The organism is Streptomyces sp. NPDC050732 (assembly GCF_040654255.1).
GTDB lineage: Bacteria > Actinomycetota > Actinomycetes > Streptomycetales > Streptomycetaceae > Streptomyces.
The window spans coordinates 1-56768 of sequence record NZ_JBFAHP010000009.1 but is presented as its reverse complement, the minus strand read 5'-3'; the positions used below and the strand labels follow the sequence as shown (position 1 = coordinate 56768).

Sequence of the window (56768 nt, the reverse complement as noted above, 5' to 3'; positions counted from 1 at the left end):
CGCGGCCGCTGGAGTGGTGGTTCAAACCGGTTCGGTCTCGGGCGGGATCCACGTCCACGGCAGCCCAAGGCCAGCGGTGGTCCCCCGGCAACTGCCAGCAGCCCCGGCCCGCTTCACTGGCCGGGGCTGCGAGCTCGATCGACTCACTGCCGTGCTGGAAGAGGGCTCAGACGCAGGGCCCACTGTGGTGGTCTCGGCGATCGGGGGAACTGGCGGGGTCGGGAAAACCAGCCTGGCGCTGCGCTGGGCGCATGAGCATCTTGAACGCTTCCCTGATGGTCAACTCCATATCAATCTGCACGGCTTCGACCCCGTCAGCAAGCCAGTGCCGGCAGAGACGGCGGTGCGCGCATTCCTCGACGCGCTCGGCGTAGCTCCTGGTCTGATTCCCCTTGATCCCGGTGCTCAAGCCGCGCTGTATCGCAGTCTGCTCGTAGGCAAACGCATACTGATCGTGCTGGACAACGCCCGTGACACACCCCAGGTCACACCGCTGCTCCCAGGCACCTCCACCTGCACAGTGCTGGTGACCAGCCGCAATCACCTGACCGGATTGATCGCGCGCGGAGCACACCTGATTGACCTGGATATTCTTGCCGATGGTGAAGACAGGATGCTGCTGTCCCGCCATCTCGGCGAGGACCGGATAGCCGCCGAGCCACGCGCCGTCACCGAACTCTTGGCCCACTGCGCCGGTCTGCCGCTGGCACTGAGCATCGTCGCTGCACGCGCAGGGTGCCAGCCGGCTCTTCCCCTGGCCGTTCTGGCCGAGGAACTCCACGAGGCCACTGAGCGGCTCGACGCCCTCAACGGTGGAGACTTGGACACAGATCTACGGGTTGTGATGATCTGTTCCCTTCAGGCTCTCGGTCGCGCCGCGGCTGACGCGTTCCGCCTCCTCGCCCTCGCGCCCGGTCCAGATATCAGCCTGCCCGCCGCCGCATCCATCACCGCAACATCGCCTGCAAAGACTCGGCAGTTACTCCGGGAACTAGAAATAGCGCACCTGGTCCACCAGTACATACCTGGTCGATACCGGATGCACGACTTGGTGCGACTATTCGCCGCCGAACGGGCCAGGCAGGATCTCGCACAGCAGGATTGCACTATGGCATTGCGTCGACTGATCGACTTCTACCTTCACAGTGCCCATGCAGGCTCGCAGATCATCTATCCACACAAGGAACCACGAATCATATTGGAACCGCCACTGCAGGGGGTTTCCCAGTATCCTTTGACGGATGTGGAATCAGCTCTGCACTGGTTCGACGCGGAACATCCATGCCTACTGGCAACGCATAACTTCGCTATACGCGAGAGATTACACCTTCAAGTGTACCAATTGGCCTGGTCGCTCGATACGTTCCATGAGCGTCGACACCACGCCCAAGAGCAGTTCTCCGCATGGCAGGCAGGCCTTATGGCAGCCCGTTGTCTGGGCAGTTCCAGCTTTCAAATCGAAGCTGATCGGCGTCTTGGCAACGCGTGCTCGCGGCTGGGCAAGCACACTGAAGCATTCAACTACTTGGAGCAGGCCCTCACCCTCGCCAATGCCACCGCTGACCTTCCCAGCCAGGCTCTCACTCACATCAGTCTCGGAGCGGTCTGGGGCGAGCAGGGCGACGAGCGCAGGGCGCTGGGGCATTCTCTCAGCGCTCTGGTGCTCTACGAGTCCCTGCACCAGTGGCCGAAAGTGGCGCACGCGCTCAACAATGCGGGTTACTCATACGCCAAGCTCGGTGACTATGAGCAGGCACAATCCTGTTGCAGCCAGGCCCTCACCTTGGCCCGCCACCACGGAAACCACCCCGTAGAGGCGAATACGCTCCATAGTCTCGGATACATCGCCCACCGGACCGGCTTGCATGCCCGTGCCTTGCGCTACTTCGAGGAGGCACTCGCGATGTACCGCGTCAACGGCGATAGCTACGCAGAGGCGGAAGCGCTCGAAGACATCGGGAGCGTCTGGGCTGTTCTTGCCCACCTCGACCAAGCCCGCCTCATGTGGCGTGAGTCGCTGATGCTGTATACGGCTCAGCGGCGAAACACAGAAGCTGCCCGCGTCCAGCATCAGCTTTCCGTGCCCCCGCCAGTGCCAGATGCCGTCACCGCGCTGATTCACACATACGGGGTGCCTCCCGAGATCGCCGCTAGGGTCGTACGGACGTGGAGGCTTCCAACGCAGCCGGTTGAAGCCCGCACGCCTCTCTCTGATCTGACTGCATGATCACGTCGATCGAGCGGCCCGCGCCACATACCCTTCCGACTTCGTCAGCCGCTGATGCCTCGGATGCACACGCTTCAGCCACTCACCCAGGAGCCCCACCACGCCCGGCCATCATGTTTGATCGCTTGGGCACCCTGATTGACAGACCTGATTTCACAGAATGCGGACATGGCACACCATGTGGGTCGACCCGCTCGACCAAATGATCGCGGTCGATGAGGGCTGGAAGTGCCCGTGGCCGCTGGACTGGCAGCGGCACGGCACTACCGCGTCCTCGCGGACCTGGTCGACGCTGACGGCGACCTGCCGGGCGAGGACGTCGCGGTCGACGTACGGGGCGACGGCGGCGAGGACCAGGCGCTGGAGTTCGGCCGGCTTCAGCGCCTCCGCCTCCCACTGCACCGGACAGGCCGGTCCGAAGCCGTAGCGGCGGGCGAAGGCCGACCAGCGCGGATCTCCGTGCTTGCCCTCGGTCGCGGGCAGTTCGTAGGCGCGGACCTGCTCGTAGGAGAGCAGCACACGATCCGTTCGGCTCCAGCAGCCCGTGCGCGCCACTCAGTCGCGCTCGATGTCCTCGCCCGGGCGGTCGAAGTCGCCGACGACCAGGAGCACGGCGTCGCGCGGTCGGCGGTGACCCGGTCGTGGACAACGTCGGCGTACGACTGAGAACCGAAGCCGCGGGCCACCCGCACCGGGATGCCCGCCCCAGCGAGCCAGCCGGTCAGCTGCCGGCGCAGGGTGTCCTTCGGCGAACGTGCCTGCGTCCGGCCAGGCGGGCGGGACGTGGATCTCCCGGACGGTGTCGATCAGGTCGGGGAACCGACCCTCCCGGCGGGCCTGGGCCAGCTGCGGTACGCCTGCCATATGCCAAACCAGGCCGGTGAAATGAACGACGCGAACGATTCAGACTCGGAGAACCGCCGGACCGACAACTTCTCCCTCTGCATGGAGACGCTCAAGGCCCGCATGCCCTCCGAGCAGCACGACGTCCTGGCCAAGGCCGTGCACGAGACAGCGCATCTGGTAGCCGAGGGCCATCAAAGATCTGGCGAGTAATCGGTAGGCGGATCCGTCAACGGTCGAGGGACAATCTGTGGTTCGCTCATCACGTCGTCGGAGGAGAGTTGGCTGAAGACCCGCACGGTTCGCCGCAGCAGCCCGAGGGCAGCACCGGACCGGATACGAACGGAGCAATGCAGCAGCCCGACTCGGGTGCAGTACCGGAAACCACGCCGGAAAACCGGACGCTGAGGTACCAGTGGGCAGGGCTGTGGGACCGGAACAACTGGGCCACGCTCGTCGTGCTGCCGTTGGCGGGGGCTCTCGCGCTCTGGACATTCCAGAGTGTGAGCGGGTGGGTCGCGGCTCAGGCCAATCCGCCTGGGCTGACGGCCTACGCCCTCTCCCCCGAATCCTGCGTGCCTGCTGTCCTTCCCATCACCTTGGAAACCAAGACGGACAAGACGGTCTTGGCGACGGGCATCGACGTCACCATCGTCTCCAGCAAGGCGCCGTCACACAGTAAGAAGGAGCTTCCGGCCGGCTGTGGCGATACCGTGCATGAGCCGGCATTCGACGTGAACCTTGCCCAGCATCCGGTCCCCGTAGTCCCCCGGGGCAAGAAGCCCGTGCCTGACCGCACGGACTTCCCCTTCACGATCTCCCCTGACCAGCCAAAGCAGCTCACCCTCAGAGTCGACGCTGCGAAGCAGGACGTTCGATTCAAGGTAAAGGTCGAATGGGTCGCAGGCGGCGAGTACGGAAGCGTGACCCTGGATAATGACGACCGTAGCTATGGATCGGGCCTGAGTGATGGGCCTGGCTTCCGTGTAGTCGGGTAAGCGGGGCCCGTGTGTTTCTGTATGGCACAAGTCTGCCTCGACCAGCTCGCAGTCGTGAATCAGCTGCCCTTCAATCGCGGAGGTTGTGTGCTCACAACCCGACGTCAGGCCTGTGGGTTGGACTGAGTCGGAAGAGCCCGCACTCGCGCGTGTCTGAGGTGGTGCGCTCGGCCGCGACTGCGAGTTCTCCACTCGCGAACACCCCCATCGTTGGGCCACCGAGCGGTCCCTCGGCAACGGGCTGAACGTCGACTGGATGACGTACTACACCGGCAGGGGCGGCCTGAAGCGCTTCCGTAACCACTTCGACCAGCGCTGGTGGACCGCCACGAACGCGAGAGCCTGCTGCTGGGACATTCTCGCCGGCCCTGCCGGCGGACTACATCCTGACCGGTGGCGAGGAGAAGCTCGCCGAGGTTCGCCGTGAACGCCGTGACCCTCCTGCTGGGAACTGGGATCACCTACCTCATCGGCGCCCTCGCCGGCGGGCTGGACACGGGAGAGGAATGCCAGAACGCAGGCCAAGCCTACGACTCGGCGTACCGCCATGCGCACTTCCACGAATTCGAGCGGTGGTACCCGCTGCACGAAAAGTGCCACGCGGGCTACGACCTGGTCCCGGCCTGGGTGAACCCCACCCTGATCGTGCTCCCCATCCTGGCCGCGCTCTGCCTCGCGTACTCCTTACGACTGGCCGTCATCCATCGCCGTACCAAGAAGAAGGGCACCTCATGAACGATGTGAGCAGGGTTGGGCTGGCAGTTGTGTGGGACCATCCGGTCGTGACGACAGGCCGGGCCCCCGCAGCCCGGCGTAGCACCCGCAAGGTAGGGGCGAGGTCGTGGGGTGCGGCGGCGCCCAGGTGCGGCTGGGTGTGGCCGTCGGCGTACGCGGGCCTGCCGAAGAGGTCACCGATTCTTCTGCGGTCAGGGGTGGCTGTTACCGGATTCCAGCAGCGCTGCGCCCAGCGGGGTCAGGGTGTGCCGGGCGGCCTTGCCGTCGCGGCCGGTGGTGATCAGGCCGGCCTTGCGGAGCACGGTCGCGTGCTGGCTGGCGGAGCTGGCGGACGCCCGTGTCCGACGGGCCAGGTCTGTGGTGCTGCAACCGTCTGCCACCGCTTCGAGCACCGCTGCCCGGGTGCGTCCCAGCAACTCCTCCAGCGGCCGGCCGGCGGTGTCACCGACGCTCCACAGGCCCGCCCCCGGCAGCTCGGCCCCAAAGGCCGGCAGGGCAAGGACCGGTGCCTGCGCCGAGTCGCCGGGACAGGTCAGCACTTCCGCCTGTTGTAAGGAGAACACGGCCGAGGAGATGACCAGTCCGCGCCCGCCCAAGTGGACATCCGCCTCGCGGCGATGGCGGACTTCGAGCACCGGCGGCCGCCAGCGCACCAGGGACGGGTCGAGTGACTCCAGCATCCGCTCGGTCCCGCCTTCGCCCATCGCGCGCACGTACCTTTCTCGCACAGAGGTGAGGTATGAGCGCATCCGCGGCCAGTACGGCGCCATGGTCACCGCGTGGCACGTCCGCAGCGCCGCGGCCACCTGGAGCCGGGCCTCGCGGTCGCCGTCCGCCAGATTCCGGGCCCAGTTGCGGTGCGTGGCCTGGATGCGAAGGTTCTCCAGCTCCGCCCGTAGCAGGGCCCGCGGAGCCGCCAGGAGATTCTCCACTGCCTCGTCGAGGTCCGTCGTGCTCCCCATCAGGCTCATCGCGTCGACCACCGGTCCGCGTCCGGGCATCAGCGCGGCCAAGGGCCCTGCCTGTTTGCCCAGCCGCCCGCCGATCGCGGCCCGCCATCGTAAAAACGGTGCCAGGGCCGGAGCGTCCGTGCTTTCCCGGAGCAGCCTCACGCTGTCGAACGTCTCTGCCGCTACCCCGAGGGACACGGCTATCCGGGTCCGTGCAAGATCTTCCGCAGTGAAATGAATGCGTTTCACGGCCCCCGCTCTCCGCATCGCCGCCTTTATGGACCTCTGCAGTCTCCCCGGTGCCCTTGATCCCGATGCGGCGGTCGGGCCTTCTTCGCACGACGCCATACCTCGTCCCCGCCGGGCGGGGCCATCGTTTCAGCGGTACCTGAAACGCTGGCAACAGCCGTCCAGGCCGTGCCACGGTGACAGCCGCCTGCCCTCACAGAGGAGAGTCAGGACGAGACCGGAAAGGAAACAAGCGATGCTCCGGAAACTCCCGATCACCGCAGCGGCGCTGGGACTGGCTCTGTCGGGCCTCCTGCTGATGCCGGCATCGGCACAGGCGTTGGAGCGGCCCGCGGCAGCCGCCGAACCGCACTGTGGCTACAACGACAACTTCAACGGTCAGGCGGTGTGGAGGAACTGCGGAAACTTCAATCACCTGATCGAGACCTGGGCGCTGGGCGCCAGCAAGAGCCACCAGTGTGTAGCGGCCCACTCCACCTACAGTCTGGGGCCGACCTGGTTCATCAGCAGTTCCACCTACGCCGGCGGGGAGGGCTGCAGGCCGTAACACCCTGAGACCGGCGCGGCCACGCCCGCACGCCCCCCCCATGCTCTTCTGGACATCGCCCATCGGAGGAAACGCAATGCGCCTGAAACTTGCGACACTTGGCTCCGCGACCGCCCTCGTCCTCGCGCTTGGCACGGCCTCGGCGCAGCCCGCGTCGGCCACCTCGGCAGCCGGGTGGGACCGCTGCCCCAACGGTTCCTTCTGCATCTTCGACGGGGTCAACGGAACCGGGACGATCGCCTGGTTCCGCTCCGGATCCCCGGACCTGCGAGGCCAGTCCATGGACAACCGGACCTCCTCGTACTGGAACCGTAACGGGGACCAGTGGGCCCTGTATGACGGATACAACTACGGCTCGGGCTGCTTCACCGTCCATGCTGGCGCGCAGACCGACTTGCCCTCAAGGTTCCCCTCATTGAATAACGTGTTCAGCTCTCTGCAAAAGGGTGGCTGCGGCTGATTGCCCCCGGCCGAACCACGGTCCTGAGGAGGCCGACCCGGGGAGTTGTGGCCAGTTCGGTGTCGGTGAGGTCCAGGCGGCGGGTCAGCTCGTTGCCGAGGCAGCATGTGCGACACGGGCGGCGCCATCCGCGCGGCCGGCCTCCTGATCGGGTCCATGGGCGCCTCGGCCACGGGGGCCCAGTGGAGCCGTACCTGGCCGGTACGTCGGCGGCCGACGCCGAGCGCATCGGCCGCTTTCTGGGGTGGCGCCGCCGAGGAGCGCGGAGCCGTCGCTCAGGAGGACGGGCAGAAGATGCTCTCCACGGCCTTGCTCACGTCGAGCTCCACGGCGTTGGGCTTGGCGCTCAGGGTGAACGACAGCGCGAGCTGGCGACGGCTGTCTGCCGAGTAGAAGGTCATGGCCACGGAGCCGGGGGCCAACCCGCCCGTGATGGAGAAATCGTCGCCGCAACTGCTGCTGTCGCCTCGGGGCTGTGCGGAGGCGGGCGGCCGGTCGGTCAGGATGCGCTGGAGTTCCGGTGGCAGCAGCTTGCCCTGAGTGAACGCCCGGTTGAAGGCGCTCACGTCGTGCGCGGTGGAGACCACCCCTCCGGCCCCCGCGCCGGCGAGACCGGCGTTGTATCGGTCCACGTCGCGCAGCCTGCCGTCGGCATCGGGGTAGTAGCCGTGGTTGTGCGGCCCCTTGACGCCGTCCGGCGGCTTGACCATCAGGTAGGTCCTGGTCATCCCGAGCGGGTCGAAGAGACGCGTGCGCAGTTCGGTGGCCAGGTCATGACCGGTCACCCTCTCGACGATCATGCCGAGGAGGGTGTAGTTGGTGTTGGAGTAGGCCCACTTCTCGCCCGGCTCCCCGGTCCGGGGCCGGTCGCGGCTCCACCGCACCAGATCCAGCGGCCGGTAGGGGGTCGTGAAGTCGAACACGTCGAATGAGGGGTCTCCCTCGCTCCCGTCCGGGTTCGGCTTCTCGGCGTACCAGTCGGGAATGCCGGAGGTGTGCCGGAGCAGCTGGCGTACCGTGATCTCGTCGGCCCGCGCCACCAGGTCCTTGTGCACCACCTCCGGCAGCAGGTCGCCGAGCTTGTCATCTACGCCCAACTCGCCCTTCTCGACGAGTTTCAGTACCACGGTGGCCACCATCTGCTTGGTCTGTGACCAGATCCGGAAGCGGGCGTTCGCCGGTATCCTCCCGCCCTCGCCGTCCAGCAGCCGGGAGCCCGCGCTGCCGAGACCGAGGGGCTTCCCGTCGACGTAGGCCCCGCCGACGACCCCCACGACCCCGGGAATCCTGGCCAGCTCCTCCATCGCCTCCTGCACGTTCCCGCCCCGCGCCGGGGCGGCGGCGGCGGGCCCGGCGTGGGCCGCCATCAGCATGACGACACCGGCGGCCAGCACGGCCTTCCTCAGCCCCGGACGAACGTTCCCATATAACACGGCACATGCCCTCTCGTGAGCACCTTCCGAAGCCGGAGCACCACACCCTCGGCACGGACCTCTGCGGTCCGTGCCTCCAGGGAAACAGGAGACAGTTACGGTGACGTATGCGTTTGTCGATACGCCGGTACCGAGGGGGCGCGAGGGCGGGCGTGGCGCTCGTGAACACGGGTGCGGGCGCGGTGGAGCAGGTGGCCCAGCTCCTGGGCGAACACCGCGTACCGTCGCCCCACGCAGGACGCCCGGGCCCGCCTGGCCTGGGCGTCCAGCAGTCAGGGGGACCTGGGCGTTCAGCGGTGAGGTCAGGGCGTGTTGACGGAGAAGACGACCCGCCTGCCCGCCGTGGAGTTGATGCGTTCGTTGATGCCCCACAGCCGGTCCGTCGACCAGGAGTAGCCGAGGTTCTGGGTGTATACGGGGGCGGGGGTCATGACGTGCGGCGCGGTGTTGGCCTGTGCCTTGTGGATGCAGGAGTACGGATCCTCCGCCGTACCGCCGCCCGCGCCCGTCGGGCAGGTCCCGGACATGTACCAGTTCGTGCCGTCGGTGGCAGCGCCCTGCATGGCCCAGACCGGGGAGGAATACGCGGCGGAGGCATGGCCCTTGGGGAGCTTGGTCGTGGCATCGAGCGGCCAGCGCACGACGCGGCCGCCCGCCGCGTCCTTCTTGTACTCGGCCGAGACGAGGGCGTCCTGGCCGCCGGTGCGGTCCAGGCTCAGGGAGTTGAGGCAGGGAGTGGTGCCCGCGGTGACCGTGCAGGCGGCGCTGCCGGTCGTGGTCCGGTACATCGCGACCATGGGGACGGCGTAGTTGTGCCACAGGCCCGAAGAGGTGGTGCCGGTGATGCCCACCTCCTTGTCCTGCTTGTTCAGCTTCCATATGTGCCGCAGGTCGTAGACCTGGAGGTAGCGGCCGTTGGCGACGAAGGCGCGGTCGCCGTACCAGACGACACCGTCGACGTGATTGCCCGGGACCACACGGAAGTCGCCGGTGCCGTCCGCGTTCACGGCAGGCTGGACGAGGAGCAGATTGTGGTAGTTGGGCGTCCCGCTCTTGGTGCTCACCAGCGAGAGCCGGGCGTACTCGTCACCGCGCCGCTTGGCCGGGTCGGGGTTGCCCATGTCCGTGCCGTGGTGCCAGGTCGCGGCATAGGCGGGGACGCCCTTCCACTGCCCGTCGGCGGCGGGTCCGCTGTCGCTGTACGGCAGGGAAAGGCCTTGGGGCGTCCAGCCGCCGTCCGTCGCGTTCCAGTTGCTGGACCGGTCGTCCTCCGGCTTCCAGCAGTAGCCGCTCGGCTTGAGGCTCGCGGACAGGCCGGTGTCGTGACAGAGGCCTGCGATGCCCGTGTTCCCGCCCGTGTTGAGGACCGTACTGACGTCGACGTTCTTGACGGCGCCGGTCTTCTCCACGGCTTCGACCGCGGCGTCGGTGCCCTCCGGGCCGCCAGGGGCGACGACTTGGTTGAGCTTGAACTGCGAGACGGTGGCGGGGTCCACCGACCCGAACGGCATTGCCGCGGCTGCCGGTTGCGCGCTCGTGAGCGTCGCGGCCACAGCGGCTGCCACGGCCCCGGCCGCGGTCAGTCTTCTTCTCCATGTATGAGTCACGCAATGACGATACGGCGCACGATCCAGCGGGAGTTCGGCGGCGACCAGACCGTGAGGGTCGTGCAGCACGGTGCAGGTGCCGGTCTGGCACTGCAGTAGGTTCTGGAGGGCGTCCAGGACGCGGTAGAGGCTCAGGACCGCGTTTGGGCTTTGGGGTCGTGGCGTCGCAGAGTGTTTGCTAGGAGAGCAATGAACACGGCATCGCAGTGGTTCAAGTCCAATTACAGCACCGAACAGGGCGGCGCCTTCCTGGAGATAGCCGCAGCGCCATCGGCTCTTCACATCAGGGACTCCGAGAACCCGCGCGGAGCGCACCTCACCGTCGCTCCCGCCACCTGGGCCGCCTTCCTGGCGCTCCCCCAGAAGCCCGGCGTCTGACCGGCACATGAGGTACTACGTCTACCTCTCCACCGCCAAGGTGGACATGCTGTACGGGCAGATCCCGCCCAAGCTGCTGAAGCGCCTCGCCGTCGAGGCGAAGGTCGACCTCAAGGTCCTCAGCCTGGCCGTACAGTCGCCGCGTACCGAAGCGAGCGCGTACGACCGGCTGGACATCGTCGAGTCGTACCTGGAGCGGGAGTTCGACGTCGGCTGGCTGACGGAGCCCACCGCCTGGTTCCGGGGCGACCTTGCGCTGCGCATCGCCGGATACGGCGAGGTGAACAAGCCGACGCTGATGACGGGCCGCGACGGCGACACCGTGGTCGCGCTCATCGGCTCCGCCCACCACCTGGTGGGCTACGAGGCGCCGCCGGAGATGGGCCGGATCGGCTTCTCGGGGCTGCCGTCGCTCTTCCGGCTGCTCCAGGACACCCCTCCGGAGTGGGAGAGCCACTTCAACGTGCGGTCGCGCGGCGGCCGGATGCCGAGCCGGGAAGGGGTGGCCCACGACGTGCTGCACGCGGCCGAGGGGCTGACGGTGCCGCCGGTGTACTGCGACTTCCTGGCACGGCAGTTGATGCGTTCCACCGTGACGCGGGAGGACGGCGAGGAGCTGACGATCGTCGTCGGGACACCGCTGTACGTGGCGATGTCGGACCAGGTGCACGAAGGCGAGGGGGCCTGAGTGGAGCGGGCGGCGTCCATCTCCGACGTGATGCGCATGCGCATGGAGGGCGACGTGGCGGGGCTGTGCCGGGCCACGTGGTCCGAGAACCATGACGCCGCCGTCTGCGCCACCGCGATGCTGGGCAGCGCGGTACGTACACCGGAAGTCGTCCGGACATTGCACCTCTGTCTCACGCGTGGGGACGAGCCGCTCCCCGGACTTCACTGGCACGCCCTCGCGTCCTTGGGAAAGCTGCGCGTGGAGTGGGCCGTGCCCCTGCTGCTGCGTACCCTGGCCGAGTCGGACCACAATCGCCGGCAACTGGACGAGGTGGCGTGCGAAGCCCTGCTGGCCATCGGTGGACCGGAGGTCGTCCGCGGTCTCGTGGACCTGTGCGAGCGGTTGCCGTCCGGCCGGGGGTACTGGACGGTGCGGGTGCTCGACGCCCTTGCCGCGCTGCGTGCCTCGGAGGCCGTGACGCCTCTCCTGGCCACGCTGTGGGGGTATCTGCCCGATCTCGCGGTACGCGTCGTGCGCACGCTCGGCGCGATCGGGGACCCACGGGCCGCCTCCGCCCTGCTCGTCCTCGCGCACTCCCCCGCCTCGGACACGCACCTGCGCCGCGCCGCGGTCGAGGCGCTGCACGCGCTGCCCGCCGCCGAGTGGCCGCCCCCGCACCGCCACCCGGCCGTCGAGCGACTCCTGCACACCCCCCAGCGCGACCCGGACCCCGACACGGCGCGCCTCGCGACGGCCCTGCTCGCCAGGACCGAGGACGGCCGGGCCCACCTGTGGGACGTGCTCCGCGGCGCGGCGGAGCAGGGCGGCCCCCACTGCCCGCCCCACGCCGTGGCGGCGGTCTGCGCGCACATCGCGGCGGAGCCCGGCCTCTTCGCCGTACCGGAGCCCGGCGAGCACCACGCCCTGCTCGCGCACCTTCTGCGTGCGGCGGCGGCACCGGCCGTGCGCCGGGCCGCCGCCGGGGCGCTCGCCGCGTCCGCGGGGGCCGGGGCGGCCGGTGCGCTGGTGGCGGCGCTGGGCGACGCGCGCATCGGCGACACGGTGGCGGGCCTCGTGGCCGCGCTGCCGGAGCCGGTGCTGTCCGAACTGGTGCTGCCCGAACTGGCCGACCTGTTCACACGTCCCGGCGAGTCCGTCACCCGACGGCGGGGCGCGGCGCGCGTGCTGGGCCTCGCCGGACGCACGGACGCGGCCCCGGTGCTCCTGTCGGCCTTGGCGGACGACACGGCTCCGGTCGGGGTACGCGCGTCCGCCGCCGACGCGCTCGGCGCCCTGCGGCACGCGGCCGCCGCCCCGCTCCTCGCGGACCTGGCCACGGACGAGGAGCAGCCCGGCACCCTGCGGGCGCACGCCGTGCGGGCCCTCGGTTCGATCGGTGTGCCGGACACGCTGCCGGTGGTGCTCGCCTGCGCGCGGTCGCCGCACGAGGCGGTGCGGGGACGGGCGGTCGTGGCCCTGGGCGCGTTCCCGGTGCCGGAAGCCGCCCGCGCGCTCGGGGAGTTCGTGACGCCTGGCGCCGAGCCGGACCTCGCGCGTGCCGCCATGCGGGCGCTGGGGGAGATCGGCGGCCCGGCCCTGCCGGTCCTCGTCCGGCTCGCCGCCGACGCGGACGGCCTGCCCGAGGACGTGGGTCCCCGGCTCGTCGGGGCGCTCGCCGCCCACCCCGGGGCGGAGACGACCGGGGTGCTGCTCGGGCTCGCCACGGCGCCGCCGGGCCGGAGGGGCGGGGCGACGTACGCGGCCTCCGGTGAGCGCCGGTTGTCCAGATCGACCCCGGCCCGGGAGGTGGCGTCCCTCGCGCTCGTCAAACGCGGCTCGGCGCGGGACCTCACTCCCCTGAGGGCCCTCCTGGGCCCCGACACCTGGTTCGGCGCCCACGAGCCCGCCGTACAGGCCCTGTTGCGGATCGGCACCGAAGAGGCGTACGAGCACGTGCTGGCGTTCTGTTACAGGACGAAGCACTTTGACACCTGGCACGTCGACGCCCTGGACGCCGTCGCCGCGGCACGCGGGATCCGGCTTGGCCCCTCGGCCTAGAACCAGGTCGTGGCCACCGTTGGCCGGGGCGAAGCCGCAGTCGGGGGGAAGCCTTGGTCGGCGCGAAGCTACGGTCGGGGCGAAGCCGCAGTCGGCGCGGGCCGGCAGCGCCGGGGAACCACCCGCACTGCGGTCCGTCGCCGTGTCGGCGCGCGTTCAAGGCGCGCCTGGCGGCGTAGATGACGTTGTGGGCGTCGGCCCGTACACGGCGGATTCCCGGAGCGTTTTCCAGGTGCGCAAGTAGAGGGCGCAAGTAGAGGGCGAGGGTGTCGGCGTCGTCGAGCCACAGTTCCGCGTGCCAGGTCTCGGTGACGACCTGGCGGTCGTCGTAGATCCAGAAGCCCAGGCCGGGCGGGGCTTTCAGGCACGCGGTGAGCGGCACGATGCCGAGTTCCACGGTGTCCATGCCGATGATGCCGGTCAGGCGGTCGAGTTGGGCGGCGAGCACGGGGGGCGGGCAGAGAAGGGGCCGTAGGACTGGGGCCGCTTCCAGACCGGTTGCCGTCCCAAGGGCTCAGCATGCTCAGGCCCCGCGTCATGCCGGAGCACAGCTGGTCCATGGCCCGATGCCCTCATTCCAAGGTCGCTGTCGAGGTAGGTCCATCGGCCGATGTCCGCCCCGAGCACCTGGGTGATCATGAGGTCGTCCGCTCGAACCGAGGAGGAGCCATGCGGGTGGAGCAGGTGGACTGGGTGGAGGTTCCGGCCGGGTTGCTGCGTCGGGGTACGCCGGTCGACGAGGTGGCGGCTGTGGCCCGCCGCTATGCGGACACCGGGGTGCCGGTGGAGTGGTACATGAAAGAAGCTCCGCGCGCGGAGATCCACATCCCGGCGTTCCGGATCGCCCGCACCCCGGTCACAGTCGGCCAGTGGGCACTCTTCGCAGCGGCCACCGGCCGACCGGTCCCGCAGATGCCTGTGGACCACCCCGTCATCGGGGTCGCCTGGGAGGCGGCGAGGGCCTACTGCCTGTGGCTCGGGGAGCGGCTCGGCCTCGGTGTGCGGCTGCCCACGGAAGACGAGTGGGAGCGAGCCGCGCGGGGCGACGACGGCCGGGAGTTCCCGTGGGGCGAGGAGTACCGCACCGGCCTGGCCAATCTGGTGGACCTCGGCACCGGCACCACGGTGCCGGTCGGTTCGTTCCCCGAGGGCGCCAGCCCTTTCGGGGTGCTGGACATGGCGGGCAACGCCGACGAGTGGACCTCCACCCTCTACGCTCCCTACCCCGGCGCGCCCGCCGAGGTGCCGGGCAGCGAGGACTGGGCCTTCGACCGGCATGTCACCCGGGGCGGCTCGTTCCGCCACGACCGGGACCTGGCCCGGTGCGCCCGCCGCCACGGCGCCTATGAGCCGGACCTCGAAGCGATCGGTGTGGGCTTCCGTCTGGCGGCGCCGGCCTGAGTAGAACCGGGCACCGTGCCAGACGGACAGGGGCACGACATCGCTGTTGCAGGCCAGGCCTTGGCGAGCGCGTGTGCGTGGGTGACGGCGGACAGCGACTCGACGTGCGCGTCCACCCGGCCCTTGACGGTCTCCCACGCGGCCTTCGCAGAACCAGACAGCGCTCGGGGCGGGCGCCCGGCCGCCGTGTAGCTTCATGCTCTGCTGCGACATCGTGCGCATCGCGAAGCCGTCCTGACCCGCACCGCCGGGCACCGCACCGTCAGACCCCGGCGAACTCGCCGGAAGATTCGCGGATACGCGAGGGGCCCCGCCGGGGGCACTTGGGTCCGGTGCGGATAGGGCCTGTCCTGTCGATCTGGCTGACTGGGTAAAACCACGTGCGGCCGGTCGCCGCGATGGTGTGGGATGCGGGACATGACGATCGTTCTGAACGAGCCCGGCGTCGATGGGCTGACCGGGGTCGTGGATGCCCTCCGCCTATGGCAGGACGACCGCATGCCGCTGCAACTCCATCCGGGAGACCTTGGCTGGGCCTGGGCGCTGGGCGCGGAGAGGCTGGCCGCGGCCGTCCGCACCTGGAGCGTGGGCGGACGGATCGTTGCCGTCGGATACCTGGACGGCCCTGATGTGCTGCGCCTGACGACCGCGCCGGACCTGCGACAGGACGGTGAGCTGGCGCGCCAACTCCTTGCGGACCTCGATGATCCGGAGCGCGGGGTCCTGCCGCCCGGGAAGGTCGGCCTCGAAATCCCCGACGGCGCTCTGCTCCGCGAGGTCCTCTTGGAGGCGGGCTGGAATCTGGACGAGGCGTGGACGCCGCTGCGCCACGACCTCGCCGCGCCGGTGAGGGCCTGCGGCCTGCGGATCGAGGTAGCCGGTCCGGAGACGGCGGGGGTGCGGACCGCCGTGCATCGCTCGGCGTTCGGCAGCCCGGCGTTCACCGAGGAGATCTGGCACGTCCTCGCGGCCGGGCCGGTCTATGCCGACGCCCGCTGTCTGATCGGCTACGACGACGAGGACAACGCGGTGGCCGCGGCGACGGTCTGGTCGGCCGGGCCCGGCAGGCCCGGCCTGCTGGAGCCGGTGGGCGTGCACGCCGAGCATCGCGGTCGCGGCTACGGGACGGCGATCAGCGTCGCCGCTGCGGCGGCGCTGCGTGAACTGGGTGCATCAAGTGCGCTGGTCAGCACCCCGACCTCGAACGCTGCCGCCGTCGCCGCCTACAGGGCAGCTGGATACGAGCCGTCGTCCCAACGGCTGGACGTCAGCCGGACCGCCTGAAAATGATCAGGCGGCGGTATCGGACAGGCCGCGTCGCTGACCCTGACTGGGCCCGAACGCCCTCCCTGGCCGGAGGGGGTGTGTCGCCTTTCGGTTCCCGTGCGGGCCCCCTGGCGCTTCGCCTCACCCCAGTGCTCGCAGGAGTTGGCGTTCGCGTTCGGCGCTCAGGCCGGCCCGGCGGGGCCGGTCCAGGCCCGCTTCCCGCTCCCAGCGCAGGGTCTGCTCCAGCAGCTCTGCCGGCGGGCGGTGCCGCAGGCCGGCCGCCGTCGCCGCGGAACCGTCGCGGGCACTGAAGCCGGCCCAGTCCGGGTCGGCCACCCACAGCGCGAGCGACTCCGGGCCCATGGCCTGCACCACCTCCTGCCCGAGCAGCCAGTCGTCGTCCGCCTCCACCACCGGCCCGGTGTGCCCGCCGATCTCCCGCGACAGGGCGATCCACTCCCCCAAGGGCACGACCGGGCCGACCGCGTTGTACGTCCCGGTCGTCCCCTTCTCCGCACAGTCGAGCAGCCAGGCCGCGAGGTCTCGCGCGTCGATCACCTGCGTCGGCCTGTCCGGGCAGGCGGGCACCAGCAGCGGGGCCAGCGGCTCGCGGGCCGCGCGGGCGACCCAGTAGCCGGATCGGCCGCTGTGGTCGCCGGGACCGCCGATCAGTCCCGCCCGCGCGATGAGGAGCCGGTCTCCCACTGCGGCTGTCGCGGCTTCCTCGCAGGCCACCTTGGCCTGCCCGAACTCGTCGTGGCCTGCTGTGTCCCGCTCGGTCGCCGGGAGCAGTTGCGCCGACTCGTCCGCGTTCAACCGCGCATGCGAGGCATAGGCGCTGACCGATGACACGTACACCCAGTGGCGCGCCCGCTCGCCGAGCGCCGCCAGCGCCGCGCGGACGAAGCCCGGCTGCCAGGACACCTCGACCACGGCGTCCCAGTCCCGGCCCGCCAGGCTCGCGTACGCCGAGGGCTCGTTCCTGTCGGCGACGACCAACACCGCGCCCTGGGCGGCCTCGCCGCTCTCCCCGCGGGCCAGACAGGTCACCTGATGCCCACGCGCCAGTGCCTGCCGCGAGAACTCCCGGCCCACCCACGCCGTTCCACCCAACACCAAGATCTTCATCTACTCACTCAATAGGAGCTGTGAGCCCGCGCGTCCCTGCTTCGCCGAGGGCGTAGCGGTCCTCGTCGGCCGCCGTGCCGCGCCGGCCTGGTCGGTGTACGGCGGTTCCAGCAAGGCTATTCGCCGCATCGGCGCCCCCGTTGAGATTGCGTCGAAATTCGAAACACGCACGGACCGTTCGCACCGTCGATCGGCGTCGCGGAAGACATCGCCAACGCCAACAGCACCGCCTGCCTCGCTGCGCACCCGGCCGGACAGGGCATCATCGACATCGCAGTCGACATGGGCGACTCCCCCGGCAGTCCCTCCACGAGCACCGCCACCGCACAGCACGATGCGTCGGGGCTGCTGGTCCACCGGCCCCACCGTGGTCGGCGCCTCCAACAGGGCGTGCGCGGAGGGGAGGACGGCCCGCGGGCAGTGCCCTTCGGCAGTTGCTGACCCGCCGGTCGAGTCCTGCCACTGTCCCGCCCGACATGTCGAACGCGCCGGATGGCCGGCATCGCGGCCCGGCCCGTCTACGCGTTCCCGGCCAGGAACGGCAGGATCACGTCGGCCATCTCGTCGGGTACTTCCTCGGCGAGGTCGTGTCCGGCGTCAAAGACGTGCCCAGTGACGTCGTGGGCCATGAGCCGCATCTGTGAGGTGTTGCGGTCGCCGATGAAGGCCGAACCGCCGAGCGCCAGCACCGGGATGTCCAGCTTCTCCTGTGCGGCCTGCCGGTTCTGTTCGGCGTCGACGAGCATCGCCCGGTATATCGAGAGCATCGCGCGGATGCCGCCGGGCATGGAGTAGCAGCGCACGTATTCCTCGACCGCGTCGGGGGTGGCGGTGTCGGGGTGGCTGCGCTCCGACTTGATCATGTAGGTGATCAGCTCGCGCTCGTGCCCGGCGATCAGCATCTCGGGTACGTCCGGCTGGAACTTGCAGATCGGCGGCCACCCGGTCTCGCCCCAGAACGACCCCGTCCACTACGCCCGTGACCCCGCAGATGCCGGTCCCCGCGCGCAGGACGGTACGGCTCACGCAGAGGGCGCCGACGACTGGGCTCTCCTGACCAGCTGGAGGTGCGGCGAGGACGTCACAGAACTGGACTCCGGCGTGGCCCACTGGGTGATCCGCCGCCGGGACGTGGCGGCCCGGCGCTTCGACAGGGTCCACCGCTACGTCGAAATGGCCTGACCGCGCGGGGCAGGGGCGGCCGGCTCCGACGGTCCGAGCACGGACCGGCCCTGGCACTCGATGACGTCATCGACTCCAAGGTGCGCGCCCTCGCCGACCGCGGCGCGGTCCGCGACCTCATCGACGTCCACGCCGCCTCCCAGCACCGAACCAGTGCGCGCCGCCGCCACGTCCGCTTCGAGTTCAGCCTCCACGATGTGCGCGAACGCCTCACCGCGCCGAGTCCTCACCGCCTATGGCTTGAACCGCGGCCAGGTGACCGCCCTGCGTACCTGGGCCCTGGCCAGGCCAACACCGCTCAGCTACTGGAAGGCGACAGACGGCATTTACCCGTCCGCAACCAGGCGTAGGCACCCTCACCCAGGCACGGCCGATCAACACGGGCGTGCCTTGCTGTATGAGGAGGGAACAGATGCGAAGACCTCGCATGCGCACGAAAACCATTGCGGTAGCGGTGGGCGGCTTGCTCGCGTTGCTCGTCTCGCCCATCGCCCGAGCGGCTCCGGCATCGCTCACCGATCCCCGTAGCGCGGCGTCGCTGGTCGCGGGGTTGGGAGATGACCGGACCGCCGGGGTGTTCCACCAGGGCGGGCGCCTCGTCATCGCGGTCACCGACCGCGGGGCCGCGGAAGAGGTACGCCGCGCTGGCGGCACGGCGCAGATCGTGCGCCGCAGCACAAGCGAACTCAATGACATCCATGCCGAGTTGGATCGCCTGGCCGGCATCCCGAACACCGCATGGGGCATCGACCCCAGCGACAACCGGGTGTCGGTGAAGATCTACGACGGTGTGTCCGCCGGTGACCGGGACCGCATCGAGCGCGTGGCCCAGGCTCACGGCTCCGCGGTACGCATCGAGAGGCGCTCCGGCAAGCTGCAGCTCACGGGTTACGACATGCGTGGTGGCGTCGGCATTCGCTCGGACAGCAGGCTGTGCAGTTCGGGGTTCAACGTGCAGAACGAGGCGGGCGAGAAGCTCATGCTCACGGCCGGGCACTGCTTGGTCGGCGGCTACTACAGCTGGCGTCGGTACAGTGGCGACATCAAGCTGGGCACCCAGGTCGACTGGGAGCTTGAGCCGGGCGACTGGGCCGTCATCGACTACACCAATCCCGATGTCACCCCGCTCGGGACGATCCAGTACAGGGACGGGTCCGCAGGGCAGATCACGGGTTCCCGCTGGGTCACGGACGGGGAAAAGGTCAAGCGCGTGGGCACCACCAGCCAGGACCTCGACGGGATCGTGCTCGAACCAAAGGCGACCGTCACCTTCGAGGGCGGTGTCACGCTCTACAACATGATCCGGACCAGCCTTTGCGTCATGCTCGGTGACAGCGGAGGGCCCATGTTCGCGGGGACGACAGCCTTGGGCATCAATTCTGGCGGCAACTACGCCGATAGGCCCTGCGCAAACACTGATCCGCAACCCGACCGGGACTCCTACTACCACCCGGTGCAGGACGTGCTCAACAAGAAGCACCTCAGCGTCTACTGACCTGACCTGCTGGCTTCTCCGTGACAGCGGCCCTTACGCAGTAACAGACCTGATCGGAGCGCATCATGCAGCGAACGCCGACCAGGGGCGAGGCGTCACAGGGGTGCTGGAGTGCCGGCCTCACCGACCGGCTCTACTTGTCGTCAGCCTTGGGAGACCCATGCGTACCCATACGATTCATCCCGCGCGTCTGCTCCTGACCCTCACCCTAGCTGCCGTAGGAGTCGCCGCTTTCTCCGGGTGCGGCAGCGACGAAGACGATGGTCACGTCGGGAAGAGTCACCGGGCCGGGCAGACAGCGCAGTTGAAGGACCGCGCACGCCAAGTCGCCGAAGCCTGGGACCACTCCGTGGCCGCCGCGGAGTGGCGCAGGGGCTACCACCCCATGGCGGCAGTGGTGCAGCTGCCTGAGAACGGGCTTCACAATGCAGCCGACAAACGTGCCTACGAGGCCGGGACTTTCGACCTTCGCGCGAAGCTTCCGTCCGCTCCGCGCAAGGGCGAGCGGGTGACATGGCGAAACGGCGGCTCGCTCACGCTGCCGCTCGTGACGGCACGAGCGACGTACCAGGCTCTCGACCGCGACAGCAGCCCCGGCCCCCGCCTGACGGTAACGGGAGCGAAGCTGGGCACGATGACCGTCCACACCAGCCGCGGCCGGGCCACGGTGCCGGCCTGGCTGTTCACCCTCAGGGGCTATGACTCCCCCTTGAAGCGGGCGGCCGTCAGCCCGTCGCCCCTTCCCAAGTCGCCCGTCAAGTCCGTCGGCCAGGTGCCGACCGGCGTCCTGACGCCCCTGGGTGGCCTGGTCGAGGTGGCCGGAGGCGGCAGGACCGTGGCCGTCGTGGCTACGTATGGTTCCTGCAACCGCCCCGCGGTGGACGCTTACGAAACGAAGGAGAGTGTGGTGCTGTCCGCATCCACGGTGCAGGGCAAGGACGGTGACTGCACCACCGAGATGCGTGCCAAGGGCATGAATGTGCGGCTGGACCGGCCGCTCGGCAGCCGCATCCTCTTGGACGCGTACACGGGCCGCCCAGTGACGAACAGCAAGTGGCCCGAGCTCGCTCCAATGCACCGGAGTTGAGCACAGCTCCTCAGGCCAGAGACATCGACTCGTTCAGGATGGGGATGGTCTCGTCCCCGGTCTCCCCCGGTCTCCGCGCCCAGTCTCCTGTTGATGCCATCTGTTGATGTCATCCAGGGCGTGCGCGGACCTCCGGGGCAGTGATCTTCTCCACTGCATTCACGGCTTCGATCACCCGCTGGCCTCCTCGGTCGCACCCGGCCGAACTGGACTTCACCAAGGGTGGGCCGGTCGAGCAGGCCCCGGTCCCGCGTGGTCCGGGCCGCACCGCCCCGATCACCAGGACGGGCGTACGAGGTCCGGGGTCAGGGCGGTCAGGTCGGGGGCGCCGAGGAGGGCGAGGGCCAGTTCGGTCTCCCGGTGCAGGGCGTTCAGGGCGGCGGTGACCCCTTCGGCGCCGCCCGCGGCCAGGCTCCAGAGGCAGGGGCGCCCGATCGCCACGGCGTCCGCGCCGAGCGCCAGTGCCTTCACCACGTCGGTGCCGCGGCGGATGCCTCCGTCGATGAGGACCGGGACCCGGCCTGCCACGGCCTCGGCGACGGCGGGCAGGGTGACGAGCGGGGCGATCGCGGTGTCCAGGTTGCGGCCCCCGTGGTTGGACATCCAGACGCCGATTCCGGTCTCTGCGGCCCGGCGGGCGTCGTCGGGGCGCACGATGCCCTTGGCCAGGACCGGCAGCCCGGAGACCGAGCGCAGCCATGCGAGGTCGGACCAGCCGACGGCGGGGTCGATCCGCGGGTCGTGGATGGCGTGGTGGGCGGGGGCGGCCGCGTTTTGGGGCGGGTTCGCGGTGTGGCCGGTCAGGTTGGCGGGCGTGCCGTGGGAGGGGAGGGCGAATCCGTTGCGCAGGTCCCTCTCCCGAAGGCCGGTCACCGGGGTGTCGACGGTGACGACGCAGGCGGTGGCGCCGGCCGCGCGGGCCCGGAGCACCAGGTCCTCGGTGAGGGCCCGGTCCCTTTGCACGTAGAGCTGGAACCACCACGGTCCCGTAGCGGCGGCGCCGATCTCCTCCAGCGTCAGCGTGGAGAAGGTGCTCACCGTGGTGAGGGTTCCCGCGGCGGCGGCGCCCCGCACGGTCGCCGCTTCCGCGTCGGGGTGGAACAGGCCGTGCGATGCGGTCGGCGCGAGGAGGACGGGCGTGGGGAGTTCCGTGCCGTAGAGGGTGCAGTGGGTATCCACGCCCGCGGTGCCGGTGAGGACCCGGGGCAGCAGCGCCAGCCGCTCGTACGCCTCGGCGTTCCAGCGCACGGTCCGTTCGTCCGCCGCGCCGCCCTGCAGGTAGTCGTAGGCGGGGGCGGGCAGTACGTCGCGGGCCGCGTCGTGGAAGTCGGCCAGGGTGATGCGCCGCGGCTGCGGCGGGGTGGCGGGGCGCGGCGGCGAGGTCGTCACAGTGCTCCCTGGTCGGCGGCGTGCACGCGCAGGTGGAAGGTGAGGCGGTTGATCGCCTGTCGGGCGGCGGCCAGCGCCTCGTCGGCGCTCGGTGCGATCGCGCGGGCGTGGGCGACCCGGGAGGTGGAGGACTGCAGGGTGTCGACGGTGGCGTCCGGCGGGACCAGCAACTGCACGTCGGTCACCCCGGGTATCGCGCGGGCCTCGTCCAGTCCTGTGGTCTCGGCGAGCACTCCGGGGGCGGGCAGCGCGGCGAACCAGATCGCCGAACTGCGGGGAGTGCGCGGTGCGGCGAGGGTTGCGCGGATGCCGGGCAGGACCTTCTCGCCGAGGGTGTGGCGGATGAGGCAGTCGGCGATGTCGACGCCGGTCACGTCGTGGGCGAGGGCCGGGATCTCGTCGCCGCCCATGCGGACGTGCGTCTCGATCACCTGCGGTCCGTGTTCGGTGAGGACGACTTCGGTGTGGGTGGCGCCGGACCTGATGCCGAGGGCGTCGAGGATCCGTTCCACGTAGTGGTGGATCTGCTTCTCCTGGGCGGGGGTGAGGGGTGCGGGGCTGACGTGGCCCAGTTCGACGAAGTTCAGCGGGTCGGAGTATTTGCGGGTGATCGCGACGATCTGGTGGTCGCCGTCCTCGGAGAACGCCTCGACGCTGAACTGCGGGCCCTCGTGGAACTGTTCCACCAGGACCGGCGTGCCGTCGGCGTCCCCGGGTCCGCCGCCGGCCCGTGCGAAGGCGTCGGCGGCCTCCTCGGCGTCACGGGCCAGGGTGATGCCCTTGCTGAAGGAGCCGCTGCCCGGTTTCACGATGCAGGGGGTGTCGTGCGCGGCGAGGAACGCCCGCAGTTCCTCCGCGTCGGAGACCTGGGCGCAGGCCGTGGTGTCGATGCCGGCTTCGCGCAGCCGGGCCCGCATGGCGTGTTTGTCGTAGACCAGGGCGGTGGTCCGCGGGGAGTGCGCGGCCAGGCCCAGCGCCTGGCCGACGAGTGCGCACTTGTCCTGGTCCCGCTCGCCGAAGGCCACGATCCGGGTGAACGGGTGCCGGGCGTGCACGGCCTGGGCGAACGCGAGCCATTCGTCGTCCGGCGCGTCGGGGCTCACCCCGATGATCCGGGTGTGTTCCGTCGTCTCACGGAGTTTGGAGAGGTAGTCCAGCCGGCAGATGACGGTGGTGCGGGTGCCGGTGCGGGCGCGGCGCAGCCGGGTGGGCAGGTCTCGGCCGCTGCCGATGACCAGGACGTGCTCGGACATGAACGGTCGACCTCGCTGGGAGTGGCTGGCTGGGAGTGGGCGTACGGCGGTGGTCAGAGATGGGTGAGCCAGCCGTGGGGGTCGGCCGTCCGGCCGTGGACCGCGTCCTGGAACGCCTGGCGCAGTCGCCGCGTGAGCGGTCCGCTGCCCGCTGCGGTGACGGGGCGGTCGTCGACCGAGGCGATGGGGACGATCTCGGCGGCGGTACCGGTGAGGAACGCCTCGTCGGCGACGTAGAGTTCGCTGCGGGTCAGGCTCTGCTCCCGCACCTCGTGGCCGAGGTCGCGGGCGAGGGTGATGGCGGTGTCCCTGGTGATGCCGGGCAGGATGTTGTCGCTGACCGGCGGGGTGGTGATCACTCCGTCGCGTACCGCGAAGACGTTGGCGGCGGACGCCTCGGCCACGTGGCCGCCGGGGGTGAGCATGAGGGCGTCGTCGTAGCCCGCACGGATCGCGGCGACCTTGGCGAGCGCGGAGTTGACGTACGCGCCGGTGGCCTTGGCCAGGGGCGGTACCGCGTGCACGCCGTTGCGCTGCCAGCTGCTGACCATCAGCCGGCAGCCCTCCTGCTCGGCCTTCTCCCCCAGGTACGAGCCCCAGGGCCAGGCCGCGATGGCGACCCTGGCGCTGTCCAGGCGCGGGGCGACGCCCATGGTGCCGTATTCGAGGTAGACGAGGGGGCGCAGGTAGCCGCTCTCCAGGCCGGTGCGGCGCAGCAGTTCCAGGCACGCCTCGGTGAGTTCGTCGACGCTGTGGCCGGGGTCCATCAGGTAGACGCGCGCCGAGTCGTGCAGCCGCTGGAGGTGTTCGCGCAGCCGGAAGACGGCCGGGCCCCGCTTGGTCGGGTAGGCGCGGATGCCTTCGTAGACGCCCCAGCCGTAGTGCAGGCTGGGGGTCAGGACGTGTACCTGTGCCTGGTCCCAGGGGACGAACTTGCCGTCCATCCAGATGTCGCTGGTGGGTGTGAGCTTCATCGTGCGGCTCCGTGGAGGGTGGATGCGGGCGGGAGGGCGCGGGAGGGGACCGGGGTGGCCGGGCTGCCGACGTGCTCCAGCCGGCGTTCGATGCTGCGGGACTGCAGGTCCAGCACCTCGTGGAAGACTTCGGCGTCCGGGCCGTGGAAGGCGAACCAGCCCCAGCGGGGCCGCAGTTCGCAGCCGCGCTGGAATTTGGCCTCGTAGGTGGCGAGTCCGTAGTGGATGCGGCGGATGCCGTTCTCCAGCGCCCAGCGGGTGGTCTCGTGGTAGGTGAGGGCGAGGTAGCAGCCGGCGGCCTCGGGGGCGAAGCCCACGGTGCGCAGGAAGAGGGCGTCGCCCGCCCTGAGGTACAGCGCGAAACCGAGCACGCGGTCCTCGTGGACGGCGCCCAAGACGACGCAGGACTCGCCGATCTCCTCGCGCAGGGCGTCGAAGTCGCGGCGGACGCGCTCGTGTCCACCGGGCAGTCCGTACTTCGCCCGGTGGGCCACCTGGAGGGCGGTCACCGTGTCGTCGAGGGCTTCGGGGCCGGTGGTGGCCACGGTGCGGAAGCCGCTGTTCTCGTAGGCGGTGACCTCTTTGCGCAGTCCTCTGCGGCGGCGGCTGCTGAGCCCGGCCACGTACTGCTCCCAGTCGCCGGCACTCAACTCGTGCACGGCGTCGGCGCCGAGGAGCGTCGCGTGGTAGCCGGCACGGGTGGCTGCGGCGTCCACCCCCTCCGCCTCGGGCTCACCCACGTAGAGCAACGCCGTGCTGCGGCAGCCGAGTTGGTCCGCAATCTGCTGCAGGAGGGCGGGGAGCGCCGCCATGACCGACCGGCGCTGCTCCGGGGAGCGCCCGGGGGTGTGGGCCACGCCGTGATGGTTGCCGAAGGTGGCGCAGGCCAGGGAGGGGTAGTGGCCGGCGCGGTCCTGGGGCAGGGAGGCCGTGAGGCGCTTCCACTGTGCGCGCTCGACCTCGTCGAGGAGTTCGGGCTCGGCCATGGGTGAGGCGGTGCCTGCCAGCCTCGGGGCGTCGTAGAAGAGCAGCCCGCCGCTCTTGTGGGTGACGAGCAGCGTGGCCAGGGCCACCGGCCGGTCCTCTTCGAGCACGTGAAGGCAGTGCGTCTCGTGGAGGTCGGTCCGCGCGGTGAAGGCCAGCCAGCGGGGGTCGTCCCAGATCAGGCCGGTGCCGCCCTGCCCGGTGGCCGGGTGGTGGCCGGGCGGGAGCAGCCGGGCCGTGAACGAGCCGTGGTGCGCGGTGGCCGCCGTCGTGGTCATCGCGCCCCTCCTTGGGTGCGGCCCGAGGTGGCGGGGACCGGCGTGGCGGGGAGCGGCGCGGGCGGGTCGGTGTCGTCCCTGCCGAAGTCGGGGTCGTCCCAGCCGAAGCCCGCGCCGACCAGTTGTGCGGTGGCGTCGAGTCTGCTGTCCAGGACGGCGGGGTCGGGGTCGGTGATCACCCAGGTGGCGAGGAAGTCGCCGGACTTGCGCAGCCGGTAGCGCTCCCCGCTCCAGTCGTCGCCGATCCGGGTGTTGAGGACGAAGTCCGTCGTGCCGGGCGGCGGTTCGGGCAGCCGCAGGACCCGGCCGTGCTTCGGCGGGATGCCGCAGAAGGCGGCGCGGGGGGCAGTGCGCGCGTGGTCGCGTACGGCGTCGAGCGCGACGGGCAGCCCGCACTCGACGCGGGCCCACAGCTCTCGCGGGTCGGTGCCCAGGATGTGGCGGAGCATGGCGGGGATCGGTCCGCCGCCGATCCGGGCGGCCACTTCGCACAGCACGATCCGGCCGCTGTCGGTGACGAAGAACTCCGCGTGCGCGCAGAGGGTGTCCGGCGAGGGCAGCGCGTCGATGAGCCGCCACGTCTCCTGGACCAGGCGCTCGTGGAGCGGATCGGCGGGGTCGAGGTTGCGCGAGCCGAGCGGGGCGTCCTCCCAGTGGGTCAGGCACCCGGCGCCGGTGTACCGGGAGGCGACGGCCGCGACGGGCTCGCCGTCGGCCCGGAAGACGTCCACGTGGTGCAGGGTGCCGTCGATGAACTCCTCGACCTCGTACGAGCCGCCCGCCACCTGCTCGGCGAGTGCGTCCGCCTGGCCGGGCGCGTCGAGCACGTGCACGCCCGTCGATCCGGAGCCGCTCCTCGGCTTGACCACGACCCGGCCGGGACGGGCGGCCATGAAGTCCGTGATGTCGCCCACGCCGGCGACGGGCGCGAAAGCGGGGACGGGCAGGCCCGCGGCGCTCGCGTACTGCTTCATCAGGACCTTGTCGCGGTACGCGGCGGCCGCGGTGCTGTCGAGGCCGGGCAGGCCCAGCTCACGGCGCAGCAGGGCGGCACGCTCGACATCGGCCTCGGCCAGCGCCAGTACAGCACGGGGACGGTGCCTGCGGGCGGCCTCACGGGCGGCGGTGAGCACGGCGTCGTCGTCGGTGTAGTCGGGGACGGTGAGGACCTGCGTGAAGCCCTCGCCCACGGGGGCGCCATCGGCGGTGACCGCGACGAGCCTGCCCGCCTCCTCCGGCAGCCACCGGGCGAACGGGAGCCCTGCCTGGCGGGGGCTGATCAGGACGAGGATCACGCGGACGCCTCCTCGGTGCCGGGGAGGCCGAGCCGCGCGGCGAGCTCGTCCAGGGCGCGGGCGGTGCCCGCGTCCAGGGGGATGCCGTGGGTTTCGCGGTGCCGCTCGTGGGCGCGTTGCGGGTCACCGGGGGCCAGCACGGGCCGGTCCGTCGCGGCGGTCGCGGTGCGCACCGTGGTCAGCAGATCCGTCAGTCCGGTGGCGAAGCTGTCCGCGCCGGTGAACGCGGCCGGGTCGAGGGCGAGTACGAGATGTCCGATGCCGCGGCTCGCTCCGGCGCCGCCCGCACCGACCTGGGAGAGCCGCCAGTCGGGTGCGGTGCCGGTGAGGACGGCGCCGAGCAGCGTGACGGCCATGGCCAGGCCCTGCCCCTTGTATCCGCCGAGCGGCGAGAGCGCGTACGCCTCCTCGGGATGCGTGGTGGGCCGCCCCGCGCTGTCGGTGGCCCAGCCGTCGTCCAGGCCGCGGCCTTCGGCCCTGCGCTGCTTCACCTCGCCGAAGCAGACCTGGCTGGTGGCCATGTCCAGGGCGAATTCCTCGTCGCCGCCGCCCGCGGCGACGCTGATGGGGTTGGTGCCGAACAGCGGCTCGACGCCCCCGTACGGTGCCACCCGGGAGGCGGCCGAGGTGACGGCGATGCCCACCAGGCCCGTTCGGGCCAGGGTGCGCGTGTAGATTGACGCGGCCCCGAAGTGGTTGGAGTTGCGCACGCCGACGGCGGCCACCCCGTACCGGGCGGCCCGCTCCGCCGCGAGCCGTGCGGCCCTCAGTCCGGCAAGGACACCGAGCGAGCCGTCGGCGTCCAGGAGCAGTCCGGCGCCCCTGTCCCGCACGACGGCCGGCTCCGCCGCCGCGCGGGCCACCTTGGTGGACAGCTCGGTGAGGTACTGCGGGAGCAGGCGCAGGCCGTGCGTGTCGATGCCGCGCAGCGAGGTGGTGACCAGTGCGTCGGCCACCTGGTCGGCCTGCTCCGGGGGCAGGTCCGCCGCGATGAGTGCCTCGCGGGCGAGTTTCCGTGCCGGTCGGTGGTGGATGGTGCGGTGTGTGGCGGGCGGCGCGGGCTGGGCTCGGGGTGTCCCGGCCGGGGCTTCGGTGGTCAACGGGTGCTCCTGTGCACGAAGTGATGGGGACCGAGCCCCGGCAGGTCCAGGGGCCGGCCGGAGACGTCGAAACGGTGCTTGCGGTAGAAGCCGAGGGCCGCGTCGGGGACGTGGCCCCAGACCGTTTCGGCGCCGTCCAGGGCCGCGGCGGTCAGGGCGGTGCGCAGGAGCGCACTGCCCGCACCCGTGCCGCGGACCTCGTCGAGGGTGGCCATGCCGTACAGGCGCCGGGCGCGGCCGGGGCGCGGGTCCGGCAGGCCGTGGCCGGCCGGTGGGTCCTCGGCGTACAGGGAGGCGGCGCCCACCGCGCGGCCCTGGCGCAGCGCCGCGAGGTGCCGGGGGGCGGGGTGTTCGTCCTGCGGGTGTTCGTCCTGCGGGGGGCCGGCGCCCGGCGTGGCCGGTGCGCAGCCCGGTACTTGGCGGCGTACGAGGTGCGCACGCTCGGCCGGGACGTGGTGCACCTGCCAGCCGTGGGCCGTGGCGTCTGGGAGGTATCCGGAGCCCGGGCGGTCGGGCAGCGCGACGTGGCCGGTGGCGTCGAGGCTGAGCCCGTGTCCGGTGTCCACCGCGAGCAGGTCGACCACGTCGACGTCGAGGTGGTCGACCAGAGTGCCGAGGTGGGCGGTGGCGGAGACGCCCGCGGCGGACTCGGGCATGCAGCCGAGCATGGTGATCAGGCCGCGTTCCCGTGCGGCCCGCAGCATGGCGAGGGCCGGGGTGAGGCCGCCCGCCTTCATCGGCTTGACGTTGATGCCGTGGAACGCGTGCGCGCAGGCGTCCAGGTCGGCCGGGGAGGTGATGCTCTCGTCGGCGATGACGGGGATCGGGCTGATCTCCTTGAGGCTGCGGGCGTCGTCCCAGGCCGCGCGGGGGTAGGGCTGTTCGATCAGCCGCACCCCCAGGCCGTGCAGGTGGGGCAGGGCGGGGACGAGCCGGTCCGGGTCCCAGCCGCAGTTGCCGTCGATGAGGAAGGGTGCGTCGGTCAGGCGGCGCAGTTCGCGCAGGATGCCGAGGTCGCCGGGGTCCGCGAGCTTGACCTTGTACGCGCACCAGCCCGGCCGCTCGCGCAGTTTCCCGGCCATCGCCTGGGGGGTGTCGAGGCCGATGCTGTAGCTGGAGCGCAGGTTCTGCGGCCGGTCCAGGCCCAGGGACTTCCACAGCGGTACGCCGAGCAGGCGGGCCCGCAGGTCGTGCAGGGCCGAGTCGAGTGCCGCGAGCACGAACGGGGAGTCGGGCAGCTCGGCGGCCAGCCGCTGCCAGACGGTGTCGGCGTCGCCGTCCGGCCCGCGGACGTCGAGCGTGGCCAGCAGGGGCGCCGTTCGCCGGAGGTCGGCGTGCATCCGCTCCAGGCCGGAGTTGTAGTGGTCCGTCATGAAACAGGACGCTTCGCCGTAGCCGGACACGCCGTCCTGCTCCGCCTCGACGATGACCGTGTGCGTGATCGGGATGGCCTCCCGCGCGGAGCGCCAGAGGTGACGTTGGGTCAGGCTGGCCTCGTGCGCGGTGACCCTCACCGGCCACCCGCCCGTGGCGGCTGGGACGCTTCGGGGTCCGGCTGCCCGGGGAACCAGGAGCCCAGCGCGGGGCGCAGGTCGTCGAACCACTCCGCCTTCGGGTCGTATCGCGCGAAGAACTGCCGCCCCACGAGCCGGGCGTCACGGGCCTGGAGCAGCCGCAGCGAGAAGACCCGCTCCCCCGCGACGGTGGTCACCGAGTCCAGCAGGACCTTCCCCGGCGAGGCCGACATCACCGGGCCCCGGGCGGAGCGGGCAAGGCCGGAGACGCCGCGGATGGCGTCGTTGTAGATGTCCAGTGCCTCGGCGAGCGGCACACCGAAGTAGCTGCGGGCGCCGGTGTCCCGCTCGACGAACATGTAGTACGGCACCACACCGAGCTCCACGAGCTGCTGCCACATCCGCGACCAGGCGTCCGCGCGGTCGTTGACGTGAGCGATCAGCGGCGCCTGGGCGCGGATCACCGCGCCGGTCGACCGCAGGCGGGCGATGGCCTCCCGCACCACCGGGGTCTCCAGCTCCCTCGGGTGGGAGAAGTGCGCCATCACCGCGACGTGCCGGCCGGCCGCGACACAGCGTTCGAGCAGCCGCAGCAGATCGTCCGCGTCGGCGTCGCCGGTGAAGCGGGCCGGCCAGTAGGAGAGCGCCTTGGTCCCGAAGCGCAGCGTACGCACGCTCTCCATGGCCGGGTCGAGCAGCGGCTCGATCCAGCGCTTCAGCACCGCGGTCTTCATGATCATGGGGTCGCCGCCGGTGAACAGGACGTCGGTGACCTCGCGGTGGTTGGCCAGGTAGCCGGTGAGGTCCCCGGGTGAGCGCAGCGCCTGCCGGAGTTCGGCCACCCCGACGAACTGCGCCCAGCGGAAGCAGTAGCCGCAGTACGCGTGGCAGGTCTGGCCCTGGGAGGGGAAGACCAGCAGGGTCTCGTCGTACTTGTGCTGGAGCCCGTCGAGCCTGCGTCCGTCCAGTGTCGGCACATTGGCCTCCAGCTGGTCGCCGGGGTGGGGGTTGAGCAGTTCCTGGGCGTCGGCGGCGGCCTTGCGCAGGACGTCGCGCGGCGCCTCGCTGTCATGGAGAGCTGCGATGTTCGCGAAGACGTCCGGCGGGAGCATGTCGCGATGCGGGAAGGTGAGCCGGAAGATCGGGTCGTCGGGCGCCGCCGACCAGTCGATGAGCTGGTCGGCGACGTACTCGTTCACCTTGAAGGGCAGGACGGAGGAGACGACCCGCAGGTCGCGCAGGTACTCCTCGGACATCCCGCGGTCGCGAGCGAGCGCCGCCAGGCGTTCGTGGGAGTAGGTCTTCACACCAAATCCTCATGGGTCCTCGGTGGCGGGGGGCGCCCGCCACCGGTCGCAGGCCGGGGCAGCGTCAGTGGGCGATGTGGGAGCGGGACCAGTCGAAGTCCACCTGGTCGGCCACGCCCATCTGCTCCACCAGCTTGTGCAGTCCGGTGTAGTCGCGGACCAGCCGCGCACGGCCCGCGTCGGCCTGGCAGTCCGCGAGCATCTCGTGCCCGCCCTCGATGGCGGCGAGGTCGACGATCCGGTGCCAGGTCGAGTAGTCGTTGGCCACGAAGGCGTCGAGACCCTCCATCAGCATGTCCAGGAAGTACCTGCGCTGGCGGGCGTCGAGGTGGTGGTAGACCATCTCGGCGAGCACGTGCGAGATGGACGCGTGACAGTACTCGTCACGGTTGTGCAGCTTCGCGGTCGTGCTGTTGATCGGCTGGATCGTGGTGTCCTCGGCGAGCAGGTCGAGGTAGGCGTTGATGGAGATCTCCGAGACCGTCGCGAAGGCCAGCGTCGTCAGGGACTTCTCCCAGCGCTCTCCGGCCCGGTCCCGCAGTTGCTGGTGGACGCGCGCGGTGTGGGAGAGCGGCAGCGCGTTGTCCGGCATGGCGTGCCCCCGCTTCCTGCGGGTCACCGCGCTCGCGTTGAGGTGCATGAGCGTGTGGTACTGCTCATCGACCATCGCCTGGGCCAGCGACAGGTTGAGCGCCTCCCCGGTGAGGCCCGGGTACTCCCCCTCCATGACCAGCGCGAACGCGGGGTTGGCCACCTTCTGCTCGGCCATGACGGTGTGCCGGTTGTACGCGATCCATGCCCAGCTCAGCAGTTCGGCCCGCTTCTGCGGGTCCAGGCCGCGGAAGGTCGGGTGGTCACGGAAGGGCAGGATCCGCTCGGGGTAGTCCGCGCGGGACAGGTCGAACAGTTCGTCGAGGTCGGGCTCGTCCCGCTTGACGGTGGCACGGCGGTGCCAGTTGCCGACGAGCCGGCGGATCACCGCGTTCTCCACCGGGTCGTTCGGGTCGAAGGTCGGGATGCCCTCGGGGAGCGGGGGCCCCGGCATCTCCTGCCCGACCGCGTCGTCGGGGCCGCCTTCAAGGATCGGGGTGTCGCTGTTCATCACATTCCTCACGGGGAGCGGTGCCGGCCGGCACCGCGGGTGGTCGGGGCGTCCACGGCCGGGCTCAGGACTCCTGGAGCCAGTAGCGCGTCAGGTGGCGTCGCGCGTCGCTGTAGGAGGAGCGGGCGTGCAGCATCCGCTGGTTGTCCCAGACGAGGATCGAGTCCTCCGGAATGAGGACGGACACCTTGTTGTCCCGGAAGAACGTCTCGGCCCGCACGGCCAGTTCGCGTCCCAGGGAGCCCAACGGCAGTTCGGCGGCGGGTACGTCGGCGTCGACCGGAGGGTCGTAGTGGCCGGCTGTCAGCAGGTTGTAGCTGAACCGGACGATGTCACGGCCCTCGGGAGTGCTCTCCACCACGGGGCGGCGCACTCCGGCGGTGCCGGTGCCACCGGTGTTGTGGCCCACCCAGTCGATGGCTTCGCCGTGCACCGTGCGACGCTCCTCCTCGCTGAGGGAGGCGATGAAGGCGTACGCGTCGGCGAGTTCGGTCTGTCCGCTGCCGCACCGGGCCTGGACCCGGCAGTGGAGGGCGAGGTAGCGGGGCGGCGGGTTCCAGCCGGGTGCCTCGGTGTGCACGAGGATGGTGTTGGTGCTCTTGGAGTAGCGCCGGTCCTCGAAGCCGGGGGCGGCCTTCACCTGATAGCGCAGCTGCCCGTCGTACTGCGGTATGAGGGCGCCGAGATCCTGTAGGGCCGCGGCGGCCTGTTCGTCGGTGGTGATGCCGTCGAGCAGGGTGTAGCCCTGGTCGAGGAGTTCCTGGGTGCGCGGGGTGATGGCAGTCGTCATGGTCTGCGTTGCTCCATGTCAGGTCCTGTGATGGGGAGGCATGGGCCGGGCGCGGCGGCGCGCGAAGCCGTCGCGCCGGGGGCGGGCTCCACTGAGGAGTGGATGTGCGGCGCACGGCCGAGGGGGTGTGCTCGGCGACCACGTGCCGAGGCGCTGCGGGTGCCGGGCGACTCGGCGCCGGCCGGGGGGGGAGAGACTGCCGCGGGTGGGGAGGCGGCGGCACGTCACCGTGATCGGCGTGGGCCGGCGTGCGTGCGCGCCTCGCGCTCCTGCGGGGGGCGCGGTGGCGGGCCGGAGCGTGGTCGCCCACGGCGAGGGGTGCCACGCTCACCCGGTCCGCGGGGCGGGGGTGGAGAAAGCGCCCGGGCTCAACTGCCCCAGGTCACATCGGTGCTGTGCATCACGTCCGGGGTGAGCTGGGACAGGTCGCCCGCCGGCACGGTGGTGGCGGACGTGCTTTCGGAACGTACCTGGGCGAAGGCCTGAGCACTGTCCGGGGAGACCGCCTGAGCCATGAGGAGGGCGCCGAGCGCGATGCAGCCGGCTGCGACGGTCCTGAAAGTCGGGGTGAGTCTCACGGAACGGCCTTTCGGTGAATAGCGTTCTGCTTTTCGACGGACTTCCGGCATCCGCTCGGAGTGCTTTTGGCTCTCCCCGCCTCGCCGGTGCCCCTACTCTGGCGACTCGCCGTCCCCTTCGGAAGGGGGATCCGGTGGACGGAACATGTTGTGTCCTATCCCGTCCACGGGTGTCGGGGATGCCATGCGGTCCCAGAACTCCGGAATCAGCACTACTCCGCAGGACGCCATCCGGAAGGGCGCCAAGGGGAAATGCGCGGCGAGTGATCGCGAGCACAGGGCCGCGGCCCTCCGTTCCGCGACGGCCAGGCTCGGCGCGGTCAGGAAGAGGCCGACCACGGGCCCGCCGGGCCCGTCCGGGTCCACGCTGACGTGCTCCAGGCCGTCTCCCGGCTCGGCGCAGGAGGTCACGGCAGCTCCCGTCCCCGCCGGCAGCGGCACATCGGCGGGCCCGTCCAGACGGACATGCACGAGATACATGGCTCCCCCTTCCCCATCGCCCTTGTTCCTGCGCCCGGCCGACGGCGGCCCCGGCCGCGAACCGGCCGCGAACCGGCCGCGAACGGCGCCGCGCACCCGCCGGTCGCCCGCGCGCCCGGGCAGCACCCTTCGCGTTCACCCGGCGGCGGGCGGCCAGGTCCCTGCCGGCGCGGACCACGACGTCGGCGCAGGTGAGGCACGTGTTCCGCACAGACACGTGTTCCGCACAGAGCGGCCCGGTTCACCGGCAGTTGACACCACCCGCGGCCCACCGGGCGGCCCTGCGGGGGCGGCCGCGGCCGAGCACGCACGCGGGCCGTTCCCGCTTCCGCGGCCGGGGCGGGCCACGACGACACCCGGGCCGTGCGTCGGTCATCCGACGCACTATTGATACACCACCCGCAAAGCCGCGGTGCCCTTTTCCCGGGCCGCCGTCGGATTGGCTCCGCCGAGTCCCTCCGGCCTCGACCGGCTCTGTGCCACAACCCGAGTGTCCATTCCTTCAAGTTTCATCCACCTGACCGACCGTCCCGCTCTGTCCCGTTCCATGGCTGGCCGATGAATGCAGTGGCCGATACCGTCCAGGCCGAAGGGGTTGATGGGGGCCGCTCCCCGATCGCATCGTGTTCTGAGCGTGCGACGCCGCGAATTCCACGGAGAACCGGGAATTCAGGGCGGGTCGATGCCGTCACCCTGTACCGATTCCTTTGACGCGACTGGACGCGACTGGTGACTTCGCAGCCCGAAGAGAGCTGAACGACCGGCGGAGACGTAGCCTTTATGACGAATGCCTTGACCTCGGCGGCGCCCGTCCGCCCTTCGCCCCTGGCGTTCCGCGTCTTCCTCGGCGGGCAGAGCGTCTCGCTGATCGGCGACGGCCTCGCGATCCTCGCGATTCCCCTGCTCGTCCTTGAGGTCAGCGGATCCCCGTACGCGGCGGTGATGGCCGCCATCCCGCGGACCGTCGGCTATCTGCTGGTCGGTCTGCCCGCCGGCGCGCTGGTGGACCGGCTGAACCCCCGTGGCGTCATGCTGACCATGGACGTCGTACGGTTCGGGGTCTTCCTCACCCTCGCCGTACTCGCGGCCACCTCGCGGCTCGCCGTCCCGGTGATCCTCGCCCTCGCGTTCGTCGCGGCGGGGGCCGGCGTGTTCTTCGAGACCGCGCTGACCGTGGCGGTGCGGGACCTGGTCGAGGAGGAACGCCTGGTCCGTACGAACTCGCTCCTGGAGGCCGCGAACCAGAGCGCGCAGATCGTCGGCCCGGGGCTGGTCGGCGTGCTGTCGGCACTGTGGGGCCTCCAGGTCGCCCTCCTGGTCAACGCCTGCACCTTCGCGGTGTCCTTCGTTTCCGTCCTGCACGTACTGCGCGGCAAGGACCGGGCGAGCCGGCCCCCCTCCCCGCCGCTGCGCGAGGCCCTGCGCGGGGTGCGGGGCGACCTGGTCGAGGGCTTCCGCTGTCTGCGGTCCCTGCGTGTCGTGCTCGTGGTGACCTGCTTGCAGGCAAGCGCCAACCTCTTCCTCGCCGTCGGCTACCTCCTGGTCTTCTACCTGCGCGACACCCTCCACCTCGGCGCCTCCGAGGCGAGTGCCGTCGTCGCGGCAGGCGGCGTGGGCGGGGTGCTCGGCACCGCGGTGGCCCTCCGGCTCGGCCGCAGGATGCGGCACGAGACCCTCATCGCACTCAGCGCGGCCTGTCTGGGGACCACCCTGGCGTCCCTGGGGGTGGCGACCTCCCTGGTCCCGCTGCTGGTGCTGAATCTGCTGCTCGGGGGTTCCACGGTGACAGCGGTGGTACTCATCCGCACGCTGCGCCAACGCCTGGTGCCACGCGCCCTGTTGGGCCGGGTCACCGCCACGGCCAGGGTGGCCGCGCTGGCGGCGAGCCCGGTCGGAGCCCTGGCGGGCGGTGCGCTCACCACGCTCAATCACGGCGATCCCCGCCCGGTGTTCCTGGCAGCCGGTCTCCTCAGCGTCCTGACGACCGCGGCCGCCTGGGCACTGGGGCTGCGGACCGGGTCGCACTCCGCGTCCGGCACGGAACAGGGGCCCACCGCGCCCGGGGCGTCCGGGGCGTCCGGGGCGTCCGCCACACCCGTACCGGAGGCCGACGGGGCCGCCAAGGCGCCGTGACCGACGGCGTCACCTGCCGGCCGAGGGCCGACCCCGAGGGCCCGGCACCACGTCACCCGTCAGCGCGGCGTCTGCCGAAGGCCAAGCCGTCGTAAAGAATGCGTCTTGGCGGGCAGGCTTGATTACGGCCCCGCACCTGGCACGACATCACGGGCACGAGCGGGCCGGAGGCCGGGCGCCCGCGGCCAGCGAAGTCGTCGCGGGCCGCGGGCGGTTCGGCATCCGTCATGGTCAGCCCGGCCCTGCATGGCACCGGACCGAGCCAGTACGTCCCGGACGCCCTGTCGGCCGAGCAGCGGGAGCCGCTTTCCCTGTGCCGGTCCTGCACAGCGGCGGCCGGGTTCGACAGCCCCGTGGGGATGGGTTCGTGGGCCGAAAAGGCGACCTTGACAAGATCACTCACGCATCGGAAGTTCACTCCATGCGCTATGCACACACCAGAAGACGTCGCCCCGTGTCCGGCGGACCACCCAGAGGCTGATCGCCCGGTTGCCCCGACCGTCGCGGAGACCACCGCGCCTCCCTCCCCCACGCCTTTCCGGACACGTTCACCCATCGGGAGACACACCTCATGCTGGCCGCACTCGGACTCGACACGGACACCGAACGCGTCTACCGCGCCATGCTGGACCATCGTGACGACGGAATATCCGCACTGTCCCAGCGACTCGCACTGCCGGAGGACCGGTTACGCAGCTGCCTCGACCGGCTCCACTCCCTCGCACTCGTCCGACCGTCCGCGAAGGCCGACAGCGCCTTTCGGGTACTGGGCCCGGAACAGGCCATGAAGCTGCTGCTCGCCCGCCAGCAGGCCGAACTCGCCGCCCACCAGGAGCGTCTGGAGACCGCGAGGGTCGCGGCCGCGCAACTCGTCGCCGAGTGCGCCGCCCTGCACAGACCCTCGGCCGGCTTCCACACCGAGGAGCTGACCGGCGCGGAGGAGATACGCGACCGGCTCGCCCGACTCGCCTCCGAGGTCCGCCACGAGATCATGACCCTCGCTCCGGGCGGCGCCCATGCGGAGAGCGACCTGGAAGCCAGCCGCAAGCCGAACGCGACCCTGCTGGACCGCGGTGTCACCGTACGGACCATCTACCTCGACAGCATCCGCAACCACCAGCCCACGCTCCGGCACGTCCAGTGGCTCCACGAGCGCGGCGGCCACGTCCGCACCGCTCCCAGCCTGCCGATCCGCATGATCATCGCGGACCGGACCGAGGCCGTCCTCCCCCTGGACCCCGCGGACGCGAGCTTCGGCGCCGTGGTCCTCACGGGGCAGGGCGTCATCACGGCCCTGTGCGAGCTGTTCGACAGCACCTGGCAGGCCGCGAACCCCCTGGTGCCCACGGTGGAACGGGACACCGACGGCCTCACCCCGCAACACCGCGAGGCCCTCCGGCTGCTCGCCCAGGGGCTCAAGGACGATGCGATCGCCAAGCGCCTCGGCGTCTCCACACGCACCGCCCGCCGCTTCGCGGCCGAACTCATGGACGCACTCCAGGCACGCAGCCGCTTCGAGGCGGGCGTCCACGCGGTCCAGAACGGCTGGCTCCCCGCGCACCGCACCTGAGGGCCCGGCGGCGGGCGCGCCCCCGTTCGGCTGCCGCACATCAACCGAGGGGCGACCGTCGACTCAAGTCACCGCCCCTCCGCGCACCCCCTCACCCCTGTCTCCCCCGCCAACGGCCTTCATCGCCCCAGCAGTTCGGCCAGGCGGGCAAGGATGGCGTCGATCTCGTCCGGTGTGAGGGGTACGAGTTCGAACAGCAGCTCCTGCGCATCCCGCCGGCCGGGCATGGCCCAGATCGACGGTGATCCCGCCCGCAGCGCTTCGTCCAGAGCGGCCGAGTCCATGGCCGACACGGCGGGATCCACCACCAGCCGGGCGCGGGCGAAGGGCAGGCCGGTCGGGTCGGGGACGGATGACGCGGTGATGCCCCGGACGGCACCCGCCCGCTCGACGAAGTCCGCCACCTTGTCCGCCTGCTGCTGCTGCCACACCGCCAGGTCGAGCTCCTGACGCGCCTCAAGCGCGGCGAGGACGCCGATCACCGCCTCCTTGCTCGCCTTCATCGCACGGCCGATGCCCCGTTCCTGCGCCCGCACCGCCGCCACCGCACCAGTCCGGCCCACCACCAGACCCGCGGTCGGGGAACCCAGGTACTTCTGCCCACTGATGGCCACCAAGTCCGCCCCGGTGGCCAGCAGTTCACCGACCCTGAAGTCTTGCGCGGCACCATCGACGACGACGGGAACCCCGCGACGGTGAGCGAGCGCCACGGCGTCGGCCAGCTCGGCACCGGCCCCGCGCACGAGACGGGACGACACCAGCAGCAGGCACGCGACGTCCTGTCGCGCGAGACCCGTCTCCAGATCCTCCAGCGTGAACCCGGCCTCCGTCCCCACGGGAACCGGGACCGCACCCGCCAGCCGGACGGCCTGCACGATGGGGTGCCCGTAGTTGACCGCGTGCCCCGCGGGAAGGACGACTGCGCCGGGCATACCGGTCGTGTCCGGCAGCGCCTCGACGCGCTCCGGGGACTCCCCCGTCATCGCGGCGGCGACCGCGAGAGTGATCGCCGAGGCCGTGCAGTGCACGACGGTCCCCGCCTCCGCCCCGGTGAACCGGGCGAGGGCCCGGTCGGCCGCCTCCTGCAATTCGTCCATCACGAAGAACTCCGACAGCGCCCCGGCGACCGCGGCGCCGACGCCGTCCCCACTGCGTGAGACACCGAGGGGCGTGTAGGGCCCTCGTGCGTTGATGATCCGGCTGAGTCCGTATGCGGTGTGCAGTCCCATGGGTGCCATCCTGCCCACCCCGGGGCGGTGTTCGCGGCGGCCTGCGTCGCGCCCGCCTCCCGCCGGCTCCCTGCCGGCGTTGCCGGGGCCCGCGCAGAGGCGGTCCACCTCGGCGGGGCGGGCGAGCCCGGGGTCGACCACCATGTGGTCCCGCCGGTCGAGAGCGTGGCTTTGTTGGTGAGTTACGACTCCGGTTCCAAACAATCTGGTCGACGCAGGTCAGCGGGGCTCGTACTCTCTCGACGTGCCCGCACCCCTGAACATCGACTCCTGGCAGCAGGTGGAGTCCCGGCAGGACTTCACCGCCTACCTTCAACGCCTGTCGGCCGACTGCGAGACCGCGTGCGACGGGCAGGGCCCCCGCACACCCGCAGCACGGCGCTGGACCAACCAGTCCGTCGACGGCTTTCTCTGGGCCTGGGTCCGGCTTCTGGGCAGCCGGCTTGACGGCACCGACCTGCTGCACGAACAGGCGCCCGGCCGGCCCGGATGGCAGGGACTGGCATTCCAGCTGGACACCCTCCGCACCTGCCCACCCGAGTTCGACGGTTCTCTCGCCGGTTCCGTCACCGAGCCGAGCGAGGTGGACACCGCCCACGACCTGCGCCTGTACGCCGCGACGCTCGCCGTTGACTTCGCCCGCGACCAACGGGAAACCCAGGCGAAGATCAGCCGCGGCGAGTGGGCCGGCGACGGCGGCAGCTGGGCGTCCGGCACCCTCAGCCAGGTACTCGAATCCTGGGCCGCCTGGCTGGGCGAAACACCGTTTCACACCCAACTCGAACCGGTCACCTGGCGGTCGGTCGCCCATCAGCTCTCAGCCGCCCAGATATACGAGTAGCCCCGATGGACCGGATCAACTGAGACGATCGGGCACCAGCATGCCCATGCGCCAGGTTCCGTCCGCTCCGCCGGCGGCGCCCTTCACCATGACCAGCCGGCCCTCATCGATAAGCTGATCTGGAGTCTTGGCCGGCTCGTCAGTCAGCTCGGAGAGATGAAGAAACCCGAGCACGGTCGATCAATCCGGTGTTCCGGCTGTTCCGGCTGTTCCGGTCCAGCGTCGACGCGCACTTCCGGGAACATCACGACGTCGGCTACTACGCCCGGACACTGGGATACGCCCCCGCACCCTGACAAGAGCGGTGCAGCAGGTCACCGGTCGCAGCGCGAAGGCGTACATCGTCGAGCTGGTGTCGCACACGCGCCCCGGTGAACGCCTGGATACGCACTGGACCCTGCGTTTGTAGCAGCCCTGCAGGGGGTTCTGCGGAGAGCTTTCTGGTGCTCCACGCACCAGGGCGGTACGCCTTTGCGATGCGGGCGCCGTGCTCCTGCCCGGCAGGGGGTGGGTTTAACCGCTGACCTGCTCCGGCTCACGGGCGCCGCTCAGCGGCGTGCCGAACCACTGGTGCAGTGCGGCTCGCACGAGGTCGGGCGCGAAGTCCTCGGTGGTGCCGGCGAGCAGGTGGGCGCAGTTTTCTGGGCGGGGATCTGCCGCCTCTGACTGGACGAGGCAGTGGCCCCCATGCGCCGACAGGCCCCCGAGCGCCATCCGACCCCAGAGTCAGGCTTCAGCCATGCCCGCCTGACGAGAAGCAACAAGAGCCACGGCCCGCTGTATTCGGCCCAACTCAGCCGGTCCACCGGGCCGTGGCGCTTTGATGCCTACTCTGGCCTGTTCACGGATGGAATCCCGCAAGTATCCGGCGGCCCGGGCCAGCCGGTCTCAGGACCACTTCTCCGCGCGGACGAAGGAGCCCTGGTGGCCGTCGAGGCGGACCTTGAGCGCGTTGCGGGTGTTCTTCACCTTGCCCTTGGCGATGATGAGCCCGTCGGGATTGCACCGCTTCCAGCCGCTGTCCGCGACCTTCCGCAGGCCACCCCCACCCACATACTCGAAGATCCGTACCTTCATCGAGGCCTGGGTGTTGTAGCACCGCAGGACAGCCCGCGTCGTCTTGCTCGGCGACTTGAAGGCCCCCGACTTCCACTCGCCGCTGCTCTGTGCAGGAACCCAGGAGTTGCCCCAGATGGTGTGCCACCCGGCCTGTACCGAGACGTTCCCTTCGGGAGCGGCCGCCGCGGGATTCGCCACGGCCATGCCGGAACCGATGATCAGGGCGGCGGTTGAGAAGGTGAGGGTCTTTCGGAGATTCATGGTCGGGTTCCTCACATGGTGGTGAGACGCCGCGGGAAACGGCCCGCAGCGTCGAAGCGGCGGCGCTGCGGGGCAGTGCCGCGCCGACCCGGCGGATCGGGCCGACGACGACCAGTCAGCCACCCCGCACCGTTGTTCAGCAGGCCCCTTCCGCCACACTGAACAATCACAGAGCGCCCGTTGGGCTGGTGGGGGGGGCGGACCCGGCCGGCCCTCTCGCAGGACCGCGCAGAAGATGGCGGGGAATACCGCGCGTCCCGTTGCCGTACGAGCGAGCTGTCCTCGTCGGTGCGGCGGTCCGGAGAAGCTGCACTCCGCCGTCGCCACACGTGGCCCGGCGGCCGATGCCGCGGGCCGTCAGGGAAGGTGATCAGCTGCTCGTGGCTGGCGGGCAGGGCTGTGCGGTTCACGATCCGCCACGCGATGGTGCGCCGCAGCGGCTTGCGTCCGGCGGTGGGACAGGCACCCCCGCCGGCCACGAGTCGAAGCTGTGCGCCGGTGAACGGCGCGGCCCGCAAGTCCGTTGCTGACACGGCCGATGCCGTACCAGCCCCCGGCCGGCTGCTACCCGAGGGGGGACGGCTGCGGGCGGGCGGCTTCTGGGGGCGGAATGATTCATGCTGGATGCGTGACGATCAGCGGGGGAGGCTGTGATGGGGCGTCGTGAGAAGCCGGTGGACCCGAGTCAGGGGCCGGTGGAGGAGTTCGCGTACGCGTTGCGCAAGTTGCGTCAGGAGGCGGGTACGCCGACCTACCGGGCGATGGCCCGGCAGGCCGGTTATTCGGTCACGGCCCTGTCGACGGCCGCCGCTGGGGAGAAACTGCCCTCCCTGGCCGTGGCCTTGGCCTACGCGGAGGCATGTGGAGGAGACAGGGCGGAATGGCAGGAGCGATGGCGGAAGGCGCAGCGGGAAACGGAGGCCGGGGCCGGCGTCCCGCAGGAGGAGACGGCCGAGGCGCCCTATCGCGGACTGGTGCGTTTCGAGGTCGGCGACCGGGATCTGTTCTTCGGCCGTGCCCGCCTGACCGACGACCTCCTCGGCCTGGCACGTGCCCACCGTGTGACGGCCGTGTTCGGCCCCTCGGGCAGCGGCAAGTCCTCTTTGCTGCGCGCCGGCCTGATCCCGTGCCTGCGTGAGGCCGAGGACGCCGCGTCGCGCCCGGCGGCCATCCGCGTCCTGACCCCTGGGCCTCGTCCGGCAGATCACACGAAGCTGTTCATCCCGGCAGCGGCGTCAGGGGAAACCTGGCTGATCGTGGACCAGTTCGAGGAGACGTTCACCCTCTGCCACGACCCGGCGCAACGGCGGGCGTTCATCGATCTGTTGCTGTCCGCCCGGGCTGCCGGCAGCCGACTGCGGGTGGTCCTGGGAGTGCGGGCCGATTTCTACGCCCGCTGCCTGGAACACGAGGGACTGGCCGCGGTCATCCAAGAGGCGAGCCTGCCCGTCGGCCCGATGACGCCGTCCGAACTGCGCGAAGCGATCGTCAGACCCGCCGCGGCGGCGGGTCTGATCGTGGAGCGCGCCCTGACCGACCGCCTCATCGAAGAGGTGGGCGAAGAGCCGGGCGGACTGCCGCTCCTGTCCCACGCCCTCCTCGAAACCTGGCGCCGCCGCCGGGGCCGCACTCTGACCCTCCAGGTATACGAGGCAGTCGGCGGCATCCACGGCGCCATCGCCCAGACAGCCGAGGCGTTCTACACCCAGCTCACCGAGCCCCAGGCCGAGACCGCCCGCCGCATCCTGCTGCGCCTGATCACCCCGGGCGACGGCACCCCTGACACCCGTCGCCCCGTCGACCGGACCGAGCTGGACAGCACCGACCCCGCGGGCAGCGAGGCGTCCACACTGCTCCACACGCTGGCCCGTGCCAGGCTGATCACCCTCGACGAGACCACCGTCGACCTCGCCCATGAAGCCCTGATCACCGCATGGCCCCGGCTGTACCGGTGGATCGACGAGGCCCGGGAGCGACTGCGCCGCCACCGGCGTCTCACCCAGGCCGCACGCCACTGGCAGGATCGCGGCCACGACAGCGCGACCCTGCTGAGGGGCGCGGAGCTCACCGAAGCCGAAGACGCTTTCCGCACCGCTGAGCAGCAGGGCGACCTGACGGTCCTGGAACGGGACTTCCTGCATGCCTGTGCCGCGGCCCGGACCCGCGGGCGGCGGGTCCGCCACGGTGTGACGGGTGCGGTAGCGCTGCTGGTGTCGCTCGCCCTGGTGGCGGGCACCGTCGCCTGGCAGCAGAGCAGGACCAGTGAACAGCGGCGCCGCGAGGCGGTGGCCCGGCGCGTAGCCGCGGTGGCCGACAGCATGCGCGCCTCCGATCCCGTCACGGCGATGCGGCTGAGCGCGGCCGCCGCGGCGCTGAGCGAGACGACCGAGACCCGCTCGGCGCTGCTGGGCGCCCTGGCCCAGAAGGAGCAGGATGTCTACGGACTCCCCGGTGTGGAGCCCATGGGCATGACGCAGCTGAGCGAGGACGGCCGTACCGTCGTCGTGGCGGGTGATCGTGCCGTACGGGCGTGGAGCACCACCGGGCACCGGCCCGCAGGCCCCTCCCTCCCCCTCAACGGCGAGTCAGCGGTGGCCGTCGGCCCCGACGGACGCCAGTTGCTGATGACGTCGGACGACCAGGTCCGGCTGCGGAACCTGCGAACCGGGAAGCCGATGGGTGAACCTTTCGGGCACTCCGACTCGACCTACTCCTTCGGACCCGGCGGCCGCATGGTCCTGGAGGAACAGGAATCGGGCGACATCACGCTCTGGGACGCGAAGCATCGGCGAGTGAGCTTCGAGCGGCGCGGTCCCGCCATCTCCCAGTGGGCCATCAGCCCGGACGACCGGCTGCTGGCCCTGTGCCCGGACCGCAGGGGCCCTTTGCGGATCCGGGACCTGACCGGGCACCGCAAACAAGGGGAACGGTCCAGCCCATGGCCCGGCGCGTACGGGCGCAACGCATGCGACGAGGAGTCATCACTCCACTTCACCCAGGACAGCCGTGCATTGATGGCCCTGACCGCGAACGAAGTGCGGGTGTGGGACCTGGACAAGCACCGGGAGCGGACCCGCATCCGGCACAAGGGGCTGGATGAGGCGGCCCTCAGCCCCGACGGCAGATTCGTCGTGGCCACCGACGGCGAGGAAATCCTGCTGTGGAGAACGGCTAACCCCACGAAACCGGTCTTCCGCATCCCGCTCACCAACGAGTCAGCCACTCAGCTGCGCTTCGACGTGAACGCCGGAGTGATCCGCTACCTCAGCGAGCTCGGCAGCACCGACCTCACGGTGCGCACCCTGTCCTACGGCGCGGCAACGGCCGACGGATGGAGCAGACAGCCCGCCGCCCAGGCCAAATACAGCAGGAATGGCCGGGTCCTGGCGCTCGAACGACGCGGCAAGGACACCTCACGGTTCGAGGTGCGCCGCGTGCGGGACGGAAAGCCGATCTCCCACACCCCTGCTGTGCGGTGCGAAAGAGCGAAGTCCCCCTACAGCGACGACACCTGTCGCACCGAACTCACAGTCGCCCCTGACGGCAGCGCCCTCGCCTACACGAGGCTCATGATCGGCGCCGATGGCAGCCCTGGCGAACAAAGCCCTGTCACGCTGTGGGACGTGCGGAAGAACTCCCGGTCCCGCTCGCTCGCCAGGCCCGGTTCCTCCCGCGAGGACGCCGCGGTGGTGGGCCTCGCCTTCACCCTCGAAGGACGGTCCCTGCTGGTCCGCCACTGGGGCAACGCGCCCACGGAGACCTGGGACGTCTCGGCCGGTACGAGGATGCGGCGGACCACCGCTGAGCGGCCGGCCCACAAGAGCGGCACTCCAGACGGCACATTTCGCGTGGAGTCCTTCTTGACCTCGCAAGACAGCGACCCGCTGGCGATGCGCCCCGACGGGCGGCTCCTCGTCGCCCCTGAGCAGACGGTCACCCTTCCTTCGGGCCGGACCGCCGCCAACCGACTCCCCGACAAAGAGATCAGCGCGCTCGCCTTCAGCCCGGACGGCAAGCAGCTGGCGGCGGGCGCGACCAGCGGACGGGTCGTGCTCTGGGACGGCGAGGTGAAGCAGAACCTCGGCTCACTCGCCGGGACGTACGGCGCCGCCCGGCCGGGACCCGGGGACACCGAGGCGGTCACCGCGCTGGCCTACTCACCCGACGGCAGCACCCTGGCCGTGGCGGGTGACCACGGCACGCTGCAACTCTGGGACGCCGCCTCCCGCCGGCCGCTGGGTACTCCTTTGCCGACGCCGGGCGACGCCGTGCTCGCGCTCGCCTTCTCCCCGGACGGCCGCACGCTCTACACCGCGGGCGAGCACAGCGCCCCCCGCTCCCTCCCGGTGGACCCGGAGCGCGTGACCGCATCCGTCTGCGCGCGCGCCGGCGGCAGCCTGCCCCGGTCCGACTGGCAGAAGTACATCCCTGAAGTGCCGTACCGCGATTTCTGTCCAGCTGCAGACCGGACATGACAGAACGAAGGAAGAGGCTCGCCGCGCTCGCCGGCGGCGTGCTCGTCGTGAACCTGCTGACCCCGATGAGCGCCGCCGCCGCGCAGCCGCGTCTCCCCCGCCCTTTGTCGGTTTCGGCGGAGGCCGAGTCGAGTCCCGGGTCATGGAGTTGAGGGTGCCCCGGGCCCGCGGTCAGCGCGTGTCCCCGCCGGTTGACGCTCGGGATTGTCCCGGCGGAGGAGCTGGCCGACCGGATCACCGTGGTTCGGCGCGACGGCACCGTCCTGCACGCCAACGATTCTGACAAAGCAAGGGGCCCGGACACGCGGTGCGTGTACGGGCCCCTTGATCGAGCGCCGGGCAGGCCTTGCACCTGCATTTCCCCGCAGGAAGCGGGGCGTCTTTCCTTGGACCACCAACGCATCACCGGACACCGCGTGTTGCGGCGACCAGCTCAAGATCCACTGTACCGGACAGAGGACCGGGGTGGCGACATGAGGTGAGGGCCGGGCGGGAAGGCGAAGGAGGCAGGAGACCGTGCCAGGGCAGTCGCTCAAGGACGCCGCGAGGGTGACTAGTTGCTCTTCAGGCCACCCGGCAACGGTTGTGCCCAGCACGTCATTTGTCCCCGCAGAGCGGGCGGATGTTGCCTGATGCGGCACTAGATCGCGTCGGCGACCAGTGTGCCTACCGAGGGCGGTCGTCCCATTGACGGCCGGGAAGACATGCGAAGACCGTTCGGGCAAGCTGGCCGCAGTTCAGGCTCAGCACGCAAAAAGCCGACGCACCCAAGATCTCGTCTTAGGTGCATCGACTTTGCGCCGTCCATGCGCCAACATGAACCAGCGTTTCCCGTCCCTGTGCGTGCCGTGGTTGGAGCCAGTAGCGTGACCAGGGTGCCCACTGCTTCAGCTGAATCAGCCGGAGCGGCTTCTGATAAGGAGCATCCCCGGTTCATCGAATCAGCGCAGCTCCGAAGATTGCACACGGTCAGGGTTATCTCGCTGCTCCACATGACGGAACCCCGTTTTCCCACGTCAGCTTCCTCTCCACGAGGTGTCGCAGCTTCTTTTGCCATGGACAAAAGCAGAGACAAAGCGCAGGCACCGGTTACAACGGCTTGCTGAACTGCGATCCTGGCGGGTAATGGCCGTAATTCACTGCCGGTGACGCCAATCACCCCAGTGATCGTCGGCAAATGGAGCCAGTAGCCCGGCCGGTGATCCGTCGAGATCACCGGCCGGGTCGGAAGGTGGACCATGCCTGCCACCCCGAAGAAGCCGGGCGATCGCACCGGTATAGATGCCGCGCCGTCGACGGCTGCCGCACCCCTCCCGTTTGACATGCCGCAAGCTTTTGTCCTGGTCGCCTTTTTGGCAGCCGCAGTTGTGCTCACACTCATCGCGCACATGAACGTCGGCGACATCTTGATTCTTCTCGGTGGTGCGGGAGGTATCGGCGCAGGGGTTCTCTTCTCTGTGCACATGAAGAGCCGGCGAAGCCCCCGGGCGGGCATGAGCCTGTTCCGACGGATCATCACGGCCGTCCTCAACCAGAACACTGCCGGTATGGGTGGTGGCAGCTGATGGGCGCTTCCCGCAGGGGGCGCCCCGAGGCGCCCGTCGTCACCACGGTCCCAGAACTCGCCGCGCTGGCCACCAAACTCAGGGAGATCCGATCGGGCGAGGGAAAGGGCATCACCTACGCCGAGCTCGCCGAGCGGACCCCATGGTCGAAGTCCCAGCTTCAGCGGGCCACTTCGGGAAAAACCCTCCCCTCCCAGAGCCTGGTGCGTGCCTTCCTCTTGGGCTGCGGAGCCTCACACGGCCAGGCGCGCGCCGTCTCGGAGCTCCACGTGCGGGCTGCCGTCGGCGTCGCCCGGCAGGCAAGGATGGCCAAGGCCTCCAGCAGGGTCCCCAAGCCTCAGTACGTACGCGACCGTGCCGACCTGAGTGGAGCCCTGCGTGATGCGTGGGCTCACGCGGGTCGGCCTACGGTCCGCTCCATGGCCCACAAGGCCGGGCCCTGGATCCTGCCCCACAGTTCCGCCCACCGCATCCTGCGCGGGCACGGTCTCCCCCGTGACCTGACCCAGTACAAGGCGTTTCTGCACGCCTGCGACATCCCTGACGCCGACCTTGATCCCTGGTTCGTCGCCTGGGGCAAGGCCCTCAGCCCTGTCGGCCTCGCGGCATAGAGCGCCCCACCCGCCAAAGAGCACGACCACGGCAGCTGACGGCCCACACCGGTCGGCCAGGGCCGTGGGCGTGCCCGATGGCGGAGCCCCCACCCGCCGGGCCCCTCGCCCTGGGTGCCTGCCGCACCGCCGTCTCCCCAGGTTTTGACGCAGACACAGGTGAGTGCGCGGGGCAAGGAGGGGTGTTCTCGCAAGGAGGGGTGTTTCTCTCCCGCGGCGGCCTTGGACGGTGCGGTGATCGAGCAGCCGGTGCCCTCGGCCATCGCCGACAGGTGAATGCCCCTGGGCGTGTAAGCCGCTCCAGGCGTCCCCTTCCACCGGAACCCGATTGTTTACCCCTCTGAACTGGGCTGATGAACAACGCCATGGCGCGGTGAAATCGGTGCCAGGCCGCCCCAGGCCCTCCGGCCCCGCCCCAGGGGTGCACGGAGGGCCAGGGGTATCGCCCGGCCGGGCCGAGGGCACGGGGCCGGGCACCGGCACCCGCACAAGGCGCGGAACGGACGCCTGGCGGGCTGAGGGCGAGGCCGGACACAGCACTACAGACCGGCACCGGCGTCTGCCAGACGACCGCCGACACAACATCGAGGAGTTCCATCATGCGAAACACGAAGTTCGGCCGCGGCGCGATCATGGCGCTGTCAGCCACCGCGCTGGCTGCCAGCGGAATCCTGGCCACATCCGCTTCGGCCCCGGCACAGCCCTCCACGCAGCGCAGCGCCGCCGCAGCTCCCTCCGACTGCCCGAAGTACTACTTCTGCGGTTACAAGGACGCCAACTTCAAGCGTCTGGCGTTCAAGTTCAAGGACTGCTACATGCAGGAAATCCCCGACGGGCTCAACAGCGGTGGCTCCTGGTACAACAACCAGTCCGCAGGCACCAAGGCGAAGATGTACAACAAGAGCAAGCAGCTCATCTTCACCACAGCCGGAGCTCCCTCGTCCGACTCCCACGGCAACTGGGGTCCTGTCTGGTACGTCGACGCCTGCTGACCTGGCACCCAGCAGCTAGCGTCGGGCACGCGTTGCACGGCCTGTGCCCGGAACCCCTGTGGGGCACCGGGCACAGGCCGTGCGCCGGGGCCGGTTCAGGCGGCTGCTCCGGCCTCCCACGGCAGAGCACCCACCCCACCGGCCCCTCAAGAGATCACAGCCTCACCTGGATGCCCGCCCGAAGGCGCCACGGGCGAACGGACGCTGCCGGCCACGGTGGTTGCTCGCCACCTTCAGCACGGCCGCGATGCCGGATTTCGCTTGAGCGCACGCAACGGTGCGATCCCTCTGCCGGAGCCCACATCACGCGGGCCGCCCGGCGGTCTCCGAGACGGGGCCACGCGCGGCACGACCGACTGGCACGGGCATCCGCTGACCGACCGCTGACCCCATACCAGGAGTCCCCCCATGCGAAGCACGAAGTTCGGCCGCAGCACCGTCATAGCGCTGTCAGCCACCGCGCTGGCCGCCGGCGCAGTCCTGACCACGCCCAACTCGGCGCCAGCACAGCCGACCACTAAAAACAGCGCCACAGCGGCCCCCGTATCTTGTCCGCCGGGCTCTTTCTGTATCTACACGATGGACCGGGTATTCATATTCAAGGACTGCTACAAGCAGGAACTCCCTGAGGGGCTCAACAGCGGCAGCTGGTTCAACAATCAGTCTCCACGTACCACGGCGAAGCTCTACAACAAGGCCGGTCAGCTCATCTACACCATCGGAGCGCCGTCCAAGGGAAGCTTCGGCAACTGGAGCAAATTGGGGTTCATCGATCCCTGCTGACCGACGAGCCCGTGCTGAGCGCGTCTCGTGGTGGCAACGCTGATCGCAGATTCACCACCTCCCTTGGGCGTTTCGATCACTGACTCAGTGCGGGTACTCGCTGGTGAGTAACTCGGCCCGCCTCGTGCACTGGTTCTGGTCGGCGTCCGCCCAGTGCTTGAAGGCCGTACGGACGCAGCCCTCCCGGCTCTCGGCGGCGACGAGCGCGGCTCCGCACCTGCGGCGCCCGCTGCTTGTCACCGGCCAGCCCGGAACGGGCGTCACGCAGATCTCGCTCTTCCAGCCCGCGGCGCCCTGCAAGGTGGCAACCGGCACAGAGCGTTCCACATCGGCCTCCGGATCGAGGACGACGCAGTAGCGCCCGGCGCCGACCCGGCTGACGGACGCGACGGTGCCCGTCTTCCTCGTCGTGTTGCCGTCGGCCGCCGCGGGCCTGTGCGTACGGGGCCTTCACTGTAGGCGTGGGGTGAGCAGCAGTGGCGGCCTGCAAATGGGTGCTGAGCCTGACACGCCTGAGAGCCGGCGTACGTCCACTCCGCCGTGCGGCAGCTCGCCGATGAACCACTCACCCGGACCAGCGGGTCACGCAGCGGCCCCGTCCCTCCGGATGCGCCCACAGCCCTGGACGGGCTGCGAATGCGCGGTGGCGCCCAGGCCGGTCATTCGGGGTGTCCCCGACCCGCCCGACGAGATTTCGGCCGGGATGAAGCACTACGGCACCCCACCCCTGGCACTCTCGGCGACCCCGATTCGGATGCCGCGTCGCGTACCGGCGAGTGACGGCGCCCTGAGGGTGGTGGCCACAGAGGCACCACTCGTCGCATCTACAGGCAGCGCTCAGGCCGCGCGCCAGAACGGGGAGCGTTCACCCTTATGAGTGACCCGCGGTTTGCCAAAACGCGAGGGAACTTACACCGTTCCGTCTCCACATGGGTAGCCCCCACCGAAATATGCCATCCGGTTGAGTGAACGGGCGACGACGCCGGGACGGAGGCGCTCTAGCGTTCGAAGTACCGACTACGGGAAAGCGGGAGCCATGGCCGAGTACTTCACAGTGAAGATCCGTCGCATGGGTGTGAGCCTGGGAACGATCAATGCGTCCGGCGCGATTGGCCTTATTGCCACGGGTGTTGTCGATGATGGTCCGAGGATCGCCGGCGTGGCGTTCATCGCAGTGGCTGCCCTCGCCCGCGATGCGGCGATCGCGTGGGCCTCCCGCCGTAAAGGCCCCGACGGGAACCCGTCGAGTCCGCGTCCTGTTGCCGTCGCATAGGCAGAAGGGAAGGAGCAGGGCACGGAGCCGCCTAGGGGGCTCCGTGCCCTCCTTACGTGGGGAAGCTCCCGACAGGGTCCGGCGCGGCTGCGCCGGTCTCGGCGGGGATGGCCGTTGCCTCGGCCCTACGTCGGTGGCGTCCCATTCGGGGTGCAGGATCTTGGCGACCGTGCGCGGCCCCGAACTCACGGCCGCCTACTGGGCGGATGACCTGCGCTGCTCTGCAGGCGCTGCGCGATGAACAGGTGGAGCGGCGGGCTCGTGCGGTGGTGGAGACTCTGCTGACCCGCATCGCCGCCCACCCCCGCGGGACCAAGGCGTGGGGGGACGCGGGCGCCGACCGGCGCACCCACCGCCTGGACCGGATCAGCGAACTGCACCCCACCGGCACCCGCGTTCCGCCCCGCGACCTGCCGACGGCCAGGACCCGGCCACCTACCGGGCCGCCGCCTGGGCCAACGCCCCCGGCATGCTCCGCGCCCACCTCCTCCTCCACGCCCCTCCTCGACCAGGCCACAGCCAGGTATCGGCCTCATTCGGTGTGCCGGAGCACGTCGATGAGCACACCTGCCGACTGCACCTGCCGACTGCAGACGTCCCCGGGCAGCCCTGAACACCTCGCCGCCCGCATCGCCGTCCTCGGCCTCGGCCTCGACCTCGACTACACCCTCATCAGTCCCGCCGAACTCGCCCCACACCTGCACCGCATCGCCGGGCGCGCCCGCTTCGCGGTGGCGACCGGAAGCGCCGCTGTTGCTTTGACGCTGCTGAGCGCACTGGCCTGGAGAGCGTTGCGGGTGCCTGGCGGCAGGAACGAGAAAAGGGTTCGAGGAATCGAAAGGACAAGTCACACGTGACGACTTTTGAGCAGACTCCACGGGGATCACCGCATGGCCACCGCCGGCGCGATCATCGGGCTCCGCGTACCGGACACCGATTGGCTGTCCTTTCTCTTTGCCCTGTGGAGAAGTCACCTGAGGTCCAGGTTGGCCTCGTGGACCCGATGGAGGCGGATGAGCAGTCGTAGACCTTCTTGACGGTGAGGGCGGGGAGCGGGTCGTCCTTGGAAGGACGAGCCGGCGTCGTACAGGTGGAGCTGAGCTGGGGCTTTGACAGGACTCAAACGACCGTTCCCAAGCGCGTGGAGATCAGTACCCGACTGCGTGCAAAGCGCGATCAGGTCGGCCTCCGGCCCACCCAGGCAGTGCCGCTCCGCCGACCTGTCGGCTGCAGCGTCCTGGGTTTTCTCGTTGCTCCACAGCGCGGCCGATGAATTTGCGGCTCCCGGACGGTCCAAGCTCATGACACCTCAGGAAAGGACACCACCATGTCGGAGCTTCTCGTCGACTTCATCACCTCCCTCGACGGCCACGCGTCGGGAGAGGGATGGCCCGGGTTCTGGGGCCTTGAGGGCCCGGAGTACCTCGCATGGCTCGGCGAGCAGCCCGAGGCCACCTACCTGATGGGAGCGAACACCTACCGCCTGATGTCGGGCTTCGCCGCGGGCGAGGTCCCGAATGGCCAGGACGAGTTCAGGCCCGAAGAAGAGGCGTCCGTCGACGAGCTCACGCAAGCGCCCAAGGTGGTGTTCTCCTCCTCGCTTGAGGAGCCACTGACGTGGGCCAACTCCACGCTCGTCCGCGACGACGCCGTCGAGGCGGTCCGCGTCATGAAGTCGAGCGGCTCGGGGCTCCTCAGCACGATCGGCAGCCTCAGCCTGTGCCGGTCCCTGCTACGAGCCGGCCTCGTCGACCGCTTCCGGGTCGTGATGTTCCCGGTGATCACCGGGGCCACGGGCGAAGAACGCATCTACGACGGCTATCCGGATGTCGCCCTTGAGATGACCGAGCACCGCACCTTCGACGGCCGCATCCAACTGGTCGAGTACAAGCCCCGCGTGCTCGAACACCCGCCGCTCGGCGGCCCTGCGTGACGTCGTCCCGTCCGGATCGTCCCGCCCGGTTCGTCCCGTCCGCCGGTCTGGACGGCCGCCAGGCCGGCGCCGGCGGGCGCGGAGCGAGGCCTACTGACCCTTCTCGGGGTGTTGTCGGTTGGTGGGTCAGTTCAAGTCCGGTGCCGCTGTGGCACCCACCTGTCAGGTCACTTCATCTTTCCTTCGTGGGTCATGCTCAGCCTGGTCAGGGTTGTCAGCAGCCCGTTTGGGTCACACTGGGCAGTCGGGTGGGACCAGTGGTGGTGTCGGGGAGCGGGAGGGGCAAGGCGTGGGGCGTCCTGAGAAGTCGGTGGATCCCAACCAGGGTCCGGTGCAGCGGTTCGCGTACGAGTTGCGGAAACTGCGGCTGGACGCGGGCGGGCCCACCTACCGGGAGATGGCCCGTAGAACCCCCTACTCGATGACCGCGCTCTCACAGGCCGCAGCCGGGGAGCAGTTGCCCAGCCTCGCAGTGACGCTGGCCTATGTGGCGGCCTGCGGTGGGGATGCCTGCGAGTGGGAGAAGCGGTGGAACGACGTGGCGGCGGAGGTGGCTGCCGCTCCTCGCGTCGCCGATGGTGAGGAGCCGCCCTACCGGGGGCTGGCTCGTTTCGAGCCCGGGGACAGTGACGTGTTCTTCGGGCGTGAGCAGTTGGTGGACGACCTGGTCGAACTGCTCCGCACCCACCGGTGCACGGCCGTGCTCGGACCGTCCGGCAGCGGCAAGTCCTCCTTGCTGCGTGCCGGTCTCGTCCCCCGCCTGCGCAGCTCCGAGCCGTCCGAGCCGCGTCCGGCGGCCCTGCGCATCCTGACCCCGGGGGAGCATCCGGCGCGCACGCACGCCGACAAGCTGGAGCCCGCCGCCGGCGAGGGGGACACCTATGTGCTGGTGGACCAGTTCGAGGAGCTCTTCACCCTCTGCGCCGACCCCGCGGAGCGGGAAGGGTTCATCCGCCGGTTGCTGGCCGCCGCGGAGCCCGGCAGCCGGCTTCGCGTGGTGCTGGGCGTGCGCGCCGACTTCTACGGCCACTGCCTGCGCCACCCGCAGTTGGTGAACGTACTGAAGAACGCCGCCGTCCCGGTGGGGCCGATGGGCCCGGCGGAGCTGAGACAGGCGATCACCAAGCCCGCCGCCGCACGCAACATGATCGTGGAACGTGCCCTCACCGCACGCCTGGTGGACGAACTCGCCGACGAACCGGGCGGCCTGCCGCTGCTCTCCCACGCCCTGCTGGAAACCTGGCGCCGCCGCTCGGGAAGAGTGTTGACGTTACGGGCGTACGAGGCGGCCGGCGGTGTGCGCGGCGCCATCGCCCAGACCGCCGAGAAGGTGTACGGGTCCTTCTCCCCCGAGCGCGCCGAACTGGCGCGGCTGATCCTGCTGCGCCTGATCACCCCGGGCGAGGGCGCCCAGGACACCCGCCGCCCGGTGAGCCGCGCCGAGCTGGACTTCGCCCCCGAGGAAGAAGTTGGGGCCGTGGTGGGCGAGTTGGTCGGCGCCCGGCTGCTGACCGTGGACGACGGCACGGTGGATGTGGCCCACGAGGCCCTGATCACCGCCTGGCCGCGGCTGCGCGGATGGATCGACGAGGCCCGTGAAAGCCTGCTGGTCCACCGGCGGCTGACCGACGCCGCCCACGCCTGGCACGACCTCGGCCGGGAACCGGGCGCGCTGTATCGCGGGACACGGCTGGACGCGGCGAGCGAGCAGCTGGCGGAGAGCGAACTCACCGCGTTGGAGCGCGACTTCCTTGCCGCGGGCCGCGCCGCGCGCACCACCGAACTGCGGCGCCGACGCGGCCTGTTCGCCACGCTCGCCGTCCTGGTCGTCCTCGCTCTGGTCGCCGGCGTCACGGCCTGGCAGCAAAACCGCACCAGTGACCGCCGCCGCGTGGAGGCCGAAGCCAGACGCATCGCAGCGGTCGCGGACGCCATGCGGTTCGCCGACCCCGCGACAGCCATGCGGCTTTCCGTCGCCGCCTGGCGGCTCGCGCCCACGCTGGAGAGCCGCTCGGCGCTGCTGAGCGCCGTGGCCCAGCCGGAGCAGGATGTCTTCCCGGTCCCCGGCCTGGCCTTCGGCCCGTCGTTGAACCGGCTCACGGCGGACGGGCGCACTGTGCTGTCCGTCTCCGCGCGGCGCGTGGTGGTCTGGGACGTGCGCACCCAGCGGCGTATCGGCTCCTACCGAGGGCCGGGCGGAGCACTGTCGGACGTGGACCTGGAGCCGGACCTGGAGCCGAACTGGGGCATCAGTCCCGACGGCCGGCTGCTTGCCCTGCCTGCGAAGGGAGACGTGCGGCTGTGGGACGTCCGCGCCGGCCGGGTGGTCGCCACCCTGCCCGTGGGCGCGGCGGTGTCAGCGAAGTTCGGCGTGGACGGGCGCCATTTGACGGTGGTCGACCAGGACGGTGAGGAATTCCAGCAGACACAGGTGTGGGATCTGCGCAGCCGACGGCGCCTGTCGGGTGTGCGCGCTCCTGTGGTGCAGGAGTACCCGACCAGTGTGAGCGCCGACGGCCGCACCCTCGCACTGTGCCGGGGCCCCCACCGCCTGGAGATACGTGACCTCCGCACGGGGCGGGAGCGTCACCTCTCGCGGGCCGCGAGCGCTGCCCGGATCGCTTGCCCCGACCAGGACCGCTACGCCCCGGGGGTGTTCGCTCTGCGGCCGGGCGGTGACGTGCTGGCGGCCGTGGACGACAACACGATCCGGCGCTGGGTCGTGCGCACGGGCCGCGAACTGCCCCGGCTGGACCTCAAGGATGCAACCGCAGTGCGCTACAGCGCGGACGGTACCTTTCTCGCCGCCACCACGGGAACAGACATTGTGCTGTGGCGGCACAGCGAGCCGGACCAGCCCGTCTTCCGCCACCAGCTCATCGGCGAGATGATCACCGACTTCTCCCTTGCCCCCGACGCCTCTGCAGTGCGGTACCTCCGGCAGACCGGCACCTCCGTCGCCTCACTCGACCTGCAGCCGGTCGTCCGCGCCGACTGGCAGAAACGTCCCTTCGCATGGGCCCAGCTCGCCGACGGCGGTCGTATCGCGGCCGTCCTCTCGCGTGGGCCGGGCCAGGCCGGCGTCCGGCTGATCGACACCCGCAGCGGCCGGACCCTCACCACCTTGTCCGAGCCGCCCTGCCCGCCGGACACCGACTCTTCCGTCTCCGATATCGAGGAGGAACCTGCCTTTTGTTCGGAGCTGATGGCGTTCAGCCCCGACGGCCGTCGTTTCGCCTACGTCAGGGTCTGGAGCAACAGCCCGCGACGGCAGCGGATCACCGTGTGGGACACGGCCAGGCACCGCAAGGTGGCCGCCCTGGACGCCGGCCCGGCGGTGGTGAACGAGATCACTGGCCTGGCCTTCGACGCCGAGGGGCGCAGCCTGCTGATGGCGCGCGGCTCCACTGGCTGGACGCTGGAGCGCTGGGACCTGAGCACCGGCAGACGGGCGGACATGCGCTCCGCCGGCTCCCGTCTGGGCAGCAGCATTCAGGCGGGTGGCTCGGGCAGGCTCCTGGCCGTACGCCCGGACGACGCTCTCGTGGTTTCCAGCGACGACGAAGTCATCGACCTGCGCGCGAGACGGGTCCGTTCACTCGTGCTCAGCGACAGTGGCCTCCCCTTCGCCGGAACGTTCAGCAAGGACGGCACCCGCTTCGCCGTCGGCGATGCCAGCGGGCGAGTCACCATATGGGACGGCGAACTGCGTCGTCGGCTCAGCGTGTTCAACGGCACCTACACAGGTGATCACGAAAGCGAGCGGGACTCCGTCGGCGCGTTGGCCTTCTCCCCCGACGGCCGCACCCTCGCCGTTTCGGGCACTGGGTCCGTCCAGCTGTGGGACGTCGCCTCCGGACGCTCCCTGGGCTCTCCCTTGCCCACTTCCGGCCAGTACATCTCCAGCGTCGCCTTCTCCGACGACGGCACCGCCCTGTACGCATCCGGCGCGCGAAACCCCGCCGAGCGCATCGACTTGGACCCCGAGCGTCTTCTGCGCCGGGTCTGCGCGCGCGCCGGATCCGGACTGTCACGGGCGGACTGGCAGACCTACCTGCCGGATGTCCCCTACCGCAGGACATGCTGAGAAGCTGTGTCTGAGCCCCGCACGACAGACGGACGGGCTCCTGACGTGGGTGGCATCCATCGAGGTATCCGCAGACTGCCAAGTGGGCGCCAGCTTAGAGGTGCTAACAAAGGCGTTGGACGTGGCGGTGGGTGATGAGGCAGGCGGCGAGGCCGAGGAAGGCTTCGTGGATGTCGTCGCGTCGTTCCCAGCGGATGC

49 protein-coding genes and 5 pseudogenes (1 of these 54 running past the window's edge) are annotated in these 56768 nt (G+C 70.5%); 28 read left to right on the top strand and 26 right to left on the bottom strand.

The genetic code is table 11. From position 1 onward, the window contains the following. On the top strand, positions 1–2227 hold the 3' portion of the coding sequence (locus AB0H82_RS10430; protein WP_362990900.1) for a tetratricopeptide repeat protein. The gene continues 53 nt to the left of window position 1, outside the view; 2227 of the gene's 2280 nt are visible here — the last part of the coding sequence; the start codon falls outside the window, past its left edge; the stop codon is at positions 2225–2227. Positions 2228–2380: 153 nt separating this feature from the next. On the opposite strand, the gene AB0H82_RS10425 is transcribed toward AB0H82_RS10430, so the two are convergent. Next, positions 2381–2746 (bottom strand): hypothetical protein, encoded by a 366-nt coding sequence (locus tag AB0H82_RS10425; RefSeq protein ID WP_362991166.1) that lies wholly within the window; start codon positions 2744–2746, stop codon positions 2381–2383. 36 nt (positions 2747–2782) lie between these two features. Next, positions 2783–3091, bottom strand: a complete 309-nt coding sequence (locus AB0H82_RS10420) for a hypothetical protein (protein WP_362991164.1) — start codon at positions 3089–3091, stop codon at positions 2783–2785. 21 nt (positions 3092–3112) lie between these two features. On the opposite strand from AB0H82_RS10420, the gene AB0H82_RS10415 reads away from it, so the two are divergent. The 3 genes from AB0H82_RS10415 (at position 3113) to AB0H82_RS10405 (ending at position 4803) form a co-directional block, all read left to right on the top strand. Further along, positions 3113–3283 carry a hypothetical protein gene (locus tag AB0H82_RS10415; RefSeq protein ID WP_362990898.1) on the top strand — a complete coding sequence of 57 codons (171 nt, stop codon included), beginning with the start codon at positions 3113–3115 and terminating at the stop codon, positions 3281–3283. Positions 3284–3420: 137 nt separating this feature from the next. Then, on the top strand, positions 3421–4068 hold the full coding sequence (locus tag AB0H82_RS10410; protein WP_362990896.1) for a hypothetical protein: 648 nt from the start codon (positions 3421–3423) through the stop codon (positions 4066–4068). Positions 4069–4491: 423 nt separating this feature from the next. Continuing rightward, positions 4492–4803, top strand: coding sequence for a hypothetical protein (locus AB0H82_RS10405; protein WP_362990895.1), 312 nt, complete (start codon positions 4492–4494; stop codon positions 4801–4803). A gap of 191 nt (positions 4804–4994) precedes the next feature. Here the strand turns inward: AB0H82_RS10405 and AB0H82_RS10400 are convergent, their stop codons facing one another. Beyond that, positions 4995–6002 carry a helix-turn-helix domain-containing protein gene (locus AB0H82_RS10400; RefSeq protein WP_362990893.1) on the bottom strand — a complete coding sequence of 336 codons (1008 nt, stop codon included), beginning with the start codon at positions 6000–6002 and terminating at the stop codon, positions 4995–4997. 235 nt (positions 6003–6237) lie between these two features. Here AB0H82_RS10400 and AB0H82_RS10395 point away from each other — a divergent pair, with 235 nt between their 5' ends. After that, a complete protein-coding gene (locus AB0H82_RS10395) occupies positions 6238–6549 on the top strand; it encodes a hypothetical protein (protein ID WP_362990891.1) in 312 nt (103 codons plus the stop codon). 76 nt (positions 6550–6625) lie between these two features. Then, complete coding sequence (locus tag AB0H82_RS10390) at positions 6626–7009, top strand: peptidase inhibitor family I36 protein (protein WP_362990889.1); 384 nt, start codon at positions 6626–6628, stop codon at positions 7007–7009. 275 nt (positions 7010–7284) lie between these two features. Here the strand turns inward: AB0H82_RS10390 and AB0H82_RS10385 are convergent, their stop codons facing one another. Both AB0H82_RS10385 and AB0H82_RS10380 read right to left on the bottom strand, forming a co-directional pair. Further along, a complete protein-coding gene (locus AB0H82_RS10385) occupies positions 7285–8403 on the bottom strand; it encodes a serine hydrolase domain-containing protein (protein ID WP_362990887.1) in 1119 nt (372 codons plus the stop codon). A gap of 341 nt (positions 8404–8744) precedes the next feature. Further along, positions 8745–10049: a hypothetical protein gene (locus tag AB0H82_RS10380; RefSeq protein WP_362990885.1), complete on the bottom strand. Its 1305-nt coding sequence runs from the start codon at positions 10047–10049 to the stop codon at positions 8745–8747. A 189-nt stretch (positions 10050–10238) separates the two neighbouring features. On the opposite strand from AB0H82_RS10380, the gene AB0H82_RS10375 reads away from it, so the two are divergent. Genes AB0H82_RS10375 through AB0H82_RS10365 form a run of 3 tightly spaced genes read left to right on the top strand, consistent with a single transcriptional unit; the run spans position 10239 to position 13155 of the window. Beyond that, entirely contained in the window at positions 10239–10427 is a 189-nt protein-coding gene (locus AB0H82_RS10375; protein WP_362990883.1) for a DUF397 domain-containing protein, read from the top strand. A 7-nt stretch (positions 10428–10434) separates the two neighbouring features. Then, the gene (locus AB0H82_RS10370; protein ID WP_362990881.1) at positions 10435–11115 is read left to right on the top strand and encodes an SAVMC3_10250 family protein; all 681 of its coding nucleotides are present in this window, start codon (positions 10435–10437) and stop codon (positions 11113–11115) included. Continuing rightward, on the top strand, positions 11116–13155 hold the full coding sequence (locus AB0H82_RS10365) for a HEAT repeat domain-containing protein (RefSeq protein ID WP_362990879.1): 2040 nt from the start codon (positions 11116–11118) through the stop codon (positions 13153–13155). It begins immediately after the preceding gene. A gap of 148 nt (positions 13156–13303) precedes the next feature. Here AB0H82_RS10365 and AB0H82_RS10360 read toward each other — a convergent pair. After that, a pseudogene (locus tag AB0H82_RS10360) lies at positions 13304–13645 on the bottom strand (Scr1 family TA system antitoxin-like transcriptional regulator); the annotation flags it as partial. A gap of 179 nt (positions 13646–13824) precedes the next feature. On the opposite strand from AB0H82_RS10360, the gene AB0H82_RS10355 reads away from it, so the two are divergent. Both AB0H82_RS10355 and AB0H82_RS10350 read left to right on the top strand, forming a co-directional pair. Beyond that, positions 13825–14556 carry a formylglycine-generating enzyme family protein gene (locus AB0H82_RS10355; RefSeq protein ID WP_362990877.1) on the top strand — a complete coding sequence of 244 codons (732 nt, stop codon included), beginning with the start codon at positions 13825–13827 and terminating at the stop codon, positions 14554–14556. A 417-nt stretch (positions 14557–14973) separates the two neighbouring features. Then, positions 14974–15840 carry a GNAT family N-acetyltransferase gene (locus AB0H82_RS10350; RefSeq protein ID WP_362990875.1) on the top strand — a complete coding sequence of 289 codons (867 nt, stop codon included), beginning with the start codon at positions 14974–14976 and terminating at the stop codon, positions 15838–15840. A gap of 123 nt (positions 15841–15963) precedes the next feature. Here the strand turns inward: AB0H82_RS10350 and AB0H82_RS10345 are convergent, their stop codons facing one another. Both AB0H82_RS10345 and AB0H82_RS10340 read right to left on the bottom strand, forming a co-directional pair. Further along, positions 15964–16950 carry an NAD-dependent epimerase/dehydratase family protein gene (locus tag AB0H82_RS10345; RefSeq protein ID WP_362990873.1) on the bottom strand — a complete coding sequence of 329 codons (987 nt, stop codon included), beginning with the start codon at positions 16948–16950 and terminating at the stop codon, positions 15964–15966. 518 nt (positions 16951–17468) lie between these two features. Beyond that, positions 17469–17873, bottom strand: a pseudogene (locus AB0H82_RS10340) (alpha/beta hydrolase); the annotation flags it as partial. A 1-nt stretch (position 17874) separates the two neighbouring features. Between AB0H82_RS10340 and AB0H82_RS10335 the strand changes: the two are divergent. From AB0H82_RS10335 to AB0H82_RS10320, 4 genes and pseudogenes are all read left to right on the top strand, one after another. Beyond that, positions 17875–18132 carry a DUF1963 domain-containing protein gene (locus AB0H82_RS10335; protein WP_362991144.1) on the top strand — a complete coding sequence of 86 codons (258 nt, stop codon included), beginning with the start codon at positions 17875–17877 and terminating at the stop codon, positions 18130–18132. A 29-nt stretch (positions 18133–18161) separates the two neighbouring features. Continuing rightward, a pseudogene (locus AB0H82_RS10330) lies at positions 18162–18417 on the top strand (nucleotidyl transferase AbiEii/AbiGii toxin family protein); the annotation flags it as partial. Between the two features lie 142 nt (positions 18418–18559). Beyond that, positions 18560–19627: a S1 family peptidase gene (locus AB0H82_RS10325; protein WP_362990872.1), complete on the top strand. Its 1068-nt coding sequence runs from the start codon at positions 18560–18562 to the stop codon at positions 19625–19627. A gap of 160 nt (positions 19628–19787) precedes the next feature. After that, positions 19788–20714 (top strand): hypothetical protein, encoded by a 927-nt coding sequence (locus tag AB0H82_RS10320; protein WP_362990870.1) that lies wholly within the window; start codon positions 19788–19790, stop codon positions 20712–20714. A 276-nt stretch (positions 20715–20990) separates the two neighbouring features. On the opposite strand, the gene AB0H82_RS10315 is transcribed toward AB0H82_RS10320, so the two are convergent. The 12 genes from AB0H82_RS10315 to AB0H82_RS10260 all read right to left on the bottom strand — a co-directional run bounded on the left by AB0H82_RS10315 (position 20991) and on the right by AB0H82_RS10260 (position 33758). Beyond that, positions 20991–22103 (bottom strand): alpha-hydroxy acid oxidase, encoded by a 1113-nt coding sequence (locus AB0H82_RS10315; protein ID WP_362990868.1) that lies wholly within the window; start codon positions 22101–22103, stop codon positions 20991–20993. Then, positions 22100–23356 (bottom strand): ATP-grasp domain-containing protein, encoded by a 1257-nt coding sequence (locus AB0H82_RS10310; protein WP_362990866.1) that lies wholly within the window; start codon positions 23354–23356, stop codon positions 22100–22102. The genes AB0H82_RS10315 and AB0H82_RS10310 overlap by 4 nt, the downstream gene beginning before the upstream one ends. A 53-nt stretch (positions 23357–23409) precedes the next feature. Then, entirely contained in the window at positions 23410–24330 is a 921-nt protein-coding gene (locus tag AB0H82_RS10305) for a branched-chain amino acid transaminase (protein WP_362990864.1), read from the bottom strand. Continuing rightward, complete coding sequence (locus tag AB0H82_RS10300; protein ID WP_362990862.1) at positions 24327–25592, bottom strand: GNAT family N-acetyltransferase; 1266 nt, start codon at positions 25590–25592, stop codon at positions 24327–24329. The genes AB0H82_RS10305 and AB0H82_RS10300 overlap by 4 nt, the downstream gene beginning before the upstream one ends. Continuing rightward, positions 25589–26887: a hypothetical protein gene (locus tag AB0H82_RS10295; protein WP_362990860.1), complete on the bottom strand. Its 1299-nt coding sequence runs from the start codon at positions 26885–26887 to the stop codon at positions 25589–25591. The genes AB0H82_RS10300 and AB0H82_RS10295 overlap by 4 nt, the downstream gene beginning before the upstream one ends. Then, positions 26884–27987, bottom strand: a complete 1104-nt coding sequence (locus AB0H82_RS10290) for an Ldh family oxidoreductase (RefSeq protein WP_362990858.1) — start codon at positions 27985–27987, stop codon at positions 26884–26886. The genes AB0H82_RS10295 and AB0H82_RS10290 overlap by 4 nt, the downstream gene beginning before the upstream one ends. After that, positions 27984–29501 carry a GNAT family N-acetyltransferase gene (locus tag AB0H82_RS10285; RefSeq protein ID WP_362990856.1) on the bottom strand — a complete coding sequence of 506 codons (1518 nt, stop codon included), beginning with the start codon at positions 29499–29501 and terminating at the stop codon, positions 27984–27986. The genes AB0H82_RS10290 and AB0H82_RS10285 overlap by 4 nt, the downstream gene beginning before the upstream one ends. Continuing rightward, a complete protein-coding gene (locus AB0H82_RS10280; protein ID WP_362990854.1) occupies positions 29498–30808 on the bottom strand; it encodes a lysine 2,3-aminomutase in 1311 nt (436 codons plus the stop codon). Before AB0H82_RS10280 ends, AB0H82_RS10285 begins: the two co-directional genes overlap by 4 nt. A gap of 64 nt (positions 30809–30872) precedes the next feature. After that, entirely contained in the window at positions 30873–31910 is a 1038-nt protein-coding gene (locus AB0H82_RS10275) for a diiron oxygenase (protein ID WP_362990852.1), read from the bottom strand. 64 nt (positions 31911–31974) lie between these two features. Further along, positions 31975–32700 carry a TauD/TfdA family dioxygenase gene (locus tag AB0H82_RS10270; RefSeq protein ID WP_362990850.1) on the bottom strand — a complete coding sequence of 242 codons (726 nt, stop codon included), beginning with the start codon at positions 32698–32700 and terminating at the stop codon, positions 31975–31977. A gap of 368 nt (positions 32701–33068) precedes the next feature. After that, positions 33069–33278 (bottom strand): hypothetical protein, encoded by a 210-nt coding sequence (locus tag AB0H82_RS10265; RefSeq protein WP_362990848.1) that lies wholly within the window; start codon positions 33276–33278, stop codon positions 33069–33071. 93 nt (positions 33279–33371) lie between these two features. Continuing rightward, on the bottom strand, positions 33372–33758 hold the full coding sequence (locus AB0H82_RS10260) for a hypothetical protein (RefSeq protein WP_362990846.1): 387 nt from the start codon (positions 33756–33758) through the stop codon (positions 33372–33374). 780 nt (positions 33759–34538) lie between these two features. Between AB0H82_RS10260 and AB0H82_RS10255 the strand changes: the two genes are divergently transcribed. Further along, complete coding sequence (locus tag AB0H82_RS10255) at positions 34539–35891, top strand: MFS transporter (RefSeq protein WP_362990844.1); 1353 nt, start codon at positions 34539–34541, stop codon at positions 35889–35891. A 571-nt stretch (positions 35892–36462) separates the two neighbouring features. Next, on the top strand, positions 36463–37461 hold the full coding sequence (locus AB0H82_RS10250) for a LuxR C-terminal-related transcriptional regulator (protein WP_362990842.1): 999 nt from the start codon (positions 36463–36465) through the stop codon (positions 37459–37461). Between the two features lie 119 nt (positions 37462–37580). On the opposite strand, the gene AB0H82_RS10245 is transcribed toward AB0H82_RS10250, so the two are convergent. Next, the gene (locus AB0H82_RS10245; protein ID WP_362990840.1) at positions 37581–38834 is read right to left on the bottom strand and encodes an aminotransferase class V-fold PLP-dependent enzyme; all 1254 of its coding nucleotides are present in this window, start codon (positions 38832–38834) and stop codon (positions 37581–37583) included. A 100-nt stretch (positions 38835–38934) separates the two neighbouring features. Between AB0H82_RS10245 and AB0H82_RS10240 the strand changes: the two genes are divergently transcribed. Beyond that, positions 38935–39531 carry a hypothetical protein gene (locus AB0H82_RS10240; RefSeq protein ID WP_362990838.1) on the top strand — a complete coding sequence of 199 codons (597 nt, stop codon included), beginning with the start codon at positions 38935–38937 and terminating at the stop codon, positions 39529–39531. A gap of 15 nt (positions 39532–39546) precedes the next feature. Here AB0H82_RS10240 and AB0H82_RS10235 read toward each other — a convergent pair whose 3' ends face one another. Beyond that, a complete protein-coding gene (locus tag AB0H82_RS10235) occupies positions 39547–39705 on the bottom strand; it encodes a hypothetical protein (RefSeq protein WP_362990836.1) in 159 nt (52 codons plus the stop codon). On the opposite strand from AB0H82_RS10235, the pseudogene AB0H82_RS10230 reads away from it, so the two are divergent. Next, positions 39702–39880: pseudogene (locus AB0H82_RS10230) on the top strand (AraC family transcriptional regulator); the annotation flags it as partial. The gene AB0H82_RS10235 and the pseudogene AB0H82_RS10230 sit on opposite strands and share 4 nt — an antisense overlap. Positions 39881–40044: 164 nt before the next feature. Here the strand turns inward: AB0H82_RS10230 and AB0H82_RS10225 are convergent. Next, entirely contained in the window at positions 40045–40245 is a 201-nt protein-coding gene (locus AB0H82_RS10225; protein WP_362990834.1) for a hypothetical protein, read from the bottom strand. 174 nt (positions 40246–40419) lie between these two features. Beyond that, a complete protein-coding gene (locus AB0H82_RS10220; protein WP_362990833.1) occupies positions 40420–40851 on the bottom strand; it encodes a hypothetical protein in 432 nt (143 codons plus the stop codon). A gap of 653 nt (positions 40852–41504) precedes the next feature. Between AB0H82_RS10220 and AB0H82_RS10215 the strand changes: the two genes are divergently transcribed. From AB0H82_RS10215 to AB0H82_RS10195, 5 genes are all read left to right on the top strand, one after another. Beyond that, positions 41505–45326: a DNA-binding protein gene (locus AB0H82_RS10215; protein WP_362990831.1), complete on the top strand. Its 3822-nt coding sequence runs from the start codon at positions 41505–41507 to the stop codon at positions 45324–45326. A gap of 1238 nt (positions 45327–46564) precedes the next feature. Next, positions 46565–46891 carry a hypothetical protein gene (locus AB0H82_RS10210; RefSeq protein ID WP_362990829.1) on the top strand — a complete coding sequence of 109 codons (327 nt, stop codon included), beginning with the start codon at positions 46565–46567 and terminating at the stop codon, positions 46889–46891. Then, a complete protein-coding gene (locus AB0H82_RS10205) occupies positions 46891–47502 on the top strand; it encodes a helix-turn-helix transcriptional regulator (RefSeq protein WP_362990827.1) in 612 nt (203 codons plus the stop codon). Before AB0H82_RS10210 ends, AB0H82_RS10205 begins: the two co-directional genes overlap by 1 nt. A 599-nt stretch (positions 47503–48101) precedes the next feature. Further along, positions 48102–48494, top strand: coding sequence for a hypothetical protein (locus AB0H82_RS10200; protein ID WP_362990825.1), 393 nt, complete (start codon positions 48102–48104; stop codon positions 48492–48494). 408 nt (positions 48495–48902) lie between these two features. Beyond that, positions 48903–49277: a hypothetical protein gene (locus AB0H82_RS10195; protein ID WP_362990823.1), complete on the top strand. Its 375-nt coding sequence runs from the start codon at positions 48903–48905 to the stop codon at positions 49275–49277. Between the two features lie 84 nt (positions 49278–49361). Here AB0H82_RS10195 and AB0H82_RS10190 read toward each other — a convergent pair whose 3' ends face one another. Next, complete coding sequence (locus tag AB0H82_RS10190; RefSeq protein WP_362990821.1) at positions 49362–49604, bottom strand: hypothetical protein; 243 nt, start codon at positions 49602–49604, stop codon at positions 49362–49364. A 709-nt stretch (positions 49605–50313) separates the two neighbouring features. On the opposite strand from AB0H82_RS10190, the gene AB0H82_RS10185 reads away from it, so the two are divergent. The 4 genes from AB0H82_RS10185 (at position 50314) to AB0H82_RS10170 (ending at position 56570) form a co-directional block, all read left to right on the top strand. Beyond that, entirely contained in the window at positions 50314–50550 is a 237-nt protein-coding gene (locus AB0H82_RS10185) for a hypothetical protein (RefSeq protein ID WP_362990819.1), read from the top strand. Between the two features lie 557 nt (positions 50551–51107). Further along, the gene (locus AB0H82_RS10180) at positions 51108–51407 is read left to right on the top strand and encodes a hypothetical protein (RefSeq protein ID WP_362990817.1); all 300 of its coding nucleotides are present in this window, start codon (positions 51108–51110) and stop codon (positions 51405–51407) included. Between the two features lie 470 nt (positions 51408–51877). Next, a complete protein-coding gene (locus AB0H82_RS10175; RefSeq protein ID WP_362990815.1) occupies positions 51878–52483 on the top strand; it encodes a dihydrofolate reductase family protein in 606 nt (201 codons plus the stop codon). Between the two features lie 289 nt (positions 52484–52772). After that, a complete protein-coding gene (locus AB0H82_RS10170; protein ID WP_362990813.1) occupies positions 52773–56570 on the top strand; it encodes a DNA-binding protein in 3798 nt (1265 codons plus the stop codon). A gap of 103 nt (positions 56571–56673) precedes the next feature. Here AB0H82_RS10170 and AB0H82_RS10165 read toward each other — a convergent pair. After that, a pseudogene (locus AB0H82_RS10165) lies at positions 56674–56768 on the bottom strand (IS5/IS1182 family transposase); the annotation flags it as partial.

What these genes read in the sequence shown, in the direction of transcription:
- AB0H82_RS10420 (WP_362991164.1), bottom strand. Translation starts at nt 3,091, where the DNA reads ATGGCAGGCGTACCGCAGCTGGCCCAGGCCCGCCGGGAGGGTCGGTTC.
- AB0H82_RS10415 (WP_362990898.1), top strand. Translation starts at nt 3,113, where the DNA reads ATGAACGACGCGAACGATTCAGACTCGGAGAACCGCCGGACCGACAAC.
- AB0H82_RS10410 (WP_362990896.1), top strand. Translation starts at nt 3,421, where the DNA reads ATGCAGCAGCCCGACTCGGGTGCAGTACCGGAAACCACGCCGGAAAAC.
- AB0H82_RS10395 (WP_362990891.1), top strand. Translation starts at nt 6,238, where the DNA reads ATGCTCCGGAAACTCCCGATCACCGCAGCGGCGCTGGGACTGGCTCTG.
- AB0H82_RS10390 (WP_362990889.1), top strand. Translation starts at nt 6,626, where the DNA reads ATGCGCCTGAAACTTGCGACACTTGGCTCCGCGACCGCCCTCGTCCTC.
- AB0H82_RS10375 (WP_362990883.1), top strand. Translation starts at nt 10,239, where the DNA reads ATGAACACGGCATCGCAGTGGTTCAAGTCCAATTACAGCACCGAACAG.
- AB0H82_RS10370 (WP_362990881.1), top strand. Translation starts at nt 10,435, where the DNA reads ATGAGGTACTACGTCTACCTCTCCACCGCCAAGGTGGACATGCTGTAC.
- AB0H82_RS10355 (WP_362990877.1), top strand. Translation starts at nt 13,825, where the DNA reads ATGCGGGTGGAGCAGGTGGACTGGGTGGAGGTTCCGGCCGGGTTGCTG.
- AB0H82_RS10350 (WP_362990875.1), top strand. Translation starts at nt 14,974, where the DNA reads ATGACGATCGTTCTGAACGAGCCCGGCGTCGATGGGCTGACCGGGGTC.
- AB0H82_RS10345 (WP_362990873.1), bottom strand. Translation starts at nt 16,950, where the DNA reads ATGAAGATCTTGGTGTTGGGTGGAACGGCGTGGGTGGGCCGGGAGTTC.
- AB0H82_RS10325 (WP_362990872.1), top strand. Translation starts at nt 18,560, where the DNA reads ATGCGCACGAAAACCATTGCGGTAGCGGTGGGCGGCTTGCTCGCGTTG.
- AB0H82_RS10320 (WP_362990870.1), top strand. Translation starts at nt 19,788, where the DNA reads ATGCGTACCCATACGATTCATCCCGCGCGTCTGCTCCTGACCCTCACC.
- AB0H82_RS10310 (WP_362990866.1), bottom strand. Translation starts at nt 23,356, where the DNA reads ATGTCCGAGCACGTCCTGGTCATCGGCAGCGGCCGAGACCTGCCCACC.
- AB0H82_RS10305 (WP_362990864.1), bottom strand. Translation starts at nt 24,330, where the DNA reads ATGAAGCTCACACCCACCAGCGACATCTGGATGGACGGCAAGTTCGTC.
- AB0H82_RS10300 (WP_362990862.1), bottom strand. Translation starts at nt 25,592, where the DNA reads ATGACCACGACGGCGGCCACCGCGCACCACGGCTCGTTCACGGCCCGG.
- AB0H82_RS10275 (WP_362990852.1), bottom strand. Translation starts at nt 31,910, where the DNA reads ATGAACAGCGACACCCCGATCCTTGAAGGCGGCCCCGACGACGCGGTC.
- AB0H82_RS10270 (WP_362990850.1), bottom strand. Translation starts at nt 32,700, where the DNA reads ATGACGACTGCCATCACCCCGCGCACCCAGGAACTCCTCGACCAGGGC.
- AB0H82_RS10260 (WP_362990846.1), bottom strand. Translation starts at nt 33,758, where the DNA reads ATGTATCTCGTGCATGTCCGTCTGGACGGGCCCGCCGATGTGCCGCTG.
- AB0H82_RS10255 (WP_362990844.1), top strand. Translation starts at nt 34,539, where the DNA reads ATGACGAATGCCTTGACCTCGGCGGCGCCCGTCCGCCCTTCGCCCCTG.
- AB0H82_RS10250 (WP_362990842.1), top strand. Translation starts at nt 36,463, where the DNA reads ATGCTGGCCGCACTCGGACTCGACACGGACACCGAACGCGTCTACCGC.
- AB0H82_RS10245 (WP_362990840.1), bottom strand. Translation starts at nt 38,834, where the DNA reads ATGGTGGTCGACCCCGGGCTCGCCCGCCCCGCCGAGGTGGACCGCCTC.
- AB0H82_RS10225 (WP_362990834.1), bottom strand. Translation starts at nt 40,245, where the DNA reads ATGGCGCTCGGGGGCCTGTCGGCGCATGGGGGCCACTGCCTCGTCCAG.
- AB0H82_RS10220 (WP_362990833.1), bottom strand. Translation starts at nt 40,851, where the DNA reads ATGAATCTCCGAAAGACCCTCACCTTCTCAACCGCCGCCCTGATCATC.
- AB0H82_RS10215 (WP_362990831.1), top strand. Translation starts at nt 41,505, where the DNA reads ATGGGGCGTCGTGAGAAGCCGGTGGACCCGAGTCAGGGGCCGGTGGAG.
- AB0H82_RS10210 (WP_362990829.1), top strand. Translation starts at nt 46,565, where the DNA reads ATGCCTGCCACCCCGAAGAAGCCGGGCGATCGCACCGGTATAGATGCC.
- AB0H82_RS10205 (WP_362990827.1), top strand. Translation starts at nt 46,891, where the DNA reads ATGGGCGCTTCCCGCAGGGGGCGCCCCGAGGCGCCCGTCGTCACCACG.
- AB0H82_RS10200 (WP_362990825.1), top strand. Translation starts at nt 48,102, where the DNA reads ATGCGAAACACGAAGTTCGGCCGCGGCGCGATCATGGCGCTGTCAGCC.
- AB0H82_RS10195 (WP_362990823.1), top strand. Translation starts at nt 48,903, where the DNA reads ATGCGAAGCACGAAGTTCGGCCGCAGCACCGTCATAGCGCTGTCAGCC.
- AB0H82_RS10185 (WP_362990819.1), top strand. Translation starts at nt 50,314, where the DNA reads ATGGCCGAGTACTTCACAGTGAAGATCCGTCGCATGGGTGTGAGCCTG.
- AB0H82_RS10180 (WP_362990817.1), top strand. Translation starts at nt 51,108, where the DNA reads ATGAGCACACCTGCCGACTGCACCTGCCGACTGCAGACGTCCCCGGGC.
- AB0H82_RS10175 (WP_362990815.1), top strand. Translation starts at nt 51,878, where the DNA reads ATGTCGGAGCTTCTCGTCGACTTCATCACCTCCCTCGACGGCCACGCG.